Raw genomic sequence first — 51,824 nt, 5'->3', positions numbered from 1 at the left:
AGCATTCTCGCCTAAATGGGTGTCCGGTTTCATTAGACCACTACAATAAACTAGTTACTAAGAACGATGAATATGTTGAACCACTCCTGATTTTTTAGAGGATGGAATGACTACTTTTGGCCGAAACCTACCAAAATCAATCTTTACTCAACTCCACCCTATGCGTCGCATCCCCATCCTCTACCCGCACAAAGCCACAGCGCAGGTAAAACGCGCTTCCCTCGACAGTATCGGTATTAAGCCTCACGCTTCTAAAGTGCAAAGCAGCATGAACAAGCAGCGCATTCACCAGCCTCTGACCAACATTCTGCCCTCTAGAACTAGGCACCACGTACACACGTCGCAACCTCCCAACACCGGCTTCAGCATACGGATCAACCGAAAGCCCCCCGATCCCCACCAATCGCTCGTTCAAATAAGCTGCCATCAGGCACTCTCCAGGCGCATCGAAGCGATTGGCGCCTGACTGCCACTCCGAGATCAATCGGGTAAGAAACCTGAAACCCTCAGCCACCGCCGCGTTCTCAAGGTCAGCGATCTGTGGCGGTAGGTGTGTGATCGGTTGAATCTCCGTCTGGTTCATCCGTACTCCCTGGCTTGGCAAAAAACACTGGCGGCGCGGCAGGAAAACCCTTGAGCAACGCCTCTATTTGCCGGCGATTTTGGAACTGGACAGTCTGCACCTCTGGCCCCACCGCCGGGCGCGTCGTCTCGATGCCAGAGCGCGAGTCACGGTCGAAATTCCACACGTAGCGCAGGAAGGTCAGGAGCTCCCGGTCGAGTTCCCCGCTACAGCCGTCAGGCATGTGGACGACCAATGGTCAGTAACTGACTGGTGCAGAACTCCTTACCTTCTGCAGGATGCAGGTGCGGGAAGGTCGCACAGACTCAAGGCTTCAAGTCGCCCAACGGGTCGTAAGGCGGCTTTTTCTCATCCTTGTGTTTCTTCTCCTTATCCAACGGCGCAATCGCCGGCCCGATAGGGTCCACCTGCGGATCCGCCACATCCGGCGAATCCGGGTCAAACCCCAGTTCATCCTTGCCACTGGCATGCTCGCCCGAAGCCGGGCCTTTGGGTGGGTTACTCACGGCGTTCTCCTCGTTCAGAGTGGGCGGGCCTTGTCATGCAGGTTTTCCAGGTCTTCCTCGACGCGTTCCACGTCGTCGTCCTGACGCTCCGCCGGGTCGTTGGGGCGCAACGCATCGTTGTCGCGCTCTTCTTCTCCGGGTGTGCGGTCAGGGTTTGGGGTGCCGGGCGGTGGCTGGTTGTAGTCGGACATGATGGTTCACCTCAAAGGGGTCTACACAGGTTTAGAGAAACCGCCGTGCGCCATCGTTCAACTTGTTTGCCCAGGCGTGAGATGATGCGCGCCCCTTCTGGAGGCATGAACCGGATGTTCGAGCTCAAACCCTGCGACCCTGTCACCTTCCGCCAACAGACCCGGCGCAGCACGTTGATGGTGGCGGTGCTGTTCCTGGCCTTGGCGATGTTGCTGTCGAGTCTGGCGGTGATGCTGTTTGGCGAGCCTGGCGGGGATAATTTCCGCTTTAATGTCGGCGGTGTGTTCGCCGGGGTGCTGATTACGGTGGCGCTGGTGCGCGGGCCGTTCTGGAGCCAGCCGTGGCTGGCGGCGGCGGTGTATGGCTGGCAGCTCAAGCGCAACCTGATGAGCGTGACCAATGTGATGCACAAGGTCACTGAGCGGGTGCAGGCGAATGACCCGACGGCGATCAAGGTGCTGCGTTTTTATCATTTGGGCCTGACGCAGATGCATGAGCTGGACGCCAACTCCAGCGCCCAGGTGCAACTGGTCGCTGAGGTCGAGGCGCATAAGGCCAAGATGCAGGCGCTGGGGATCGATCCCGAGCAGACCCGGTTCGACCCCGCCTGGCTGCAGGCCTTTAAAAGCGCTTAGGCCAGCACGCCGATGCGTTGCGCGTCGGGCCAAAACAGCGCGGCCTGGCCGCAGGGTTGCCCGGCGTCGTCGAGCAGGGTCCACACTATCCCGGCATGGATCATGAAGGGCTGATCAAAGGCATCTACGCGCCAGCCGCTGTAACCGTCGGCGATGCCATCGGCGGTGACTTGCTCCAGCAGCACCTGGCGCGCGGCGCGGTCAAGTTCCGAGGCGCTGAAGCGTGAAGGCATGCCGATGAAGCGCTCGCGCGGGTATTTGAAGCACTGCAACGCGCAGTCATTCACGTAGGTAAAACGCGGGTCTGCGGCGCCGTCATGGGCGAGCAGGCTGTAGGGCGCGTCGCGGTGCAGCCAGGCCAGGCGCTGTTGCGGGTCGAGGTGGTCGGGGGCCGGCAGTCCCTGGCCGGTCCAGTGTCGATACGCCTTGTCCAGCACGCCTACGAAGTCTTCTTGATGGGACACGCACACCCTCACATCGTCAGTTGGAAATCTTTGCCCGCCAGCAGAACACCGCGCTGACGGCAATGGCCGCACCGGCCAGGCCAAACACCCAGGGCGCCGAGGCGATCGGCAGCAGCAAGCCGGCGAGCAAGGGCCCGAGGCCTGCGCCGATATCGCGCCACACAGCATTTGAAGCCAGCGCCGACACGCGCATGGAACCGGGGTTGCGCTCGGCTACCAATGTCGTCACCAGCGGCAGTTGCAGCGCACGCAACACCAGCACCGCCGCCGCGCCGACAATCACCCAATAGCTGCCGAACGCAGTCAGGGCCAGGGCACTCAGGAACGAAAACAGCAACAGCATCGAGGTCGCGCCAAACCGCTGGGCCGCGCGACCGCCCAGGGGGCTCAGGAGCATTTCCGAGACGTACCGCAGCGCCATCAGGCCGCCGGCGATCAGCACCGCATCGCCGCCCAACAGCTTCTGCGCCTGGATCGACAGCCCGAAGATAAACAGGCCGTCCAGCGCCACCCCTTCGATAAACGACCACATTGCCACGCTGTCCGGCCACTTGAAGCGCCGCCCCGGCGTGCTTTGCAAGTCATGCCCGACCGTAGGCAAGCCGCGCGCCATCCACAAGCCCACCAGGCAGCAGCCGGCCAGAATCAGAAAGATCGGACGCGGCCCGGTCATCAATGTCAGCCAGCCGCCCAGGGGCAACGCCAGCATCGGCCCCAGGGCGATCAGCGCGCGGGAACGCCCGGCCCGGCGTGCGGCACCGGCGGGTTCCGAGGTGGCCAATACTTGGGTCGACAGGTTCAACGCAGCAAAACACAGGCCCCACACCAGGCGCAGGCAGAGCAAGGCGGCGAAGCCGGACAGCAGCGAGTTGCCCACGGCGCACAGGGTGGCGGCGCCGGCGGCGATCATGCAGGTCAGACGGTCGCCGTTACGCGCGTAAAAATTGAGCACATGGCGGTAGCCGAAAATCCGCACCAGGCGATTGGCCGCCAGCAGCACACCGGCCTGGGCCAGGGTGATGCCGAAGGCCTGGGATTCCATCGGCAGCAGCAGGTAGAGCAACACGTCGCTGGGCAGGCATAACGCCAGGGTCAGCGCGGCGCGGCGGGAGTGGGTATCAGCGGTGCGGAGGGCCAGGCTGGACATAAATCTGGAAACATCCCGAAATATTCAGGTCGCCACGGTAGCGTTAATCAGCCCTTTTTCCCATAGGGAAACAACCGCAGACCACTGGCCACCGCACCGACCAAGGCAAACCCGCAGCCCAGCCACAGTGCATATTGCGGTCCGCTGCCCAGGGACAGGTGGAAACACAAGGCCACCAACGACGCGCCCAACGTCTGGCCCAACAACCGCGAAATCGCCACGATGCCACTCGCGCCGCCGCTGCGGGCCAACGGCGCACTGGTCATCAAGGCCTTGAGGTTGGGCGATTGGAAAAAGCCGAAACCGGCCCCACACAGCGCCATGCGCCAGCCGATATCAAACGCCGAGGCGCCACTGTTCAGTGCTGCCAGCGCGGCCATCCCCACACTGAGCATCAACAAGCCGATGCCGCACAGCACGCCCAGGTTCACGCGGTCGGCCAGGCGCCCCGCCACCAGCGCCATTACTGCCACGACCGCGGGCCACGGCGTCATGAGGAAACCGGTTTCCACCTGGCTATGCCCCAGCACCGCCTGCAACAGGAACGGCAGCGACACAAACGCCAGGCCCTGGGCACTGAACGCGCAAATAGCGGTAAGGGAAGACAAGGCAAACACCGGGCGCTTGAACAGGTCCAGCGCAAGCATCGGCGCCGGGTGCCCGGCCTGGCGCCGCAGCAGCAATGCACCGCACACCAGCGCCACGGCGATCAGGCCCAAGGTCAACGCGCCCTGGGCGCCGTGCACCGCCGTGCCCAAACCCAACACCAACAAGGCAAACAGCCCCGCGCACAACACAGCGGCAAGGCGATCGAACGCATGCCCGGTCATCGGCAGGGTTGGCAACGAGCGCAGGCCCAACGCCAGCGCCAGCAAACCCAAGGGCACGTTGATCAGGTACAGCCAGTGCCAGGTCGCCACCGACAGAATCGCCGATGCCGCGGTCGGCCCCAGGGTAAACGCCAACCCCACCACCAGCGAGTTGTAACCCAGTCCCCGACCGAGCATTTTTGACGGATAGATATGCCGCAGCAGCGCCGTGTTCACGCTCATGATCGCCGCCGCGCCCAGCCCCTGCACCACCCGCGCCGCCGTCAGGGTGACCAGCGAGCCGGCCAGCCCGCAAAACAGCGACGAGACAATAAACAGCAGCAACCCGCCGAGATACACCCGGCGATGCCCCAGCACATCACTGAGGGACGCAAATGGCAGCACCGTGGCGATGATCGCCAACTGGTAGGCGTTCACCACCCAGATCACCGAGGCGGAATCGGTGCCAATCCCCTCGGCCAGGGTCGGCAACGCCGTGTTGACGATGGCTGTGTCCAGGGTCGCCATGCCGATCCCCAGGGAGATCGCCATCACGGCCGGCAGGCGTTTATTGAGGGGCAACCCATCGGCAACAGAAGACATGGACAATCCGCGCAGGTGACAAAGGCGTTTAGATTAAGGGCTGCGGCGAATTTTTTCAGTGCTGGATTGGCTGGCTGTCAGTATTTTCATGTTCGCCAGTGCCCGGTCTTGGCCATTACCTCTACCGCTTCGGCGAAACCGGCCTGAGGTGCGCTGTTCAAGGTGACCAGGCCCACACAGCGGCTCGGTTTCAACCCAGCGGCACGCACGGCCACGCGCCCACCCGCCTCCACACCCGCCAACACCGCCTCGGGGATATGCAGCGCGTTCATCAGCTCCAGCACATCCTGGCCTTGCGCTGCCTCGTCCTGCCCGCGCAGGTTGGGGACGATCACCCGGAAACCTTGGGCCGCCAACGGTCCGCTGACCGTGGCAAAAGCGTTCACATCCGCCGCCAGCAAGATGATCGCCCGGCCCTCCTCCGGCCCGAACGCTTCATAACGGATCTCACCGTCATCGGTGCTCACCTGCTGCACGGCCAATGCCGGAGCGGCCATCACCACTGCTGCCAACAGCAAAAAACCACGACGATCAAACATGACGGACTCCCACTATTAATTCACTGCCCAGCCAACCGGCCAGGTATTCCCCTGCCTGCATCACACCCGCTTCTTCCCCCAGGCGCTGCACCAGGAACTCACACAGCCCGGCGAAACTGCCGTCGGCCTGTAGCTGTTGCACGGCCAGTAGTTCCAGCGCATCCACCTGGCGCAAACGCGACGTGAATTGGCGTCGCCACACCAGCAAGCCACCCGCCTGTTCCAGCATCACCGCTTCCGGCGCGGTCGCTTCCTGCCACAGCGCCGACCAGATGGCCTCGGCATTGGTGCTCAGGGCGTGGCAGCGCAACGACGGCGTCAACTGCAACACGGCTGTGTCCCAATCCAGTTCGGCCAGGACCTCCAGGGCCAACGGCTGTGCATCGGCGGCAACAAAGGCTTCATTCAGGGCCGACTCGATCCAGGCCAGTTCATGCACATCCGGGTTGCGCGGGAACACCGCCTTCAAGGTGGCGTAGAAGCCCTCCGGATACGCGTCCAGCGTCCAGGCGTGGGGCGGATGGTTGTCGATATGGGTGATGCTCGCCGCCAGGAAGGCCTCTTCCCCGACCCAACGGCGCAGGTTGGGAAATGCCTGTTCCAGGCACCCGACCAACTGCGCGCGGTAGTTGTTCTGGTACACCGCCAGGCCGGCGTGATGATTGCCCAGCGCCTGCGCGGATTCATCCGAGGCACTCACCAACCAGCTGCGAAAGGTCTGTTGTAGCTGTGCCAGGTTCATCGTTGCGCTCCCAACGTCCGGGCCGTGGCCAATTCCTGGAGCAGCTCGGCCAGTGGCGGGATCTCATCGTCGCGCTCGATCATGGTCGCCACCGGGCCCAGCCGGGTCATGGCCTGGGCGTACAGCTCCCAGACGCCGGTGCACACCGGGCTGTCATGGCTGTCGATCAAGATGTCACGGCCTTGACTGTGGCCAGCCAGGTGCACCTGGCGCACACGTTCGGCGGGAATACCTTTGAGAAACGCCTGTGCGTCGAAACCGTGGTTGCTGGCACTGACGAACACATTGTTGACGTCCAGCAGCAGTTCACAGCCGGTGCGCTGGGCCATGGCCGCGATAAATTCCCACTCGGTCATGGAGGCGCCTTCGAACGCCAGGTAACTCGACGGGTTCTCGAACAGCATGGTGCGGCCCAGCACGTCCTGGGCTTGCTGGATGTTGGCGCAGACCCGGTCCAGTGCCTCCTCGGTGTACGGCACTGGCAGCAAGTCATGGGAGTTGAAGCCACCGCTGCGCGACCAACTCAGGTGGTCGGACACGAACAGCGGTTCAACCTCGTCTACCAGCGACTTGAGGCGCTTCAAGTAATCCCCGTCCAGCCCTTCGGCGGTGCCGATGGACATGGACACACCGTGCAGCGCCAACGGGTAGCGCTCGCGCACCTGACGTAAAATGTGCCGGGGCTGACCGCCCGCGACCATGAAGTTTTCGGAGATCACTTCGACGAAATCCACGGGCACCGAGGTCTCCAGGAAGTCGCAGTAATGCTCCTTGCGCAGGCCCAGGCCGTAGCCTGAAAAGTGCGGGTTGGATGTCGACATGGCGGATCTCCGCAAAGAATAAGTGGCGAGCCCACACAGGGCCCGCCGGGTGGATTACTTCGGTTCGGTCAGGGTGCCGCCGGCCTTGAGACACTCGGACGGGGTCTTGACGATCACGCCTTCGCCCTTGCAGCTATTGAGGCCTTTGCAGTCGTTCTTGGCGGTGGCGCACAGGCTGGTGCCTTTGCAGGTGTTGACGCCGTAGCAGCGGCCGGGTTTTTCCTGCTGATCAGCAGCGCTGGCAGCGGTGGCGAACGAAGCCGAAGCCATGGCGATCAGGGCAGCAGCGGCAGCGAGGCTCAGACGGGATTTGAGTGCAGTGTTCATGGGTGTTTCTCCGGGGTTGGGGTGAATTACTTGATAACGGACGCAGCGTCTTCGATGACCTTCGCCACAGCCTCAGGCTGGGAGATGTACACCGAGTGGCTGGCCTTGATTTCGGTGACCTTGGAACCGGCGCGCTTGTACATCCAGCGTTGCAGGTCCGGGCTCAGGGCACGGTCTTCGGTGGAGACCACGGCGTAGGTCGGTTTTTTGTGCCAGGCCGCGGCCCACACGGTGCCGCCGAACAAGGCAGTGGTCGCCGGCACTTGGGAGGCGGCCATGAAGTCGGTGCGGTTGGTGGTCAGGTCGGCCGCAAAGTCGGCGTTGAATTTGGTGCGGTCGAAGAACAGATGACCGTCGCGGCTGGCCTTGATGTCATCGCTGGGCGCCGGCATCGAGCCGATCAACTGGGCCATGTTCTCGCCCACTTCCGGCTGCAACGCCGAGACGTAGACCAGCGACTTGACCTTGTCGCGGTCGCCGGCAATCGAGATCACCCCGCCACCGGAGCTGTGACCCACCAGCACCACCGGGCCGACTTGCTGCTCCAGTACTTCGCGGGTCTCGGCCACATCGGCGGCCAGGCTCTCGTGGCCCTGGTGCACCACGGTGACCTTGTAGCCCTTGTGAATCAGGATGTCGTGCACCACACGCCAGCCGGAACCGTCGACAAACGAACCGGGCACGATCACCACGCTTTTACCGGTGCCAGGCTGCGGAGCATCGGCCGCCTGGGCCAGCATCGGGACAGTCAGGGCCATAGCAATGGCCAGGGAAGAAAGCATACGCATTGGAAATCTCCATCAAAGTTAAGAACGTTTGCCCAAGATCAGGCGGTCCAACGACCAGGCCCCACCGCCGTACGCCAGCAGCGGCAACAACAAGCCCGCCCAGGTCAGGTGCACCGGCCAGGCGGCGGGGTACACAAACACCTCGATCACCAGGGTCATGCCCAGCAGCGCGGCGGCGGCCGGACGGGTCAGCAGGCCCAGCACCAGCAACAGCGGGAACAGGTGCTCGGCATAAGTCGCCAGGTGCGCAGCCCAGTCCGGCGGGATCAACGGCAAGGCGTACTCCGAACGGAACAGGGTGTAGGTCGACGGCTTGAGCTCAAGAAACCCCGTGACCTTGGTGCGCCCCGACAGGAAGAACACCGCCGCAATCGCCACCCGCGCCACCAGCAACAGCAGGGCTTCGGGGAGCAGGCGCTGGATCACGGCTGCTCCGTCAGGCTGCCGAAGCCTTTAGGGGTCTTGATCTGGGTGCAGGTGCCTTTGTCCACCAGCACCCAGGCGTTGCCCTGGTAGTCGGTGGTGGAGGTGGCGGCGCACGAGGTGCCAGCGCCTGCGGCGCAATCGTTGGCACCGGCCAGGGCCACGCCGAAGCATTTTTCCTGGGGCTTGGGTTCATCGGCATGAGCCACGGCCGCGAAGGCACTGAGGGACAGGGCGAGGGTTGCCGCGAGGGCTGCGTAAGGACGCTTCATGGGGTGAGTCTCCTGGCTTGACTGAGTGTGGCCAGGGCGCCTTGGGGTCGGTGACCGCCTGCGCCAGCTGGTGTGCAGAGTTAAAGCCAGGCGTGTATCCGGTCTGTGTCGCGAACGCGATAGAACGTCATGCGGGTGTATCAGGATGGGGCGGGGATACAGTTCGATACACAGTCAATAAAACATTGCCAAAACCCCGGCGGTTTATTCGGCATCCCGAACGACACAATTAGAAATATTCGCCTTTCCGAACGAAGGCTCTTAAGGGCCGCCGACGACCGCAAAAATCACCATAAATTTCATACGGTTGTTGTCATGTTTGTTACATGCCAACTGGCATACATTCTGCTTTATCCGTGTTTCTGGTAATAAAATGTTTCAGCTCTGAGACAGTCTCATCCCCTGAAGCATGGCCGGCGATCCACCTATAAAAACCACCACGCCCCAAAGGAGGGCGGCCTTCCGACCTTTTGATCGACATCAACTTTCCAAGACTGCTGCTGCACATCTGCACCCCAAAAAGGGCGAACGGCCTGATCGCCGAAAACAAGCCCGACTATAAAAAGGACGATTTGATGAGCTCGAGCAAGAACCACGCAGTGTCCTTCCTGGACGCAGACCACCCCGCGCCGGCCACCCCGGACAGCACCATTGGCTTCGGCCCTTTCCTACTCCTGGCAAGGCAGCACGTATTACTGCGCAACGGCGAGCCGGTGACCCTCGGCAGCCGTGCGCTCTACCTGCTGATTGCCCTGGTGACCCGCGCCGGCGAACTGCTGGAGAAATCCGAACTGATCTCCTTCGCCTGGCCCAAGGTGGTGGTGGAGGAATGCAACCTGCGCGCGCAGATCGTCGCATTGCGCCGGGCCCTGGGTGACGATGGCAACTTCAGCTATATCGTCACGGTGCCGGGTCGGGGTTATCGGTTTGTGGCGCCCGTCACGGTACTGGCTCCCGGTGAAGAGCACCTGCCGGTGCCTTATGTGCGGGTGGATGAGCCCAACCTGCCGACGTCGACAGCTGAAGTGATCGGCCGCGACGCCTTGATCGCCAGCCTGGCCGACCAGGTCATGAGCCAGCGCTTCGTCACCCTCACCGGCCCCGGCGGCATCGGCAAGACCACCGTGGCCATGGCCGTGGCGCAGCGCTTGGCCAGTGAACTCAACCTGGGCAGTTGTTTTGTCGACCTGGCCCCCGCCACCAGCGGGCAATGGGTGGCCGGCATGCTCACCAGCGCCCTGGGCATCCAGACCGTCAGCGAAGACCCACTGCACGGCGTGGCCGCCAGCCTGGCCAACCGGCGTCTGTTGCTGGTGCTGGACAACTGCGAACACGTGCTGCCGGCCACCGCCGACGCCGTGGAAACCCTGCTGCGCAGCGCGCCCCAATGCCATGTGCTGACCACCAGCCGCGAACCCCTGCGCGCCGACGGTGAACGGGTGCACGACCTGGCACCGCTGCAAGTGCCCGACGCACACGCCAGCCTCAGCGCCCAGGAAGCCCTGGCCTGGTCCGGCGTGCGCCTGTTTGTGGAGCGAGTGCGCGCCCTCGACCCTGACTTTGTGTTCGGTGATACCGATGTCGCGGCGGTCTGTGCGATCTGCCGCAAGCTCGACAGCAACGCCTTGGCCATCGAGATCGCCGCCGCCCGCGTGCGCACCTTTGGCATCCAGGACCTGGTGGGCCTGCTCGACGGTAGCTTCCGCCTGCAAATGACTGGCCGACGCACCGCCCTCGCCCGCCATCGCTCCTTGAGCGCCACCCTGGATTGGACCTACGCCATGCTCAGTGGCGATGAACAGGCGATGCTGCGTCAGCTCGCGGTGTTCACCGGTTCCTTCACCCTGGAAGCGGTCAAGTCGATGACCGCCAGCAGCAGCCTCGACCCGCGCAACGCCCTGCCCCTGCTCGAAAGCCTGATGGACAAGTCACTGCTGATCGCCGGTGAGTCCAAGGCGCTCAAACGCTATCGCCTACTGGAAACCACCCGCGCCTACGCCCTGGAAAAACTCAGCGAACAAGGCGAAACCCGCTCAACCTGCCAACGCCATGCACGCTATGCCCTCGGCATGCTGCAGGAAGCCGGGCAGACCCTGGACGGCCTGTCGCCGGAAACCTGGCTGGCGCTCTACGGCCCGGAAATCAACACCATCCGTGCGGCGCTCGACTGGGCCTACTCGCCCAGCGGCGACTTGGCATTGGGCATCGAACTGACCTTGGGTGGCGTGCCGCTGTGGTTGCGTTTGTCCCTGGTCAGCGAGTGCCGCACCTGGGTCGATAAAGGCCTGGCCAGCGACGGCCTCGTCCCACTGCCGTTGCGCCAGCGCATGTTGTTGCAGACCGCCCTGGCCAGTGTGCTGATGCTCACCTACGGCACCGGCAGCGAAATGCGCGAAGCCTGGCGCCAGGTGCGCGAAGACGCCCGCGACCTCGGTGATGCCGAGCACAAATTGCGCGCGTTGTGGGGTTTGTGGACCGACCGCTGCGGCTGCAACCAGTACACCGAAGCGCTGGAACTGGCCGAGCGCTACATCGCCCTGAACAGCAGCGGCAGCCACCAACTGCTCGGCAAGCGCATGCGCGCCGTGGCGCTGTTCCACATGGGTGACCTGCTGGGCGCTAGGCAGAATATCGACGAAGCGCTCGGCTCACCGTCGGCGCCGCGCTCGCACATCATCGACGTGCACTTCGACCAACGCATCGCCGCGCGCTGCCTCAAGGCCAAGGTGCAGCTGCTCGAAGGCGATGTCGACCCGGCACTGCGCCTGATCGGCCAGTGCGTCGACGAAGCCATCTCCCTCGATCACCCCGCGACCCTCTGGTACACGCTGTGCCTGGGCGCGATCCCCTTGGCGTTGCTGGCGTCCAACCTGCCGAAAGTGCGCTACTACCTGGGGTTGCTGCAAGGCAGCACCACCGGTCAGGACCTGCATATCTGGCGGCAATTTCGCCTGTGCTTCGAAAGCATCCTGCTGATCCGCGAAGGCTCGCCCGAAGCCGGCGTGCCGCAACTGGGCGAAGCCCTGCATCACCTGCAAGGCCAGGGTGACAGCCAGCTCTACAGCCTACTTCGCTGCGAATACGCCCTGGGCCTGGCGCGCCTGGGCCTGGAAAAACTCGCCCTGGAAGTGCTGGAAGACACCCTGCAACTGGCCCTCGGCCGCCACGAACGCTGGTTCGCACCGCAGATGTTGCGCATCAAGGCACAACTGACCCTGCGCCAGGCGCACTTCGGCTCGGTGGACAAGGCCAAAGTGTTGCTGCGCCAGGCGTGGGTGGATGCGCAATTGTCCGGCGCGCATTTTTGGCGGGCGCAGATTGCGACGGATTTGGCGCGGCTTCAGGAGCCCAAATTGCGCATCGCCTCCCTGCCGCGCTTCCAGCACCGCTAGAAACGTCAATCTGGAATGATTTTCTGTAGTGAGCGGGGTTGTTGTGGTGAGCGGGCTTGCCCAGTTCACCACAACAACCCCGCTCACTACAGAGATGACAGGGGTATTTCACAGCTGTGAAAGCTTGTGCGATCTTGCCAAAAGCCGTCTTTTTACCCCCCGCCAACGCCTACTATCGAGTCCTCGTGCGCCCCCACTCACATGGACTGAAGAATGATCAACCGACCCGAGAAAGCCGCTTCGCCCCGCGTCAGTGAAACCCGTGCGCCGGAGCGCGTTTTTGATGCGGCGCTGAACAAGGCCAAGATCCTGGCGGCCACCGGGGCCAGCAATCAACAGCTCAAGCCGGACGACTACAAGGAAGTCACCGCCCTGCCCGCCAAGCTGGATATCGACACACTCAAGGTGGTGTCCGAAGACAAGGACGCCGGGGTGATCTATTTCGAGCAGGACGGCAACAAATTCAAGATCACCCGCGAAGGCGCGGACAAGGTCCAGGAAGGCTTCGACCTGCTCAAGGGCCTGCATTTCGGCCATGCCGTGGCGCCGGTCAACCAAGGTGGGCCGGATGAGGGCACGCCGCTCTACGACCTGCTGCACACCCTGGCCGAAACCCAGGGCACACCGGCCGGCAAGGCAATCCGTGAAGCCCTGGGCAACCCTGACCAGCAGCTGTTGCGCGAAGACGAGCCCACCGTGCGCCTGGCCAACATCAAGTCGGTGGGCGAAGCCAAGGACGGGGTCGTCAAGGTCGAGATGGAAAACGGCCAGACCCTGGTGATCGCCGAATCGCTCACGCCCGAGGCGTTTGCCAGCTACAACAACGCCGGCGTGACCAAAGAGGCCCTCAACGACGGCAAGGCCAAGGGCTTTGAGGAGGTCACCCGCCTGCCCGGCGACCTGGATTTCAGCCAGCTCAAAGTGGTGTCCGAAGACCCCAAGTCCGGGGTGATCCTGTTCGAACACCAGGGCAAGAAATACATGATCAGCCAGTCCGAGGCCGCCCTGCCGCAGCCCGGCGCGGACCTGAGCAACCCCAACCCCAACGCCGGCAGCAGCCTCTACACCTTCCTGCAGGCGGTGCACAAAAGCGAAGGCACCCCTGCGTTCGACTACATCAAGAATGCGCAGTCGTTGCCTGGCCAGGAACTGCTGCGCAAAGACGAAGCCAGCCTCAAGCTGGGTGACATCAGCAAGGTCGACGCGCCCATGGACGGCATCCTGGTGGTCAACGGCGCCGACGGCAAATTGCTGGTGGTGTCCAAGGACATTACCCCGGAAGCCTTCGCTGCCTACACCACCAAGGGCCAGAGCCTGGCCGGTATCGAAAAAGCCAAGGGCGACGGCTACAGCCTGGCCGGGCCGGATGCTTACCTGGCATCCACCGAAGACATCATGAGCGTCGGCGGCGCGGGCGATTACGGCCCTGGGTTGATCGCCTTCACCCAACACAAACCGGGTGGCGCCGAAGAGAAAATCATCGTCAGCGAAGAAACCAACCCGCAGATGTTCGAACAGATTTCCGGCTATCGCACCGACATCGCCCAGCAAACCACCGACGTCGACAAACTGCGCGCCGACAACGGCTTGCCGCCGCTCAAGGACGTGTCCGTCGACAACCTCGCCACCACTGAAAAAGACGAAAGCGGCAACCCGTTGAGCGTGCAGGACCTGTCGATGAAAACCCTGGTGGACAGCTACCGCGCCGGGGTCAAGGACGGCAGCATCGGCAAGGATGACCCGCGCGCCAAGTTCCTGCGCGCGGTGGAAGCCAAGAGCATGGCCGACAACGGCATGTCGATCATTCCCGAGCATGGTTTCGGCAACCAGGGCATCGCCACCACGCCCATCGACGTGACCTCGCGAGATGTGCGCGACAACATCTTCGACACCCAATCCATCGACAAGACCATCAGCGAACTGCTGGGCGACTCCACTATCCAGGCCGACATCAAGGCCAACCACGATGCGGCCCTGGGCAAAGTCGACGGCGGCCAGGCCAAGGTCGACGAGGTGCATCAGAAGCTGATCGACAGCACCTCCTCGGAGAATTTCACCCAATACATCAAGGCCCTGCAGGACGACGGCAAGACCGAGCTGGCCACCCAGGAAATCCAGACCGCCTACACCGCCCTGGCCGACATCGACCCGGCCAAGGCTGACAACTTCCTGCAAAACCTGCAGATTGACGGCTACACCGACGCCGTCGAAAAACTGATGGACGACCCAAGCAAGATCAGCGACGACAACACCGCCCTGGCCACCACCGACAACACCATGGCCATCCTTTCCATGCTCAAGGGCGGTGCCGATGGCCTGCCGCGCCAGGCGCTGGGGGTGTATTCCAAGTTCGTCGACCAGTTGCTCAAGGACAAAGGCGCCGCCGCCGACTTCGGCAAGGCGATGATTTCACTGGGTGACACCTGGCAGAAAAACGGCGTGATCAGCTTCAGCGACATCGAACACGCGGTGAGCAAGGAGATTATGCCGAGCCTCAGCGAAGAGAACCGCAGTTCATTCGTGAAGAACCTGACCTTCCTCAAGGACAACGGCGTGCTCGGCTCGGTGGGCGGCGCCATCGGCATGGGCCGGATCGTCTACCAACTGGCGGGGCAAGGCGGCAAATTGGCCGACACGCCGATGAAACGCCTGGGGATCGCCAACGACTTCCTCGGTTTCCTCGGCACCGGCTCCCACTTCGCCACCCTGGGCCTGAAGGTCTACGACAAGCTGCGCGGCACCAACGCCTACAAACTGATGGGCTTCGACCGCTCGCTGCCCGACCTGTGGGCCAAGCCCGGCGAGGGTTACCACGCCCTGCCCAAGGACGCCGAAGCGGTGCAGAAGAAGTACTTCGACATCGTCGACCAGGCCATGGACGACGGCAAGGACGTGGGCAAAGTGCTCAACAGCGGCGGCTGGAGCGATGAGGGCGCGAAGAAGGTCCAGGAAGGCATCGAAAAAGGCATCGCCAGCCGTGGCGGCGTGGCCGGTGCGGGCTTTGGCGCCAAGTTCGCCAGCAGTGCGATCAAGGTGATTGGCATGGCCACCGACGTCGCCGGCGGCGTGATCAGTGTGGTGCAGGCGGCCTTCACCCTGCGGGATGGCGTGCGCGAAAAAGATCCGGTGAAAATCGCCTCGGGTTCATTGTCGATGGCCGGTGGCGTGAGCAGCCTGGTCGCGGCAGGCGGCGGTGTGCTTACCACCCTCGGCGTTACCGGGCGCATCATTCCGTTCCTCGGGCCGGTGGGCTTCCTGATTTCCGGCGCATTGTCGTTTGTCGGCGCCATCCTCAGCACCGTGCAGTCGCACAAGTTGCACAAGATTTCGATGCAGAACTGGGACCAGATCCAGGACTTCAAGCAGGATGGGCTGCTCAAGCCGAACGGCGATGAGGCTTATGTGTGGCTGCAGACTTACCTGTCCGACTGGAGCCAGCGCGATGCTCCACAGGACCAGAGCATCTTTGACTTTCGCAAGGAAGAATGGGATGCGCGCTCGAGTATCCGTGGCGGCGATCATCGGCGCGATCACCCGGATTACATTGGCGACGGCAACAACCGCAATTCGGAAGACTACAAGTACTCGCTGAAACCGTCGGAGTGGACCAACGACAACCACGACATCATCTGGCGAGTCGGCGACGGGTATGGCGGCGAATACCACGATGTAGACAAGCCCTGACCGGCACCCTCACGCTGGCTGCACACTTTAGGGCGCGCAGCCAATGGCGTAAGGTCAGTAATAAATCTGAGCGGAGACCTGCGCATTCCCGTACTGAATGCAATTGCACGGTTTGGACGACAATGCGCCAGCAGCCATCCCGGGATTCCAGGGCCCGATGATGCCGTCCCTCTTGCCATTGTCATCCACCGAGTCGAGGGAATTAAGCACCCGATCACGCTTGAGGACTTCCTGGGCCAGCTGGGTCTCTTTGTCCTTTTGTGCATCCCCGGTCAGCGGGCGTCCAGCCACCTCACGGATCTTGTCGGCGGTTGCATTCCCGGTTTTCGGGTCCTTGAAGGCTTGAAAGTTATTCCCAAACTCTTTTGCCAGTTGTGAATCCGACATCTGGGAGAAGCCATTGTCGTTGGGCCGAGTGTACGCGCCGGATGTTTGCTGCACAGATATGCTGACGATTGCCATGATTGAGGTGTCCTGGACTGTTCTGCAAAACTCTGTGGCGGGCGTGTTCCTTCCAGTTCCAGCGCCTGAACACACTAAATCAACCGAGCCGCGACCAACCAATCCGCCACCGCCTGGAACGATGCATCCGGCACCGGATCACCCGGCACGGTCTTGCGCGCAATCTCCGCCGCCAGCCCTTTGTCCGGCGCATGGGGAATGCCCAGGTCATACGCTTCCTGCAACATCAGCAGCGCCTCCTCCGGCGAGGCCCGGCACACAATCACCGGCACCGGCGTTTCCCCGCGCACATAACGCACACCAATCACCCAGCCGTCGGTGGTGCCGATCATCATCGACGCGCGGTTCAAACCCAGCTTGGTGGCCAAGGCCTGCATCTCGTTGCGCTGGCGCCGGCGTTCGCTCTTGATCAACGGGTCGCCGTCGATGTCCTTGCGTTCACGCTTGGTCTCGCTACGGGTCATCTTCATGTCGCGGCCGAACAGCCAGCGCTGCATCATCACGTCCACCCCGCCCACCAGGATGAACGCGCAGAGCACGGTGAATACCAGCGGCTTGAGCACCAGGAAAAACGTCGACTCCATGCACTCGGCACCGCAACGCGACGATTCCATCAAGGCCTGCAACGCATGCTTGCCGACCACGTAGAACGCGATCGCCAATACATGCACCTTGATCAGGCCCTTGATGAACTCCACCAGGTTGCGCAGGGCAAAGATCTTTTTCATGCCCTCCGCCGGGTTGATGCGCTTGAACTCGGGCTTGATCGGGTCCACTGAGAACACAAAGCCGCGCATGGTGATGATGTTGGTCAGGATCACCACGCCGGTGGTCACCGCCATCACCGGCAAGGTGATGCCGATCACCAGTTGCTCGGCATGGTCGAGTACCCGTGGCCACACCGTGGCGAACGGCTCGATGTAGATCTGTGCGGTGAGGTCGATCAGCGCCGTGACCTGGGCCTTGGCCCGGGGCGCGAGGATCGAGATGCACAGCGTGCAGAACAGGATGACCATGCCCGACACCAGGTCCTGGCTCTTGGCGACCTGGCCTTTCTTGCGCGCGTCCTGGAGCTTCTTGTCCGTGGCCGGCTGGGATTTCTCTTCGCTGGTATCGGCCATGGGCTACTCCATGCCAGCCAGGGTCTTGAGCAGTTCGACGGTGCCGCGAAACTCCGCCAACTGATCAAGCATCATCGGGATCAGGAAGCCGATGTAGATCACCATCAGGATCGTGAAAAACAGGTTCTTCACCGGCAACGACAGGTCGAAGATGTGCAGGTTCGGCGCCATGCGTGACAGGTAGGCGAGCATCAGGTCTGTCACCAACAGCGCGATCAATAACGGCGAGACCATCAGCACGCCGACGCGCATGATCTGATCAAGGATCGACAACACCGCCAGCAATGCCGAGCTGGCGAATACCGGAGTAAACGAGGTGACCGGCCAGAGTTGGTAGCTGTGGTAATACCCGTCGACCATCAGGATGAACCCGCCGGACATGAAGAACAGCGTGATCAGCATCACCGTCAGCAACGTCGCCATCACGCTGGATTCCCCGGACGACAACGGGTCCACCAGTTGCGCCATGGTCGAGCCGCGTTGCAGGTCGATCAACTCCCCCGCCACTTCAGCGGCCCAGAACGGAATGCCGAACAGCAGGCCAATCAAGATACCGATGAGGAACTCCTTGATCAGCAACCCGGCGATAAACACGCTGCCGTGTTCGGGCATCGAGGTCAGCGCTTCGAACACCGGGAAAAACATCGGGATGGAAATGGCCACGGCCACGCAGCCGCGAATCATGCCGGTGAGGCCGAGGCGGTTGAACGCCGGGGTGATCACCACCACGCCCATGGCGCGGCAGGCGGCGAGCGAGGCGGAACTGATCACCGGGTAGGCGACCTCCAGGAACTGCGCGGTCAGGCTGGCATCCATGGGCGGTCAGCGCGTCCACATCGGGAAGTTGTCCAGCACCTGGCCACCGAGTTCCGCTACTTGCCCGGCGAGGACCGGGCCCAGGAACACGATGGTCAGCAACACCGCCACCAGCTTCACCACCTGCGGCAGGGTCTGATCCTGGATCTGCGTCAACGCCTGGAACAGGCCCACGCTCAACCCCACGATAATTGCCACGCCCAGCGCTGGCGCGGAGAGCATCAGCACGGTCATCAGTGCCTGTTTCATCAATGACAGGAATACGTCCTGGCCCATGGGTCGTGCCTCAGCCGTAACTCAGAATCAAACCGTGCATCAAGCGCGACCAGCCGCTCAGGGACACGAATAAAAAGATCTTCAGCGGAATGGAGATCAGGTTCGGCGAGACCATCGACATGCCCATGGCCATCAGCACGTTGGACACCAGCAAGTCCACCACCAGGAACGGGATGTACAACAGGAAGCCGATCTCGAAAGCGCGGGTCAGTTCCGAGCTGACGAACGCCGGAATCAACACCACCAGGTCATCATCGCGCAGGTCGGCACGGGCCTCCGGCGACCAGATAGTCTCGGTGGCCTGCACGAAAAAGCCGCGCTCGGATTCATTCGCGAAACGCTTGAGGTGCGCCTGCAGCGGCGGGCGCAACGCGTCGCCTAAATCCTTGAGTTGCTCGACATGCTCGATGTTGAGGTCGCGCCCCTCCACTTGCCGGTACATGTCGCCAATCAACGGCGTGGTCACGTACACCGACAGGATCAATGCGATGCCGTACAGCACCAGGTTCGGCGGCGTCTGCTGCACGCCCAGGGCGTTGCGGATCAGGAACAGCACCACCGAGATCTTCATGAACCCGGTGAGCGTCACCACCGCCAACGGGATCAGCCCGATCGTCGCAACGACCAGGATGATCTCGATCAGGTTCGGCTGATAACCGGTCATGGGGTGGCGAAACTCAGCAGGCGCACGCCCAGGCCGTCACCGATTTTCACCAGTTGGCCCTGGCCGACGCGACGGCCGTTGACCATCAGGTCGACGCTGTCCACGCCCGGCGTGTTGAGCTGCAACAGGCTGCCCGCGCCCAGTTCGCGCAATTGCGCCAGGGTCAGCTCCAGCGTGCCGACTTGGCACACCAGTTTCAACGGCAACTCATCCAGCGCCGCGGCGGCATCAACATCAGTCATGGGGTTCTCCGGTTCCACAAAAGGGTCTTTCAAGGCTTCCTGCAGGCGCAGGACTTCACCTTGGTATTGGCAGCGCGCCTGCAGGCGGCCGGCGAGGTCGAGCAGCAGGCCGGGGCCTTGGTCCAGCATCAGCACATCGCCGGGGCGCAGGCTGCGCAGTTCGCCGAGGCTCAGCCACTGCCGCCCCGCCACCACCGTGAGAGTCTGGTGCAGGGCCAGCAATGGCTCGGGTTCGGGCTGGGCGTAGTGCGCGAGCAACTGCGCCACCAGCATGGCGGCGCTTTCGCTCAGGTCCAATTGGGCGCTCATAGGCGGCTGGTTGGCGAACGTCAGTTCCAGCGCCACGTGCACGGCAAACGGGTCTTGGCCTTCGCTCACATCAAGCAACTGCACGGGGTGGCCGAGCAGCGGCTCCAGGGTCTCGATCAGGTCGAGCAGTGCCAGTTCCAGCAACAGCGAACGCGCCAGCGCGGGCAACGGTTGCACGTCGAATGACAGCGCCAGCGGCAGCAACAACTGCTCCATCGCTGCGGCGGACAAACGCAGGCGCGCGGGTGCGCGGCCGAGTAACAGCAGCACGTCACGCGGCGCGGCGAGGGCTTGCGGTTCGGTGGCCCACCGCACACGCAGGTCCTGCCCGGCGAGGCGGCCTTGCCAAGGGCGACAGCGGCGATGCAATAGGTTATGCAGGGCCAGCAACGCTGGATCGTAGTGGGTCAGCCACGGCGACAACGGGTCGGCAAGGGCTGCGATCATGTGCCGACGCCTTCGTCACGCAGCTCGCCCACGCGGCGCTCATCGCTCTCACGGCCTTCCAGCAGGCTTTGCCAGGCGTCGGATTGACGCTGGCGGCTCAGGCGCTCTTGGCGGAACAGGTCGCGCTCGCGCTCCTGGCTTTCGAGCGTGGTGGACACGTGAGTCACGTCGTTTTCCAGTTGCTGCTGGTCATCCGACAGCCCGCGCAACCGATCCTGGGCCGCCTGCCAGCTGGCCACCGACAGGCCTTCGGTGAGCGAGGCATACACCTGCCGCGCTTCCTCGGCGATGGCTTCACGGTGCAGGCGCAGTTGCTCCTTGGCGTCGGTGAGCACGCCGTGAGTCTGTTCGCAGCGTTGTTGCTGGGCGGCCAGTTGGCTGGCGGCACGTTGTTCACGCAAGACCCGCAGGGTTTGCAGGGTGCGCAGTTGCTCGGTTTTCATTGGGTTTGCTCCTTGTTCATGCCAACACCCGGCGCATATGGGCCAGGGTCTGTTCCAGGTTGCTCGGCTCGCCTGCGTTCTGGCGCAGGAAGGCTTCGATGGCGGCGTGGCGGTTGATTGCTTCGTCGGCCAGGGGGTCGCTGCCAGCGGAGTATTCGCCGACGCGGATCAGCATTTCGATCTCGCCATACCGCGCCATCAACTCGCGGATGCGCATCGCCAGGCGCTTGTGTTCTTCACCGGCGACCTGCTCCATCAAACGGCTGCGGCTGCGCAACACATCCACCGCCGGAAAGTAGTTGCGCTGGGCCAGTTCGGCGCTGAGGGCGATGTGCCCGTCGAGGATCGAACGGGCTTCCTCGGCCACCGGATCGCTGGCGGCATCACCCTCGGTAAGCACGGTGTACAACGCGGTGATGCTGCCGGTGGGACCGGGGCCGGCGCGTTCCAGCAGGCGCGGCAAGGCCGAGAAAAACGATGGCGGATAACCACGCCGTGTCGGCGGTTCGCCCACGGCCAGGCCGATTTCGCGCTGGGCACGGGCGAAGCGGGTCAGGCTGTCCATCAACAGCAACACGTTGCGGCCCTGGTCGCGGTGGTATTCGGCCAGGGTGGTGGCAACAAACGCCGCGCGCACCCGCTCGGCCGCCGGGCGGTCCGAGGTGGCGACCACCGCCACGGTGCGCGCACGGGCCTGGGCGTCGAGCTGCACGTCGAGCAGTTCGCGCACTTCCCTGCCCCGCTCGCCGATCAGGCCGATCACGATCACATCGGCTTCGCTGTTGCGAATGATGCTGGCCAACAGCGAAGACTTACCCACGCCGGGCTCACCAAAGATACCCATGCGTTGGCCCTGGGCAAGGGTCAGCAGGCCGTCGATGGAACGAATGCCCAGGGCCATGGAACGCACGATCAACTGCCGCGAAAACGGTGCCGGGGGTTCGGCGTGCAGCGGGTAATGCTGCAGGGCCACGGTCGGCGGGAGGCCGTCGCCGTCGAGAAAATCGCCCATGGGGCTGATCACCCTCCCCAGTTGCGCATCACCCACGGCGACACCCAGGGTCTCGCCAGTGGCGGTGATTTGGGTGCGGGTGGACAGCCCTTCCATGGAGCCAATGGGTGACAGGATCGCCTCGTCACCGTCAAAGCCAATCACCTCGGCGCTAAGGCTGCGGGCGCTGCCGGGATCACGCAGTTGGCACAGTTCACCGATGCTCGCGCCGGCCACACTGGCCCGCAGCAATACACCACGAATGCTCAACACCGTACCGTGCATGGGGCGCAAGCGTGCTTGCGCCAAGCGCCCGGACAGGCGTGGCAGCAGCTGTTCCAGGTTCATACCACGCCCTCTTCGGCGAACGGCAACAGGCTGCGCCGCAGGTTTTGCAATTGGGCTTCGAGGCCCAGTTCAACTGATCCGGCCGGGCTGTTCAGGCGCGCCTGGCCGGCGTGCAACTGTTCGTCTGCATCCACGGCAATCTCCAGCCCTTCCAGCTTGAGGCGTTGCCGCAACGCATCGACCTCCGCAGGCGGCACCCACAAGGTCAACGCCTGGTCCTGGCGAAACGCGCTCAAGGCCTGGCGGGTACTGCGCACTACACGGTCGGCGTTGTCCAACTCGCCCAGCACTTCACGCACGATGCCCAGGGCCAGGTCGGCCAAAGACGCTTCCAGGCTGCTCAAGTAGTGCTGCACCTGGGACTGGGTGTGCAGCAGCAATTGCGCGACCTGTTCAGCCCCCGCTTGCCGGGCGCTTTCGAAGCCTTCGGCGCGGGCGCTGCTCAGCCATTGTTCGCTGTCGGCCTTGATCTGTTCAGCCTGTTGTTTGGCCGCTTGCAGGAAGGCAAAGCCGTCGCTCCATAACGCGGCGTCTTCGGCGCGCAGGATGCGGGCGGTGGGACGGCTCGGCAATTCGCTCATGGCGTCATCTCCTCGGCCAGCAGGCACGCGGCGGCGGCCTGGACAATTTCCAGGTCACGGGGCACTCGGGCGCTGAGGCCCTGGGGGAAGGCGAAGCGCAAACGCAACCAGCCCTGCCAATCGGCATGCTGGGCGTGCAGCCAGGCGGCGACACAGCCTTGGCCGTCGCGGTCGATGGCCTCGATCAATTCGCCGGGATCGCGCAGTAAATCCGCTGCGCCGCCGAGTTGGCGCAAGGCCAGGGCTGAAACGAAGACTTCAGCACCCAGGCCTTCGCGCAGCTCATTGACCACCTCGCGGCGGATCTCCCGGCTCAGGGTCGCGGCATGCCAGATCGCCCCGCACAGCCTCGGCAAGCGGGCGAACTGCGCGGGTGACAGCAGCAATACCGACAAGTCTGCCGCCAACGGCGTGACCAACTGGTCCATGGGCGCCAGTTGATAATGGCTGACCAGCAACTGCTCCAGGCGCTGGCGAAAACGCGGCTGGCCGTGCATCGCCTGCAGCACGGCGTCGGGCAATTCATCGGCAAAACACGCGCCCAGGCTAGGCCCGCGTACAAACTGCAGCGGCTCGGCGATCAGCCCCTGCCAGCGTTCGAACAGACTCATTCACCCTCCTTGAGCACATACAGCGCCTGGGACTGGCGACGCGTCCATTGCTGACGGGCCAGCACTCCCACGGCGCCGAGGGCGATCAACAGAAGCGCACCAAACATCAGCCGCGCCTGGGGCAGATTGTCTTCCAGCAGCCAAAGGCCCATGAAGCGGGCCAGGCGCGGCTGTGCCGGGTTATTGCTGATGGCCACAGCGGCCTTGATTGCCGTCACCGAAACGCCGTCGTAACTCAGGCCGGAAATACCGTTGGCCACCAGGGTCTTGATCTACGGGATCAGCGTATTGATGTCGGTGCCTGGGTCGTAACGCACCAATACCGAGGCTGAAGACGGAGAAATCACGCGCTTGAGCAAGTCGTTGTCCGGCAGCACCACGTGCACGCGGGCGGCGACGATGCCGTCGATCTGCGACACCGAGTGCGACAGTTCTTCGCTCAGCGCATAGATCATCTGCGCCCGCTCCTGCACCGGCGACGACACCAGGCCGTTGCCCTTGAACACCTCGCCCATGTTGGAAAAGCTCTGTTGCGGCAGGCCGGCGTTGTCGAGCAGGGTCATGGCTTCGGCAAAGCGTGACTCATCGACCACTACCTTGAGCTGGCCGTTGTCCTGGGCCTTGCGTTCCGCCGGGATGCCACCGCGCAGCAGTACCGCGACCATGGCGTTGGCATCGCGCTCGCTGAGGTTGGTGTAGAGGTCGGTGTTGCAGGCTTGCAACAGGCTGGCGAGCAGGCCGATCAGCAGCAGGCGCAAGGCGCGGTTGGGGCTTGGCATGGCGTTATTGGCCCTTGAGCAGTGTGTTGGCGGAACCGGAAATCTGCGTCGCACCGCGCACCACCATCTGGGTTTCGATGGAGTAGTCGAACATCTTGCCCAGGGAGTGGACGATCTGGTCGACCTGTTGCTCACCGACCTTTTTCCCCGGCTCGCCTTGAGGTGAAGCGCTGGCGGTGCGGATCTCTGCCGAAGCCGGTGGCGGCGCCGACGGGTTGTTGGTGAGCAGGTCGGCGCGCTCGGAAAACGCCCGCGTGCGGTCGATGAAACTGTTCATGCGCTCCATCAGGCCCGAGCCGATCTGGTGCGGGCTGGCGCCTTCGGGCATGCCCTTGGCGGTGTTGGCCATGTGCTCGAACAGGTTCTGCGAGGCCCCGGCGGGCCCCGCGCCGGCGGACGGCGGCAGCGCCGAAGCGCCGGCGGCGAGACTGATAGTCATAGGGGCTTCCTACTCTTCGTCGTCATCGGACATGGCGTCGTTCAGCAGTTCCTGCATCTTCGGCATGATGATGAACTGACCGCCGATGGTGACCGCCTGGGTGATCAACGCATCGGTGAACTCGGGGTCATCGGCTTCGTTGGGTTTGTCGGCGGCCTTGGCGTTATCCACCGCGGCATTGAACTTGGCTTCAGGGCTGGCGCCACCAGGGGCGAGATTGCTGTCTACGGCCGTTACGGACATGGTACTGCTCCTTTACTGGGTTGGGGTTTCGGTACTGACTTGCGCGCCACGGAACACCCGCACCCCGCGCTCGCGCGCCACCGGGGCGGCCACGACCTTGGGTTGCAGGTGATCCACATGCTGCTGCACCAGCGCCAGGTACGGCGGTGGTCCGGACACGAACACTTCATCGCCCTCGGGGCCGTTGCGCATGGACAGTTGCTGGCCGAACACATCGAGGTTGCTGAGGTAGGCCTGCAACTGGTCGAGGTCCAGGGCGTTGGCCTTGAAAAGCTTGGTGCTGATTTCATCGCTGGCATTGAGGTACAGCAGGTTGCCGTCGAAGTACCAGGTGAGGCCGTTGGTGCTGCACAGGGTCTGCAGGAACTCACCGGCGGTGGCGCCGCGAATCGTGCTGCGGGCCTTGCCGCGCACCTTGTCGGAGAGCACCAGGGGCACGTCGAGGTTGTGGCCGAATTCTTCCAGGGCGCTGCGCACATCCTGGTCCACCAGCACGTAGGCATAGGGCTGGGAGAACCACGCCGGTTCTTCGGCGGCATTGGCAAAACGGCTGCCGAACAGGCATAGGACGGCCAGCAAAAATATGCTTACATGGCGTCCGCCTTCGCCAGACGAGTTGTGACGATGTCCAAGAATTTTCTGCTCGCCAGTACCCTGTTGCTGGCGGCCTGCTCCAGCAAGCCCGCGACCGATTCCGACAAGTCGTTGCAACTGGCCAATGACCTGAGCAAGCGCGGCGACTACGCCAGTGCGGCCGCGCTGTACGAGCGTGCGGCGCAGCAACCCGGTGCCGGCATCGAGTTGTGGCTCAAGCTCGGCCAGGCCAAGCTCGACGCCAAGGATGCGCTGGGCGCCGAGCGGGCTTTCCAGCAAGCCCTGGGGTTCGATGCGCACAATGCCGACGCCCTGCTCGGCCTGGGCACCGCGCAATTGCAGTTGGGCAAAACCCAGCGTGCCGTCACTGCCCTGGGCCAGGCGGCGGAGATTGGCGGGTTGCCAGTGGCCTACACCCGCCTGGGTGTGGCGCAGATCCTCAATGGCCAGGCCGCTGCGGCGCAAACCGCGTTCGCCAAGAGCCTGAGCCTCAAGCCCGACGACCTCGACAACCGCTGCAACCTGGCCCTGGCGTATGCGTTGGGTGGGCAGTCGCAGCTGGCGGTGGAGACCATCGCACCGGTCGCGCAGTCGCCCCGCGCCTTGCCCCGGCATCAGCGTAATGAGTTGTTGGTGATGGTGTTGGCGGGGTATGAGCAGCGGGTGACGGGGTTGCCGCTGGATGACATTCCAGCTGCCGAACGTGCACGGTTGGTGACGGAAGCCAAGCGCATCAAAGCCATCAGTGACCCGGTGGCGCAGGCTCGGGAGTTGGGGTTGGTAGACCCGCGATAAGCGGTTCATTGCTGGCCTCCCGCGGCGCCGGCCTTGGCTTCCTGCTGGTCCTTGCGCCGCTGCAATTGCTCGCGGTCGAAACCTTCGATGTACACCTGGGCCGCGCGGCCCACGGGCGCGGCCATCACCGGGCCGGTTGGGCGGCCTTGGGTCAGGTCTTGCTTGCGCTCGACCATTTGCATCAGGTTCAGGTTGTTCGCGCAGCCCAACGCCAGGGTCGGCTTGAAGTCTTCGCCCAGGCCGATGGTGTCCGTGGCCGGAGGCTGCTGACACTGGGTCGGCAGGCCATCCGCGCGGTATTCGGACGAGTAGTACGTCGGCGCCAGATGGGTCTGGCAACCCATTAGCGCCAGGGGCAACAGCATCAATACGCGTAAAGCAGTCATGGCAGTCCCCCTGATCAATTCATGTAGAAACCGAACGCCCCGCCGCTGCGCGGTCCGGTGGCCGCTGCGGTAGCCGGTTGTGCGTCGAGGGGCGTGGCGAGGGTGCGACCGCGCACCGGCTCCACCAGGTACGGGGTGATGAGGATCACCAGTTCGGTTTCATTGCGCTGGAAGCGCTTGGAGCGGAACAGGTTGCCGAGGATCGGCAGGTCGCCCAGCAGTGGCAGTTTCTCGATGTCCTGGCTGCTTTCACGCTGGAACAGCCCGGCGATGGCGAAGGTCTGCCCACTGCCGACCTCCACCCGCGTATCGGCGCGACGCACGCTGAAGGACGGCACGTGGAAGTTGCCGAAATCCACAGTGCCGCCGCTGACCACGCTGCTGACTTCGGGGCGCACTTGCAGGGCGATGCGGCCGTTGGGCAGCAGGGTCGGGTTGAACAACAACGACACGCCGAACGACTTGTATTCGATGCCCACCAGGTCACGATTGACTGGCACCGGGATCGCCACTTCGCCACCCGCAAGGAAACTCGCGGTCTGGCCGGTCATGGCGGTGATATTCGGTTCGGCTAGGATCTGCAACACGCCGTTGGCCTGCAACGCATCGAGCATGCCGTCGATATTCACGTTGCCTGAACCGGCACCTGCTGCTGCCAAGCCGCCTGCCGTGGCGGCGGCCAGTGGTCCGCCGGTGATCAGGCCGAAGGAGAAGGTGCCGTTGTTGAACATGGCGTTCCAGTTCACACCGTAGTGCAGCAGCTCGGAGCGCGACACCTCGGCAAAACGCACACGCAGGTTCACTTGGGCGGAGCCTGCGTATTCGGTGGTGTTGATCGCGCTCTGGAAACCTTGCCCCTGAGGGTTGAGCAAGGCATTCAGGTCGGTCGCTTCCGCCACCGAACCCAGGGTGCCCTTGGCGACCAGGCGGTTACCGGCGCCGCTGATCTGTGCGCCGTTGCCGGGGTGCAGTGCCTGCATCGGCGTGCTCACCGCCTGGCTGCCACTGCTCACGGCCAGGGTCAGGCTCGCCAGTTGTTTGCCGTCGCTGCCCAGGGCAATCAGGCTGGTGTTGCCCGGCGCCTTGCCGAAAATATAGATCGTGCCCGGCGACACCACTTGCAGGTCGGCCACATTCGGCTCGGCCACCAGTACTGAATCCACCGGCGCGACAAAATGCAGGATGCGCCCTTCACCGGAGGCCAGGGCAATCGAGCCCCCGGCGCCGGCCGCGATTTCCTGAGCCTGGCTCACACATGCAAAAACACTCAGCAACAGCACACAAAAACGCATCATGAGGCGGACGCCAGGGGGGTGACGGAAGCCGCGGCAGGCGCGCGGCGGTTGGAGATTTCGGTGAGGCTGATGGTCACCAACGCTTGCAGGTTGTACTCGGTGGCCAGCTCGCGGAACGACAGCACCGCCAGCTCCAGCTCACCGCGCAGCACCAGGCGGCGCAGGCTGCGACGCAGTTCCGGGTGCACCAGCAACACCGCACTGTTGACCTCGCGGGTGTTGTCACAGGCCTGGCGCAGTTGGGCGAGCAAGGCGCGGCTGACTTCTTCGGGAATCAGTTCGCGCTGCGGCTCCTGGCGGCGCAAGGAGGCACGCAGTTGATCTTCCAGGCCCGGCGCCAGTACCAGCGCACCGATCACGCGGTTGCGGTCGGCGTATTGATGGCTGATCTGCCGCGCCAGCGCGGCGCGCAAGTGTTCGGCCAGGCGCCCGGCGTCGGTTTCGCGGGCGCCCCACTCCACCATGGCTTCCAGCAAAGCGCGCTGGTTGCGGATCGACACGCCCTCGCCAACCAACAGGCGCAAGGTTTCGGCCACCCGTTGCAGCGGCACCAGGCGCAAGGCCTCCTTGACCAGTTCACCGTAGGTCGCCTCGGTGCGCTCCAGCAGCAGGCGGGTTTCCTGGATGCCGAGGAAGTCGGCGGCATAGCGACGCAGGCTACGTTCCAGCACGCCGCGCAATACTTCGTCGGGCAGCAGGAAGCCGATGCCGGCGTTGCGCAGGGTGTCTTCGTGCTGGCGTTCGACCCAGTGGGCACTGCGGCCATTGAGGGGGGAATCGGCCTGCACAGTGGCGATGTCCAGCAACTGCACATGCACCGGATCGTCCTGCACCAGCAGGCAGTTGATCGGCAATTCGCCTTCGCTCACCGGCACGCCTTCCAGGGACACGCGGAAACTGCCCGGCGTGGCCTTGGCCTCCATGTAGATGCCCGGCACCGGCATGTCCACGCCGAGTTCGGTACGCAGGTCATGGCACAGCGCTTCGACGCGCTGGCGCAGCAGTTGGCGCGGCGCGCTCTGGGACACACCGCTGCCGAGGGTCAGCAGCACACGGGTATCGGGCAGCAGGTTGTCATCCAGTTCGGCCTGCACTTCGACCACCGGTTCCGGCGTCTCGACCAGCACTTCCAGCTCAGGCTGCCGGTGATGGCGGCGATACATCATGAACGCCGCACCGCCAAACACCAGGGACAGCCCGAGGAACACCCAGGTCGGAAACCCCGGCAGCAGGCTCACGCCAATCATGATCAACGCGGTCAAGCCCAGCGCACGGTAACTGGCGCCCAGTTGCTTGATGATCTCGCTGCCCAGGTCCCCCGCTTCGCCGTCGCTGTTGACGCGAGTGACCACAGTGCCCGCCGCCACGGAAATCAGCAGCGCCGGAATCTGCGCGATCAGGCCGTCACCCACAGTCAGCAACGAGTAGGTGTGCACCGCGACGCCGAAGGGCATGTCGCGCTCGATCATGCCGATCAACATGCCGCCGAGCAGGTTGACCGCAAGGATCACCAGACCGGCGATGGCATCGCCTTTGACGAACTTCATGGCGCCATCCATCGCGCCGAACATCTGGCTTTCACGTTCCAGGCGCGAGCGACGGCGACGGGCTTCGGCCTGATCGATGTCGCCGTTGCGCAGGTCGTTGTCGATGCTCATCTGTTTGCCGGGCATCGCGTCCAGGGTGAAGCGCGCAGCCACTTCCGCCACACGCTCGGCCCCCTTGGTGATCACCACGAACTGCGCCACGGTAATGATCAGGAACACCACCATGCCCACCACCACTTGCCCGGCAATCACAAAGTCGCCGAAGGCCTTGACGATATGGCCGGCGTCGCCGTGCAGCAGAATCAAACGCGTGGTGGTGATCGACAGCGACAACCGAAACAATGTGCTCAACAGGATCAGCGGCGGCAGCGCGGAAAACTCCACCGAATGGCCGATGTAGAACGCCACGATCAGGATCAGGATGCTCAGGGCGATGTTAAGGCCGATCAGCGCATCCACCAGGTAGGTGGGCAGCGGGATGATCATCATCACGATCGCCATCAGCATAAACGCGACGATGATCACGTCGGTACGCTGCGCAGCGAGGCGCGCCAGGTTGTTCAGGCGGTTGAGTGCACTCATGCGCCAGCCCTGCGTGCGGCCAGGTAGCGTTTGAAGCATTGGCGCGCTTCGTCCTTGCGCTCGCCGTACCACAAGGCACGGGCGCGCAGCAGCAACAGGCTGGCAGATTCGCCTTCCATTGCCACCAGGCGGTCCAGGGCACTCAGGGCGCGGGCGGCGTCGCCGCTGTCGGTGAACGCCAGCACCAGCGAGCGCAGCAACACACCGTCGTGGGGTGCGACGCTGACGGCAATCAGCAACATCACCAGGGCGCGCTGGGACTGGCCATTGCGCCGATACAGTTCTCCAATGCCCTTGAGCAGTTGCACGGCGTCGTCGTTTTCGCGGGCCATCAGGTATGCACCTCCGAGCGTTGCTGTTCGAGGTTGCGGCGCATCTCGATCTCTTCGCCGATCAGCTCGACAGCCAGTGCCTTGATGTGTGGCTCGGCGTCCAGGCCGGGCAGGATGTGTTCCATCACATGCTCCAGCAGCTCCAGCGAACGCGCGCCGCCGAACAGCAACGAGTCGACGCCGGCAGCGGCGGTGAGTGCTTCGAGGTCACTGCGCAGGGAGCGGCGGGTCTGGGTCTTGCGGGTCTTGAGCACCGCTTCGAAGGCGGTGGCCTGGCGCGAGTTGACCGGGCGAACCGCTTCGACCGGCGCACTGCGCACATCACTGGGAATCAACGGGCGGGGTTCGACTTTCATCCCAGGGCCTTAGCTTAAAAGCATGGTCACAGCGTGAAGGTGAAGCGCTCCTCGCCACGGGCGAGGATCACTTGGTTGTTTTCGATGCGTTCCAGCACCCAGTTGTCCGCCAGGGCTGCGCCGGGGTACAGGCGCTTGCCGCTGTCGTTGATCACGTAGGGCTGGGCGCCAAACCATACGGCCTGGAAGCGCACGCGCGGCGCGGCGGCATCGGCGCGGGCCGTCACACGCGGGTTGAGCACGACCTGCTGGCCGTAGCGCTGGTCAAACGCCTGTTGCAAGGCCAGCCACTGTGGCTTTTGCGACTGTTCAAAGGTGCCGGTGGCGCTGAGCTGGCCGTTGCTGTCACTGATTTTCACGGTGTCCAAGCGGGCGGTTTGTAGCTGCTGCTCCAACCAGGCTTTGGCTTGCTCGCGGGACGGTTTTTTCAGTGGTGCAACCTCATCGACAGCGACCGGTGCGGGCAACAGTGGCGCTTCGCTACGAACCGCCAGCGCCCCTGCACAGATAAACAGCAGGACGGTCGCGACAATCCAGGGGGTGATTTTGCGTGGGGCGTCCGACGGTTTTTCAACGCCACCAGGCACAGCCAGGCTCACACCCGCCGTGCCGATCCGCAGTTGCAACGGCAATCGCGCGCGATGGCCGTTGCCGTGGGGAATACGCACATTGCCGGCGAGCAACACGTCACCGCCCAGCGCTTCGACCGCCACGTGGTCGCCTTCAAACCGCAGGCGCAGGTGCAGGCCGGCAATGCCGGGATCGGTGAGTACCAAGTCGGCCGCCAGGTCGGCGCCGAGGGTATAGACCGGCTGGTCGAGCACCAGGGAACTGCCCTGGTGCAAACCACCGGTCACGGTCAAGGTCGGTGCGCCAGTAGCGGCGACCGGCCCCAAGGAAATCAAGGCTGTCATGGTTGGGTTTGCCCCCTTGAGCATGTGCAACGGGGTCAAGCATCAGAGGGTAAACGGGCAGCGCCGGCGCCGCCCGTTTGGCGAATCAGTTCTGCGGACGCTGTTTGGTGGCGTCGAGCTCCGCTTTTTTCGCGGTGCTGATTTCGGTGATCTTGGCCGACTTCTCGATAGCCATGTTGAAGGTCGCTTCCATCTTCGCGATAGCGTCGTCGGCGCCGCCTGCTTTTACTGGTGGGACATCAGCCATGTTCATCTCCTTGCATCGATAGGGAAGTTATTCAGTTGCGCAACAGCAAGCTGAAAGTATGCAAACCGGTGAATGCCCAAAACGTCAGACAGTGAGCCTTCGAACTGCCGTCGGTTTGCATGGGTTCCATACTACTCACGATCAAAACGCCTTCGCTGTGAAAGCTTGTGAAACGTTCCACACAGGCACTGTGAAAGATTTGGCTCAACCTGGCGTTGAGAAAAATTCATCCATTTTCAGGTACGGAACTTTCAGAAAAAACCCAATACACGCTGAAGCCCCTGATTTACGGGGCCCTTACAACTGTGAGCACAACGGACGTGAGCAATAAGGCGCGATGCAAACGAGCTATGAAGCAAGGCTTGGCAATTATTTTCGCGACGACTTCACATTTCTCGCTAATAGCCTTTTGCCCAACTTTCCAGATATTTCCATTTGTAACAACAGCGACTTAATCATCGCGTTTGATAGCCCCTCCCGAGCAGCCTTATTGCTGGGAGAACAACTTTCCTCCGCGCCCGTTAGTGCAACTGCACTAATAACCAAAGGACTCGTTCACGGGCCGGCTATATATAAAACTTCCAGGTGATCTATGACCGACATGAATGATTCACCCACAACGCTCCTCGACAACGACGGTTGCGCTGAGATTCACTTCGGCCCTTATCGACTGCTCCCCAAGCGCCATCAACTGCTCAAGCACGGGCAACCCGTGAACCTGGGCAGCCGCGCGCTGACACTGCTGATCGCCCTCGCCTCGCGCCCCGGCGAACTGCTGAAGAAAACCGAACTGCTCGACATTGCCTGGCCGAAACTGGTGGTGGAGGAATGCAACCTGCGCACGCAGATCAAGACCCTGCGCCGCACCCTCGGTGACGATGAAGCGTTGTACATCGCCACGGCACCCGGCCTGGGCTACCGCTTCGTGGCGCCCACCTGGTTCGAGCGGGCGCCAAAACCGCGGGTGAAGGAGCCGGTGGTGCTGGGTGTGTATGGCTGCCGCCATTGTCGCGGCGCGGGGATGGTGCCGCTGTTTGCACAGATGGGTATGCAAAACAGTTGATGGCCCGAGGTTATTCCGTTGGAAAAATATGTTTTTTCCAACGGAATGTTTGGCGCAGCCCAATCGTTGTTATTCCTGAAACTGCCCAACACCCATAACCTTCAGGAACGCTTTTATGAATCGCTCTCTTCTGCTCGGCCTGCTCAGTGTCTTCGCGGTCGGCTCCGCCCAGGCGGCGTCGTTGCAAGTCCCGGTCAACCTGGTCAGTGCCGATGGCGCGCCACAGCCCGTCGGTAGCATCACCATCAGTGAATCGGCCTACGGCTTGATTTTCACCCCTGATCTCAAATCCTTGCCAATGGGCGTGCACGGCTTTCATATCCATGAAAACGGCAGCTGTGAAGCGGGTGTGAAAGACGGCGTGAAAGTCGCGGCACTGGCCGCCGGCGGACACTTCGACCCGGAAAAAACCGGCAAGCACCTGGGCCCTTACGCCGACGGCCACTTGGGTGACCTGCCGGCGCTGTACGTGAACATGGACGGCACCTCGAACAACCCGGTGCTCGCGCCCCGCTTGAAAAGCCTGGCGCAGATCAAGGGCCACGCGCTGATGATCCATGCCGGCGGCGACAACCATTCCGACATGCCCAAGCCATTGGGCGGTGGCGGTGAGCGACTGGTGTGCGGCGTGATTTAAGCCAGCGCGCTCAGGTCCAGGTGCCCATCCTTGATCGGCGGGCACCAGTAGTAACCGCCGGTCAACGGTGTGCTGATGCGGTACAGGCCATCGACAATCCCATCTTCCAGCCCGCTCATGCGGCGCAGTTGCGCTTCGAACGCGTCGAAGGAATGGCCGAACGCGAGAAACATCAACCCGGCCTGGCCGTTCTCGGCCCATGGCATCGAACGGCGCACTACGAAGGCTTCCGGGGTGAAGCTTTCTTGGGCGGTGCGTTTGGTGTGGGCGGACTCGGGGGCGTCGTCGAGTTCTTCGTTGTCACCATGGCGGCGACCGATGATGTGGTCGCGCTCTTGCGCAGGCAAGGCGGCGAAGCCGTCGAGGTCGTGCTGCCACTGCTGGATCGCGGCAAAGCTGGCGCCGCTGTCGGTCAGGGCCGCTTCAACCGCCGCGTCATCGTGGGGGTTTTCGGTGCCGTCTTCGTAGTCGGTGAGGTCAAAGCCGGTCTTGTAGCGGAAGCCTTCGGTCATCTGCACCAGGCGGAACGCCGGGGCCAGGGCCTTTTCGAAGGCGCGGCTGCGCAACAGCAATTCACCGCGATCCACGCCGTGCAGCCATACCCACAACGCCTGTTGGGTTGACGGGTTATGCGCGCCCGGCCCGCTGACCGTGGGGAATGTGCGCAAGCCTTCAATCCGGGCGCCCAAGGCATTCACCAGTGGTTCGCCAAAACCCACCACCGCCGCCGAATCGGTCAACTGCACCAGCGCGTCCAACGCAGCGGGCACCGCGGCCAGTGAGTCCACGGCAAAAAACAGATGGCGTGCCTGCAACGGCACCGGTGCGGCAAGAATGCCCGGCTGGTACTGACTCATGTGAACTCCTTCTGAAAAGCCGCGCAGTTTAACCGTCAGGCGCATGGCTGCGTACAAGAAAGCGCGCAAGCCTTGCCATAGAGCCTGTTGTTGGGTGACTCTCTAGTCATGTTTTGCAACTATTCCAGGGGTAGCGACATGACCACCAGCAACCTGCTCGCCCAGCTGTTTCCCGCTTCCGCCGCCGAGATTCCCGAGACATTCCAGCTAGGGGCGCCCATTGAACAGCGTGATTACCTGGTCGATGGCCAGTTGCAGGTGTGGAACGGCCCCTTGGCCAAAGTGCAGAGCCCGGTGCAGTTTGGCGACGAACGTGTGCATATCGGCAGCACGTCGCTGCTGGACGCCGAGACCGCCCTCACCGCCCTGGATGCCGCCGTTCGAGCCTATGACCGAGGCCAGGGTGAATGGCCGACGATGCGCGTGGCCGAACGTATCCAGCACGTCGAAGCCTTCCTGCGACGCATGCGTGAACAGCGCGATGCCGTGGTCAAGCTGTTGATGTGGGAGATCGGCAAGAACCTCAAGGACTCGCAGAAAGAGTTCGACCGCACCTGCGACTACATCACCGACACCATCAATGCCCTCAAGGAACTCGACCGTCGCTCCAGCCGCTTCGAGTTGGAACAGGACACCCTCGGCCAGATCCGCCGCGTGCCGCTGGGCGTGGCGCTGTGCATGGGGCCCTATAACTATCCGCTGAACGAGACCTTCACCACGCTGATTCCGGCGTTGATCATGGGTAACACCGTGGTGTTCAAGCCGGCCAAGCTGGGCGTGCTGCTGATCCGCCCTTTGCTGGAAGCGTTCCGTGACAGCTTCCCGGCCGGGGTGATCAACGTGATCTACGGCAGTGGCCGCGAAACCGTCAGCGCGCTGATGGCCAGCGGCAAGATCGATATCTTTGCGTTTATCGGCACCAACAAGGCCGCCAGTGACTTGAAGAAACTGCACCCCAAGCCGCATCGCCTGCGCGCAGCACTGGGCCTGGACGCGAAAAACCCAGGCATCGTGCTGCCCGAAGTGGACCTGGACAATGCCGTCAGCGAAGCCGTCACCGGTTCCCTGTCGTTCAATGGCCAGCGCTGCACCGCGTTGAAAATCCTCTTCGTGCATGAAGACGTGGTCGACCGTTTCATCGAGAAATTCAACCAGAAGCTGGCCACGCTCAAACCCGGCATGCCGTGGGAAGACGGCGTGGCGCTGACGCCATTGCCCGAAGTGGGCAAGGTGGATTACCTCAACGGCCTGGTGGCTGACGCCGCGCAACACGGTGCCAAGGTGGTGAATGCGCACGGTGCCGAGAGCCGCGGATCGTTCTTCTACCCGGCGGTGCTGTACCCGGTGAACCCGCAGATGCGCGTGTACCACGAAGAGCAGTTCGGCCCGGTGGTGCCCATCGTGCCCTACCGCGACCTGGAGACCGTGATCGACTACGTGCTGGACTCGGATTTCGGCCAGCAGTTGAGCATTTTCGGCACCAACGCCGTGCAAGTCGGGCGCCTGGTGGACACTTTTGCCAACCAGGTCGGCCGCATCAACATCAACGCCCAGTGCCAACGTGGCCCAGACACGTTCCCGTTCAATGGGCGCAAGAACTCGGCCGAGGGCACGCTGTCGGTGCATGACGCCTTGCGCGTGTTCTCGATCCGCACCTTGGTGGCGACCAAGTTCCAGGAGAGCAACAAGGCACTGGTCAGCGACATCCTGCGTAACCGCGATTCGAGTTTCCTGACCACCGATTACATTTTCTAGAGGACGATTCGTCGTTGATTAACCTGCATCTGCCTGTGTTTGCCCGGCGCCTGTTGCGCCCCCTGCTCGACCCGTACCGCCGCTATCGCCATGCCAAGCTGATCCACGCCATGCGCGTGTCCATCGGCTTGCTGGCGACGATCCTGCTGACCACCGGCATCAACCTGCCCTACGGTGAGTGGGCGTCGGTGACCATGCTGGTGGTGATCGGCGGGTTGCAGCACCACGGCAATATCGGCAAGAAAGCCGTGGAGCGCGCCTACGGCACATTGATCGGCGCCAGTGTCGGCTTGCTGCTGGTGGTTCAGGAAGCCTACGTCGGCCAGCCATTGCTGACTTACCTGTTGATGTCGGTGGTGTGCGGGTTCTTTTCCTATCACGCCATCGGCAAGGGTGGGTACACCGCGCTGTTGTCGGCGATTACCGTGTTTATCGTCGCCGGCCACGGTGACAACCCGCTGTCGGATGGGTTGTGGCGCACGGTCGACATCCTGATCGGTATCGCCCTGGCCCTGGCCTTTTCATTTGCCCTGCCGCTGTACGCCGTGTACTCCTGGCGCTACAACCTGGCCAGCGCGTTGCGCGATTGTGCCGAGATCTATAGCCGGATCATCAACGGCGAGTCCGTCACCAGTGACGAACACCTCAAGCTGCTCAACCGCCTGAATGCGGCGATGCTGCAGTTGCGCTCGCTGATGCCGTCGGTGTCCAAGGAAGTGCGCATCTCCATGACCGAACTGGACGCGATCCAGCGGCATTTGCGGATGTGCATCAGCACCTTGGAAATTCTCGGCAACACCCGGCCCGACCCTCGCGATGAACAGGCGATGGCGCGCATGCAGGTAATGTTGAAGGCCGAGCATAGGCAGATCCGCGTGCAACTGGTGGGGATGGCGCGGGCGTTGAAGTCGGGGGTGACGGAGCGCTTGGAGCGGCAGAGCCATCCGGGTGTCGAGCCGGCACTGGATGCGCCGGTGTACAGCGCGCTGGATGGTTATCGGCTGCTGACGCTGCAACTGGCGCAGAACGTGGATGCGATGCGCCAGCGGTTGGCCAAGAGTGCGGGGCGCTGGAAAATCTGAATCCGCTGGGCAAAAAGGGAGATTCCCACGCGTTTACAGTTTTCAAACATTTCACACTTTGCCTTACAAAGTTTTCACGTTTTATTCACATCCCGGAACGTAGTGTGAAGCCTCATCCGTTACAAATGTTGCATATCAAGCCCGCCGCCCCAGCGGGCTTTTTTTTGCCTGGGATTTGAGTCAACGCGCTGCTTTACTGGCGGGCGTCGTGGCCTGTTCACGAATGGCACGCTGGGTATCCAGCACCTTGGCCAAGGCATGTTCCGCCTCCGGGCTTTGCTGTGGCACACGAATCGCTGCCGACACCAACGTGATCAACTTGGCCATCACCTCGGCATCCGTGGCCGGACGGCCCAGGCTCATGGAGTTCATCAGCAGGCGCAGTTCGGTACCGGCCATCACCCCGGAAATCGCCTTGAGGGCAAATTGCAGACGCACGCCCAGCTCATTGCGCGGCAGGTCCGGCAGGGCCAGGGCAAAGGCTTCGAAGAACCGCTGGAACACTGGCTGGTAATGCACCTTGAGGTATTCCTGGATAAACGGCGACGTGTCGCTGTACACCCGCCCCAGGAAACGGATAAACGAACGCCCTTCCCCACTGGCGCTGGCCGGATCGCTGCGCTCCAGGCCCATGGCCGGGGCGAACAGCACGCCGAGCAGGGTGTCGCAGTCCAGCGGGCCGTCGGCCTGCGCCTCGCAGCGCGCGAGCAATTCCAGGCGCTGTTCGTTGAGCGGCTCCAGGCGCTGCTTGAGCAGGGTTTGCATCAGGGAATCCTTGTCCCCGAAGTGGTAGTTCACCGCCGCCAGGTTCACCTGGGCACGCTCGGTAATCTGCCGAAGCAGAACGGCGTCGTAGCCATACTTGATGAAGAGAGCCTCTGTCGCATCCAGCAATCGAGTCTTGGTGATGTTTGGAGCGCTGACTTTCTTCGCGACCATAGAAGTTCCACGTAGGAAATATTGTTTAAAAAAATAATTTGATTTTTTATACCGGGGCCCTCGTTCGAAAGCAAGTAGTGACACACCGCCATATGATCGAAAGCCTTGGCCGACGGGCCCGTCGGCGACAGGCAAGCTGGTTTTCCCCAACCTCCCGACCCCTTTGAGTAGGCCTTTTCCCAAGCTGAAACCGCTCTACATCGACGGCTGGCGAAGCGGCTGGAAGGCGGTTAGTATTCAAACAATATTTTAAAAACAAGAAACAAAAACCGGTCCATGGCGCACCCTGAGGCGACCCCTAACTTGTTACAAGGCTTTACCGGGGACGATGACGACGGCGTCGAGACTGAAGGCGTATTCATGACAGATACTCCCGCGCACCCAGGCTTGATCTCCCTGCAAGGCATCGGCAAACGCTATCAGCTGGCCGGGCAGCACCTGTCCATTCTCAATGATGTCTGCCTGTCCATCGCCCGTGGTGACAGCTGCGGCATCCTCGGGGCCTCCGGCTCCGGCAAAAGTACCCTGCTCAATATCCTCGGCCTGCTGGACCTGCCCAACTGCGGCCAGTACCACTTTGCCGGCCACGATATCTTCAACGCCACGCCCGACGAACTGGCGGCGATCCGCAACCAGCAGATCGGTTTTGTGTTCCAGAGCTTCAACCTGTTGCCACGCCTCAGCGCCCTGGACAATGTCGCCCTGCCCCTGAGTTATCGCGGCGTGTCACGCCATGAATCGGTGGAACAAGCCCTGCGCATGCTCGAACAGGTCGGCCTGGCCGACCGCGCTCACCATCGCCCCGCCGATCTGTCCGGTGGCCAGCGCCAACGCGTGGCCATTGCCCGGGCGCTGGTGGGCAAGCCCTCGGTGATCCTGGCCGACGAGCCCACCGGCAACCTCGATAGCACCACCGCCCAGGACATCATGGACCTGCTGCTGGCGCTGAACCGCGAGCAACAGGTCACCCTGATCATCGTCACCCACGACCCCCACATCGCCGAGCGCCTGGACCGCAAGATCCTGGTGCGCAATGGCGTGGTGCAAGAGGCCGGGCGCCCATGAAGGAGCGGGTAAGGAGCAGCCTGCGGGTCGAACAAAGCCTCAGCCAACTGCTGCATGAAGCCTTCGTCAGCCTGCGCACCTTGGGCAAGCGCTCGATCCTGGCCCTGCTGGGTATCGTGATCGGCAGCTCGTCGGTGGTGGCATTGATCAATATCGGCAATAACGCGGCGGTAGATGCCGCGATGATTTTCAAGGACATGGGCACCGACACCCTGATCGCGCAGTTCCCCCCCAAGGGCGCCAGCACGGTGCCGATGCCCGCGCGCCTTGACCTCGACGCCGCACGCCAGACAGTGCCAGGCATCGACCATATCGGCGCCCTCACGTTGTTCAGCGGGCCCGTGGTGTTTCATGGTCGTACCGTCAACGCCAACTTCGTCGGCAGCACGCCGGACATCAAGGGCGCGATGCGCCTGGCGGTGCAGCAGGGGCGCTTCCTCTCGGGCTTCGATGCCAATGAAACCTACGGCGTGATCGGTGACCAAGTGGCCCAGTCACTGAGTGCGCCGGGCGATCCCCTGCAATTGGGCGATCGCGTGCGCATCAACGATTACCTGTTCCTGATCGTCGGCATCCTGCGCAACCAGCCACGGGCGATGCTGATGCCGGTGCAAGCCAACGATTCGCTGTTCATTCCCGCCGAAGGCATGCGCCGCATCTATGCAACCCCGCAGATTGGCAACGTGATCATCCGCGCCGCGCCCGGCCAGGACATGGAACGTATCGCCAAGGACGCGGCCGCCGCGTTGAGACCGCAACTTCCCGACCACGATGTGGACATCCAGGTGCCCCAGCAAATGATCGACGGCATGACCCGGCAAAGCCGTACCTTCGCTTACCTGCTGCTGGCCCTGGGTGCGATCTCCCTCGTGGGCGGTGGCGTGGGAGTGATGAACGTGATGCTGATGAACGTCTCGGAGCGCCGCCGCGAGATCGGCATCCGTATGGCGCTCGGTGCGCGGCAGCGGGATATCCGCAACCTGTTCCTGCTCGAAGCCGTGACCCTCACCGCCGTCGGCGCGCTTTGCGGCGCGGTACTGGGCATGACCGCCGCGTGGCTGTATGCCTGGCTGTCTGGCTGGGAGTTTGCCTTGGCGGTCGCCGCCTTGCCGCTGGGGGTGGGCAGTACTTTGCTGGTGGGGTTGTTCTTCGGCATTTACCCGGCGGTCTCGGCCTCACGCTTGCAGCCGGTGGAGGCCCTGCGCGATGAATAAATGGCTCTGGCTGCTCGCATTCGCCAGCCTGCCCGGCATGGCCGCCGACGTGGTGATCAAGCCATCGGCACCCAGTACCACCCGCAGCGGCTATGACCGCAGCGTCTCGTTGAATGCCCAGGTCACCACCCTGACCCTGGGCGATGCGGTGTACCTGGGCCTGCGCAACAACCCGGCGATCCGCAGCGCCTACCTGCAACGGGTGGCGCAGAAGTTCGACCTGCGCGTGGCCGAAGATGTGTTCAACCCCAAGCTCACCCTCAACAGTTATTACCGCACCAACCGTGGCTCCGCCGACAACACACGCAATGCCAACCTCGCGCCGGCCACCAGCCTGCTCAGCGAATACGGCACGCGCCTGAGCATGGCCTGGACTCAACAACTGAACACCGCCGACCGCGCCGGCCGTTACCGCAGCGACGGCCTGGACCTGGCAATTATCCAGCCGCTGATGCGCGGCGCCGGCTGGGACGCCACCACTGCGCCGCTGCGCCTGTCGCGCCTGTCGGAACAGGCCAACCGCCTGAACCTCAAGGCCACCGTGGCGCAGACCATCAGCCAGATCATCGCCACCTACCGCGAACTGCTGCGCGCCCAGGAGCAATTGAGCATCGTGCAGGACGCCCTCAAGCGCTCCGGCACCTTGCTGGAAGTGAACAAGGCGCTGATCAATGCCGGGCGTATGGCGGAGTTCGAAATCGTGCAGACCGAAGCCGATATCGCCACCCAACAACTGGGCGTGGAAGAAGCGCAGAACCAGCTCGATTCCAGCCGCCTGGCCCTGCTGCGCCTGCTGGCGCTGGACCTGTCCACGCCGATTCGCGCCACCGAAGCCCTGGAGGCCAAGCCCATGCAGATCGACAAGCGCCAGGCCTTCAACCTGGCGCAGACCCAGCAGCCGGAATACCTCGCCGCCCTGCTCGGCAGCCAGCAAGCCGACCTCAACCTGTTGATCGCCAAGGATTCCGGGCGCTGGCAGGTCGACCTGGTCGCCGGCGCCAACCAGGTACGCGATGCCTACGACAACGACGCCGGACACACCAACAATCGCACCTGGGACAGCTACGCCGGGGTGCAGGTGAAAATCCCTATTGGCGATATCAGCACGCGCCAGGCCGAAGTGCGCGCGCGGGTGAACGTGGAGGATCAGGAGATCCGCATCACCGACGCGCGCCAGGAACTGGAACGCAGCGTCAACGATGTAGTGCGCGACCTTGGCACGCGCTGGCGCCAATATGAAATCTCCCTGCGCGCCGTAGAGTTGTCACGGCGCAAGATCGAGATCGAACGGGAAAAACTCAGCGCCGGACGCTCCACCAACTTCCAGGTGCTGAGTTTCGAGACCGACCTGCGCAACGCCGAAAACGCGCAGCTCAATGCGCTGATCGCTTATTTGAACGCCCAGACCCAGCTCGACTTGACCCTGGGCATGACGCTGGAAAGTTGGGAAATCGCCCTCAATGACTACTAATCAGAAACGCCTGCTGGGCGCTGTACTTATCCTGTTGCTGGGCGGCGCAGGCCTGGCCTTGCGCAGCCCGGCCTCCGATCCGGCCAGCACTCCCGAGCAGTGGCAGGCCGTCCAGCCCGACGCGCTGGTGCACCAGATCGGTCTGGTGGGCAAGATCGAGCCCGACGCCACCATCACCCTCACCGCACCGTTCGACGGCAACGTGCAAGCCAACCTGGTGGAGCAAGGCCAGCGGGTCGAGGCTGGCCAGGTGCTGCTGCGCATGGACCCGGCCACCCTGGAAGTGCAACTGCGCGACGCCCTCTCCGCCCAACTCAAGGCCCGGCGTACCGTGCAGGAAATGCAGGACTGGGACAACGGCCCCACCGTCAGCCGCGCACGCCGCAGCTTGCGCACCGTCGAAATGACCGCCGGCAATACCCAGCGCAAACTCACCGAAAGTGAAAACCTGTTCCAGCGCGGCATCATCCCGCGTAACGAACTGGACGACCTCAAGCAACAGACCCAGCAGCAACAGCTGGACCTCGCCTCCGCGCGCAGCGAACTGCAGCAGGCCCTCGACCAGGGCAAGGGCGAATACCGCCAGATCGCCGACATGGAACTGACCAACGCCACGGTGAGATACAACGCCTTGCACAAACTGCTTGAAGGCAAAGAAGTCAAGGCACCGTTCTCCGGCATCGTGGTGCCGCCGCCCGGTAATAATTCAACTCAGGGCGGCGGCAACAATACGGCCCCGGTGCAGGCCGGCAGCAAGGTCAGCCAGGGTCAGGTGCTGTTTGGCCTGGCGAACATCGAGCGGCTTAAAATCGTCGCCAAGGTCTCTGAGCTGGACATCAACCAGTTGCACCAAGGCCAGGCGGTGGAAGTGCTGGGGGACGGGTTTGACGGCGAGCGACTGAGCGGCTCGGTGAGCGTGGTGAGCGGCTTGGCGATTGCCAGTGACGGCCAGGGCAGTGCGCAGTTTCCGGTGACCTTGTCGATTCCCAAGCTCACGCCGCAGCAGTTGCAACGGGTGCGCCTGGGGATGAGTGCGCGGTTGACCATCGTGACCTACAACAACGCGCAGGCGATGGTGATTCCGAGCCAGGCGATAGGGCCGGATATGACGGTTGAATACCGCGAGGCGATGGATAAGCCGGTGGAGCGGGTGAAGGTGACGACCGGGCAATCGACGCCCCAAGGCGTTGAGGTGTTCGGTTTAAAGCCCGGCTTTGTGAAGACCTCGAAATAGATGGCGATCCCACAGTTAGATTTGTGTCAGCTTGGCTGCCAAGGCCTTCGCTTGAATCGCGACATCCGTCACCGCTGTGCTTTCCCACCACATCCCCCGCAACGGCGGTCCCATGGCGAACAACCGAGGGCTGACCTGCCCCAGGGCATCCACCACTGCCCCCGAAACATCCGCCGCAATCCCCAACGCCAACGGCCCAGGCTGGATCAGCCCACGCTTGAGCAATTGCCGGGGCAAAGGCCGGGCCACACGGCGCCAGTCGTATTCGATACCGCTGGAGTTGATCAGCGCCGCGCCGCAAACCTGCTGCAACGCCTGCTCACCCCGGTAGCGCACACCAATGGTCACGCCCTCGACCGAAGGCTCCAGGCCTTTGAACGACGCCGCTCGAATCCGCAACCGCCCCTCATCATGTAAGCGTGCCACCAACTGCGCACTCAACGGCGGCGAACGGTGGTGATGGCTTTCCCACCACGGCCGCACATGGCGCACGAACTGGCGTTTTTCGCGCTCACTGGCCTGGCTCCACAGCCGGCCGATATGCGCACGCACCGTGTCCAGCGGCGCCTGCCAATCGATGCCCTGTGCTTGCGCCAGAGCGCATTGCCGACGCACCTCGCGCAGCAATTGCCGAGGGCTGCGCAGGCGCTGATCTTCGCCAAGGAAATCCACCCAGCTCGGCGGCTGCCGACGCACATGGGGCAACAGGCCGTGGCGCGAGAAAACCTCGATGGGCCCACGATGCCCGGCCTGTTCCAGGGACACCACCGCATCAACCATGGTCAGCCCGGAACCGATGATCAGCACCGGCGCCTGCGGGTCAATCGCGGTCATGGCTTGCACATCCCAGGGATCCACCGCCGCTGCGTTCAACCCGCTGGACTCGGTCTGCGGTGTGCGCGCCGCCGGGAACATGCCGGTGGCCAGCACCGCAACACCGCCGCGCAATTGCTGGCCGTCATCCAGGGTGAGCAGCGCTGAACCTTGGTCCACCTGCAGGTCGACCCCTTCGGCACGCACATGCTCGACGCTGGAGGCAGACTGCGCCTTCGCCTCGGCCAAGCGTTGCTGGGCATACAAACCGAAAATCCCGCGCGGCGGGAACAGTTCGCTGATCGGCACAGGCTGCTGACGCGACTCCGGCCAGCCGCCGGCGCCAATGTACTCGGTGAGCCATTGAGTCAGATCGTCGGCATTGTCCGGGTCGACACTCATGCGCGCCGCATTGCCGTTCAGGGTGTGGCCCAGTTCGACAGCGCTGTAGGCCTCGCCCCGGCCGAGCTCGGCACGCGGCTCGATGACCAGGATCCGGCGCCGAGCCGGCAGGCGCAGCAGTTGCACGGCCAGCATCGTGCCGCTCAGGCCGCCGCCGATGATCAGTACATCAGCGTTGCGGATGGATTCAGTCATGCAGAGTCGCCCTTACTGTTTGCCCAGGTAAATGTCATGCAAGTCGCCCCGCGCCAACAGCTCAGCGGCGCTGCCACTCAAGGCCACGCGGCCAGTATCCAATACGTAGCCGTGGGACGCATAGTTCAGTGCGACATTGATGTTCTGCTCGGCGATCAGGAAGCTCACCTGCTGCTCACGGTTGAGTAGCGCGATGATCTCGAAAATCTCCTGCACGATCATAGGCGCCAAACCCATGGACGGCTCGTCGAGCAGTACCAAAGTAGGACGGGTCATCAACGCCCGGCCGATGGCGACCATCTGCTGCTCGCCGCCCGAGGTGAGCCCGGCGCGGGTGTGGCGCTTGGTCTTGAGCCTTGGGAACCAGGCGTAGAGGCGCTCCAGGTCCTGCTCCATGTCCTTGCGGCTCAAACGCCGCACGAAGCCGCCGCTGCGCAGGTTGTCTTCGACCGTGAGTTGGCCGAACACATGACGACCTTCCAGCACGTGGACCATACCCTGGCGCACGCGCTGGCTGGGATCGACACCGGCTAGGTCCAGGCCCGCGTATTCGATCACGCCCCGGCTGACCTCGGCCCGCTCGGCACGTACCAACCCCGAAATCGCCTTGAGGGTGGTGCTCTTGCCGGCGCCATTGGCACCGAGCAAGGCGACGATGGCGCCCTTGGGCACGCTCAGCGACACCCCGGCCACCGCGAGGATCGCGCCGTCGTAGATCACTTCGATATCGTTGACCGTGAGCAGAGACGGTCTGGCGGATTCAGCGGCGGGCTGGCTCATGGTTTATTCATCTCCGGTGCAGGTGCGCGGTGTCAGGCCTTTTTCCTTGGCGAAGGCGGCGGATTTGTCATCGATCAAGGGACGCAGCAGCGCGCGGTCGGCGGCGATCCACTCGCTGATCAGCGTCCAGTTGGCGCCGTCCCACTGCTGCACCCGCGCCGAGCCGCCACCTTCGTGGTCGCGGCACGACAGCTTGAGGTTCTGCATCAGGCCCAGGTAGCCCATGTCCTTCAAGCGGGCGTCGTCAATGTTCAGGTGTTCCAGGCCCCAGCGGCCCTCTTCGCCATTCAGCGGGCGCTTGCCGAACTTGGCCTGGCCGGTGCGGATCGCTTCCACCGCCACGGCGGCGTTCACCAGGCCGGAGTTGTAGTAGACGCTGCCGAAGTTCTTCAGGTCCTTGAGGTCGCTGTGGCCCTTGTCGAGGATGGATTGCTTGAGGCGCTTGTGGATCTCGAAGTCGGCACCTGCCGGGTACGGCGTGAGCGCCAGGTAGCCCTTGGCGGCGGCACCTGCGGGTAACACGTCTTCGCTGGAACTGGCCCAGATGTCGCCGATGATGTGATCAACCGGGAAGCCGAAGCGCGCGGCGGTCTTCACCGCGACCGGGGTCGATACGCCCCAGGTGCGCAGGAACACCCAGTCCGGGTTGGCCTGGCGCACCTGGCGCCATTGCGCAGATTGCTCGTTGCCCGGATCGGCGACCGGAATCTGGATATTTTCAAAGCCGTATTTTTCCGCCAGCAACTTCAGCGGGCCCAGGGTTTCGCGACCATAGGCCGAGTCGTGGTAGACCGTGGCGATCTTCTTGCCCTTGAGCTTATCGAAACCACCTTCGCGCTGGGCGATGTAGTTCACCAGGGTCGAGGCCTCGCTGTAGAACGTCAGCATCACCGGGAAATTGTAGGGGAACACGGTGCCGTCGGTGGCTTCGGTGCGGCCGTATCCGAGGGTAATCAGCGGGATCTTGTCCACCTCGGCGCGTTCGCTCAGGGCATAGGCCGCCGGTGCGCCGTTGGGCTGGTACACCGCGACCGGCGCGCCATCCAGGCCATTCTTGAAGCGCTCGTAGCACTCGATGCCCTTCTCCGCCGTCCATTCGGTTTCGCATTCCTGCCACACCAGCTTGACGCCGTTAATGCCGCCTTCGACCTCGTTGATGTAGCGCAGGTAGTCGATCATCCCGGCCCACACCTGCACGCCGCTGGAGGCATAGGCGCCGACACGGTAGGTGGCCAGGGGAATGAATTGCTGGTCCGGCGAGGCCATCGCCTGGGGAACAGCACCGGCCAGGGCGGCCAGCGCAAACGCAGCGCCGGCCAGGGAACGTTTCAAGGATGCACGCATGGGAATTCTCTTGAGGGAATGTTAGAAACGCAGCGGCCACTGCCGCACACGGTCACGCAGGTTGTGCAACAGGCGAATCAAGCCCTCGGGCTCCTTGATCAGGAACACGATGATCAACACGCCAAAGATGATTTTCTGCAGGTTCTGCAACTGCCCCGCATCCACCGAACCGCCAAACAGCGCCTGCCCGGCGTGGCTGAGGAAAATCGGCAACAAACTGATGAAAGCCGCGCCGACAAAGTTGCCGGCGATGCTGCCCATGCCACCGATAATGATGATGAACAGGATCTGGAATGAGCGATTGATGTCGAAGCTGCTGGCGCTGGCCGTGCCCAGGTAGGCGAAGGCCCACAGCGCGCCGGCAATGCCCAGGTAGAACGAACTGACCGCAAACGCCAGGCGCTTGTAGCGCACCACCGGAATACCGACCACGGCGGCGGCGGTGTCCATGTCGCGGATCGCCATCCAGTTGCGCCCGACCTGGCTGCGCACCAGGTTGATCGCGGTCCAGGTCAGCAGCAGCACCGTGACCAACGTCAGCAGGTAACGGCCCAGCGGCGTGTTGAGGTCATGCCCGAACAACGCAAGCTTCGGCGCGGAGATGGTCCCGGACGAGCCGTAGTTGTAGAACCAGGGGAATTTGACGAACAGCCACTCCAGGAAAAACTGCGCGGCCAAGGTGGTGACCATCAGGTAGAAGCCCTTGATCCGCGAGCTGGGCAGGCCGAACAACAGGCCAACCAACGCGCTGATAATCCCGCCGCCCAGCAGCGCCACCGGCAAGCCCAGCTCCGGCAGGCGCAGCAAGAACCCGTAGGTCGCAAACGCGCCGACGGCCATGAAACCGGCGGCCCCCACCGAGGTTTGCCCGGTGTAGCCGGTGAGCAGGTTCAAGCCCAACCCGGCCAACGACAGCACTAAGAAAGGAATCAGGATCGCATTGAGCCAATAGTCATTGCCCCACAGCGGCACCACGACAAAGGCCAACGCCAACAGGCCAATCAGCCCCCAGGGAATGCGCCGCTGGATCAGCAGCAATGGCGCGGTGTCTTGAGCAACGGGAATCGACATGGTTTCAGACTCGCTCGATGGCGCGCTCGCCGAACAGGCCGGCGGGACGGATATACAGGAAGGCCAGGGCCAGTACGTAGGCGAACCACGGCGTGATGCCGCCGCCGATCAAGGGGCCGATATACACCTCGGCCAAATTCTCCGCCGCGCCGACAATCAGCCCGCCGACAATCGCCCCGCCAATCGAGGTGAAGCCGCCAATAATCGACACCGGCAAGGCCTTGAGCACCACCAGCGACAACGAAAACTGCACCCCTTGGCGCGCGCCCCACAGCAGCCCCGCCACCAGCCCGACAATCCCGGCCACCGCCCAGACGATCTGCCAGATACGGTTGAGGTTGATGCCGATGGACAGCGCCGCCGTGGTGTCATCCGCCACCGCACGCAGCGACACGCCGATGCGGGTCTTGTTGAACAGCAACGCCAGCACGGTCACCAGCACCACCGCAGCGGCCGCAGCGATCAGGTCGAATTGGCTGAGCATCAGCGGGCCGATGAACAGCGGCACGTCGTCGATGCCCAGATCGAGGGCGCGCACTTGCGAGCCCATCAAGCCCTGGGCCAGACCTTCGATGATGAACGACAGGCCCAGCGTGGCCATGAACAGGGTGATCTGCGAACGGTTCACCAGCGGCCTCAACACCAGGCGCTCGATGAGTAAGGCGCCAATGATCATCACGATGACAGTCAAGAGCAGCGCCAAGGCAAACGGCACGCCCTGATCATGCAGGCTGACGAAGGTCAGCGCGGCAAACAGCAGCATCGAGCCTTGGGCAAAATTGAACACACCGCTGGCTTTGTAGATCAGCACGAAACCGATGGCGACCAGCGAATACATGGTGCCGGCGAGCAGACCGCCGAGCAGGGTTTCAAAGAAAAACGTCATCAGTGCACCACTCCCAGGTAGGCCGCGATCACCTCGGGATTGGCCTGCACTTCAGCGGGCGTGCCGTCGCCGACCTTGCGCCCGTAATCGAGCACCACCACGTGATCGGACAGCCCCATGACCACGCCCATGTCGTGTTCGATCAACACCACGGTGGTACCAAGGTCGCGGTTCACATCGGCGACGAAGCGCGCCATTTCCTGTTTTTCCTCGGCATTCATGCCCGCCATGGGTTCGTCGAGCAGTAACAGGCTGGGGCCAGCGATCAATGCCCTACCCAGCTCGACGCGCTTTTGCAGGCCGTAAGAGAGGTTGCCCACCAGCACATCACGTTGAGCTTGCAACTCAAGAAATTCGAGAATGCCCTGGGCACGCAGGCGGAACGCTTCGGCTTCCCGGCGTGCGCGGGGTAAGCCCAGGGCCTGTTCGATAAAGCTGCTGCGCAGATGCCGCGACAGGCCGGTGAGGATGTTGTCGAGCACGCTCATCTTCTTGAACAGCGCGTTGTTCTGGAAGGTGCGACCAATGCCCCGGCGCGCGGCGCCCAATGGGTCAATGCGGTGGAAGTGCTGGTCTTCGAACACGATCTCGCCGGCATCGAAGCGATACACGCCATTGAGTACGTTGAGCAACGAGCTTTTGCCGGCACCGTTGGGACCGATCAGCGCGCAGATCTCGCCGCGCGCCACCTCGAAGGACAAGGCATTGATCGCCTTGACGCCCTTGAACGACAGCGAAATATCCCGCACCTGGAGAATGGCTTGGCTCATGCGATGTCCCGTTTGAATTCCGCCAACCACGACGGCGAAGGGGTGGATTTGAGGGGTTGCCAGATATAAGCCAGGCGCTGGAAGCCGAGCAGCTTGCGCACACGGTTTTTCAACAGGCGGCGCAGGCCACTTTGTGGGTGGGCGACGGCCCAGTCGCACAGGCGCCGGCGCCAGGTGCCATGGGGTGCCAGGCGGCTTTCAATCTCGTCGGCCAGGTGCTGCAAACGTGCAGGTGATAACAGCAGGCCGGTGGGCGCTACTTCACTGCGATCACGCCGCGCCGAGGCTGGGCTTTCCGGGAAGGCCAGGCCATGGCCGCTGTTCAGCCATTGCTCCAGCACTACCGCCAGGCCGCCTTGCCAGTGAGTGCCCTCTTCGCTCCACAATGCGGTTTCGCCGCTGGGTTGCCACCAGCGGGCGAGGTGCTGTGCCGGGTCAACCGGACCCAGCAATTGGGCGAAATCCAGCAGGTTGGCCGATTGCCAATGCCGCACTTGCTGGCGGTCCTGGGTGTAAGAGTGGGTGGCACGAATGCGCCACAGCTGTTGTTGCAGCGCGTCGACCTCAAGGTCGTCAGCCAGGGTCAGGACCTGCCCACCGATGGAATGAGCCGCCAGCGCCAACAGCAACAGGTTCGGCTCAAACGCCCCGCTGAGGGCCAAGCGCGATTGCGCGTCAAAGCCCTGCTGGCGCAAGCCATCGGCCAGGCGTTCCACATCCCGCAAGGTGTCGATCCAGCGCCACGCATGCCACTGACCCTGGCGTTTGTGGCGCAAGGCGGTGTGCAGCGGCGTGATCTGTGCCCAGTGGTGCAGTTGTTCCAATGCCTTGGGCAGGTTGCCGAGCAGTTCGGCGGGCCATTCCGGGGCCAGCGGACGTTTGAGTTCGTGCACGCTCATAGGGAGATTCTCCTATTCAGGTTGTGTGCGTGCGGTGGTCCGCTGGCGGGGTGATCAGTTAGATTGCGTTGGCCTTGAGGTCGCGGTAACCGGCGCCGGGGTGATTGGCGCCCAACCGCGCACCGTCACCAAACAACTTCTCGCGCAGCGTTCCCTGGGCATATTCGGTCTTGTACACCCCGCGCTTCTGCAACTCCGGCACCAGCAGGTCCACGGCGTCGATGAAGGTTTCGTGGGTCAGCGCATAGGCCAGGTTGAAGCCGTCTACATCGGTTTCCTCGACCCACTCCTGCAACAGGTCCGCCACGGTTTCCGGGCCGCCGACAAACAGCGGGCCAAAGCCGCCGATGCCGACCCAATCGGCCAGCTCGTTGGGCGTCCAGACCTTGTTCGGGTCGGCCGTGGAGAAGGCTTCCACCGCCGATTGGATAGCGTTGGTGTGCACATGCTTGAGGGGTTCGTCGGGTTTGAACTGGCTGAAGTCGATGCCGGTCCAGCCAGAGATCAACGCCATCGCGCCTTCATAGCTGACGTAGGATTTGTACTCGTCGAACTTGGCCTTGGCCTTGGCATCGGTCTCACCGACGATCACGGTCTGCAGGTTGAAGATCAGGATTTTCTTCGGATCACGCCCCGCCTCGGCGGCACGCCGGCGGATGTCGGCGACGGTCTTTTTCAGCAGCACCTTGGACGGTGCGGCGACGAACACACACTCGGCCTGCTCGGCGGCGAACTGTTTACCTCGGCTGGACGCGCCGGCCTGGTACAGCACCGGCGTACGTTGCGGCGAGGGTTCACACAGGTGAATACCGGGCACCTGGAAGTGTTTGCCGACATGGCGGATCTCGTGGATCTTGCTCGGGTCACTGAAAATCCGGCGCTCGCGGTCACGCAACACGGCGCCCTCCTCCCAGCTGCCTTCCCAGAGTTTGTAGCAAACCTCCAGGTATTCCTCGGCGTAGTCGTAGCGCGCATCGTGTTCGGTCTGGGCTTTTTGGCCGAGGTTCTTGGCGCCGCTTTCCAGGTAGGAGGTGACGATATTCCAGCCAATGCGGCCCTTGGTCAGGTGATCCAGGGTCGAGAGGCGACGGGCGAACGGATACGGATGTTCGAATGACAACGAAGCCGTCAGGCCGAAACCAAGGTGTTCGGTAACCAACGCCATCGGCGCGATCAACGACAGCGGATCGTTAACTGGCACCTGCGCCGCCTGGCGAATCGCCGCATCGCCGTTGCCGTTGTACACGTCATAAATGCCCAGCACGTCGGCGATAAACAGGCCGTCGAACTTGCCGCGTTCAAGGATCTTGGCGAGGTCGGTCCAATACTCCAGGTCCTTGTACTGCCACGAACGGTCACGCGGGTGCGCCCACAGGCCGGGCGATTGGTGGCCGACACAGTTCATGTCGAAGGCATTCAAGCGTATTTCACGGGACATCAAAGCACTCCGTTGAGGTGGTAGTTGCCGACAACCTGGTATTTCCAGCGCAGCGGGTCGTCAAGGGTCGACGGCAGTGCGGTGCGTTGGCCGGTCAGTTCGAATTCGGCGTTGCTCGCGGCAATCAAGGCTTCGGCGGCGGCGATCTGCGCTTCGGTGGCG

At 63.0% G+C, this 51,824-nt stretch carries 55 protein-coding genes and 2 pseudogenes; 12 read left to right on the top strand and 45 right to left on the bottom strand.

Annotation, left to right across the window (positions count from 1 at the left end; genetic code table 11):
* Window positions 1–136: 136 nt before the first annotated feature.
* The 3 genes from H096_RS21520 to H096_RS34275 all read right to left on the bottom strand — a co-directional run bounded on the left by H096_RS21520 (window position 137) and on the right by H096_RS34275 (window position 1,280).
* On the bottom strand, window positions 137–583 hold the full coding sequence (locus tag H096_RS21520; protein ID WP_033901365.1) for a GNAT family N-acetyltransferase: 447 nt from the start codon (window positions 581–583) through the stop codon (window positions 137–139).
* Between the two features lie 305 nt (window positions 584–888).
* Window positions 889–1,089 carry a DUF6021 family protein gene (locus H096_RS21515; protein ID WP_033901364.1) on the bottom strand — a complete coding sequence of 67 codons (201 nt, stop codon included), beginning with the start codon at window positions 1,087–1,089 and terminating at the stop codon, window positions 889–891.
* Between the two features lie 14 nt (window positions 1,090–1,103).
* A complete protein-coding gene (locus H096_RS34275; RefSeq protein ID WP_016979666.1) occupies window positions 1,104–1,280 on the bottom strand; it encodes a hypothetical protein in 177 nt (58 codons plus the stop codon).
* A gap of 114 nt (window positions 1,281–1,394) precedes the next feature.
* Between H096_RS34275 and H096_RS21510 the strand changes: the two genes are divergently transcribed.
* Window positions 1,395–1,916: a DUF3087 family protein gene (locus H096_RS21510; protein ID WP_033901363.1), complete on the top strand. Its 522-nt coding sequence runs from the start codon at window positions 1,395–1,397 to the stop codon at window positions 1,914–1,916.
* On the opposite strand, the gene H096_RS21505 is transcribed toward H096_RS21510, so the two are convergent.
* The 10 genes from H096_RS21505 to H096_RS21460 all read right to left on the bottom strand — a co-directional run bounded on the left by H096_RS21505 (window position 1,913) and on the right by H096_RS21460 (window position 8,851).
* Entirely contained in the window at window positions 1,913–2,380 is a 468-nt protein-coding gene (locus H096_RS21505) for an MEKHLA domain-containing protein (protein ID WP_241495522.1), read from the bottom strand. The genes H096_RS21510 and H096_RS21505 overlap by 4 nt on opposite strands.
* A gap of 16 nt (window positions 2,381–2,396) precedes the next feature.
* Entirely contained in the window at window positions 2,397–3,527 is a 1,131-nt protein-coding gene (locus H096_RS21500; RefSeq protein ID WP_033901361.1) for an MFS transporter, read from the bottom strand.
* 47 nt (window positions 3,528–3,574) lie between these two features.
* Window positions 3,575–4,939, bottom strand: coding sequence for an MFS transporter (locus tag H096_RS21495; RefSeq protein ID WP_033901360.1), 1,365 nt, complete (start codon window positions 4,937–4,939; stop codon window positions 3,575–3,577).
* An 86-nt stretch (window positions 4,940–5,025) separates the two neighbouring features.
* On the bottom strand, window positions 5,026–5,478 hold the full coding sequence (locus tag H096_RS21490) for an alpha/beta fold hydrolase (protein ID WP_051422128.1): 453 nt from the start codon (window positions 5,476–5,478) through the stop codon (window positions 5,026–5,028).
* Window positions 5,471–6,220: a DNA-binding domain-containing protein gene (locus H096_RS21485; protein ID WP_033901359.1), complete on the bottom strand. Its 750-nt coding sequence runs from the start codon at window positions 6,218–6,220 to the stop codon at window positions 5,471–5,473. Before H096_RS21485 ends, H096_RS21490 begins: the two co-directional genes overlap by 8 nt.
* Window positions 6,217–7,041: a DUF692 domain-containing protein gene (locus H096_RS21480; protein WP_033901358.1), complete on the bottom strand. Its 825-nt coding sequence runs from the start codon at window positions 7,039–7,041 to the stop codon at window positions 6,217–6,219. The genes H096_RS21485 and H096_RS21480 overlap by 4 nt, the downstream gene beginning before the upstream one ends.
* Window positions 7,042–7,095: 54 nt before the next feature.
* Window positions 7,096–7,368 (bottom strand): hypothetical protein, encoded by a 273-nt coding sequence (locus H096_RS21475; protein ID WP_016979675.1) that lies wholly within the window; start codon window positions 7,366–7,368, stop codon window positions 7,096–7,098.
* 26 nt (window positions 7,369–7,394) lie between these two features.
* A complete protein-coding gene (locus H096_RS21470; protein WP_033901357.1) occupies window positions 7,395–8,156 on the bottom strand; it encodes an alpha/beta hydrolase in 762 nt (253 codons plus the stop codon).
* 18 nt (window positions 8,157–8,174) lie between these two features.
* Window positions 8,175–8,582, bottom strand: a complete 408-nt coding sequence (locus H096_RS21465) for a DoxX family protein (RefSeq protein ID WP_033901356.1) — start codon at window positions 8,580–8,582, stop codon at window positions 8,175–8,177.
* Window positions 8,579–8,851 carry a DUF2282 domain-containing protein gene (locus H096_RS21460; protein WP_010209548.1) on the bottom strand — a complete coding sequence of 91 codons (273 nt, stop codon included), beginning with the start codon at window positions 8,849–8,851 and terminating at the stop codon, window positions 8,579–8,581. Before H096_RS21460 ends, H096_RS21465 begins: the two co-directional genes overlap by 4 nt.
* Window positions 8,852–9,426: 575 nt before the next feature.
* On the opposite strand from H096_RS21460, the gene H096_RS21455 reads away from it, so the two are divergent.
* Window positions 9,427–12,243 (top strand): winged helix-turn-helix domain-containing protein, encoded by a 2,817-nt coding sequence (locus tag H096_RS21455; protein WP_033901369.1) that lies wholly within the window; start codon window positions 9,427–9,429, stop codon window positions 12,241–12,243.
* A 213-nt stretch (window positions 12,244–12,456) separates the two neighbouring features.
* Entirely contained in the window at window positions 12,457–15,927 is a 3,471-nt protein-coding gene (locus H096_RS21450; protein WP_033901355.1) for a hypothetical protein, read from the top strand.
* A 54-nt stretch (window positions 15,928–15,981) separates the two neighbouring features.
* On the opposite strand, the gene H096_RS21445 is transcribed toward H096_RS21450, so the two are convergent.
* The 14 genes and pseudogenes from H096_RS21445 to H096_RS21380 form a co-directional block, all read right to left on the bottom strand.
* Entirely contained in the window at window positions 15,982–16,389 is a 408-nt protein-coding gene (locus H096_RS21445; protein WP_033901354.1) for a hypothetical protein, read from the bottom strand.
* Window positions 16,390–16,463: 74 nt separating this feature from the next.
* Window positions 16,464–17,510, bottom strand: coding sequence for an EscU/YscU/HrcU family type III secretion system export apparatus switch protein (locus H096_RS21440; protein ID WP_033901353.1), 1,047 nt, complete (start codon window positions 17,508–17,510; stop codon window positions 16,464–16,466).
* A gap of 3 nt (window positions 17,511–17,513) precedes the next feature.
* On the bottom strand, window positions 17,514–18,326 hold the full coding sequence (sctT, locus tag H096_RS21435) for a type III secretion system export apparatus subunit SctT (RefSeq protein ID WP_016978389.1): 813 nt from the start codon (window positions 18,324–18,326) through the stop codon (window positions 17,514–17,516).
* A gap of 6 nt (window positions 18,327–18,332) precedes the next feature.
* Window positions 18,333–18,602: a flagellar biosynthetic protein FliQ gene (locus H096_RS21430; RefSeq protein ID WP_016969171.1), complete on the bottom strand. Its 270-nt coding sequence runs from the start codon at window positions 18,600–18,602 to the stop codon at window positions 18,333–18,335.
* 10 nt (window positions 18,603–18,612) lie between these two features.
* The gene (gene sctR, locus H096_RS21425; RefSeq protein ID WP_017137580.1) at window positions 18,613–19,266 is read right to left on the bottom strand and encodes a type III secretion system export apparatus subunit SctR; all 654 of its coding nucleotides are present in this window, start codon (window positions 19,264–19,266) and stop codon (window positions 18,613–18,615) included.
* On the bottom strand, window positions 19,263–20,264 hold the full coding sequence (gene sctQ, locus H096_RS21420; protein ID WP_033901352.1) for a type III secretion system cytoplasmic ring protein SctQ: 1,002 nt from the start codon (window positions 20,262–20,264) through the stop codon (window positions 19,263–19,265). The genes sctR and sctQ overlap by 4 nt, the downstream gene beginning before the upstream one ends.
* On the bottom strand, window positions 20,261–20,707 hold the full coding sequence (locus H096_RS21415; protein WP_016978393.1) for a hypothetical protein: 447 nt from the start codon (window positions 20,705–20,707) through the stop codon (window positions 20,261–20,263). The genes sctQ and H096_RS21415 overlap by 4 nt, the downstream gene beginning before the upstream one ends.
* A 16-nt stretch (window positions 20,708–20,723) precedes the next feature.
* Window positions 20,724–22,046: a FliI/YscN family ATPase gene (locus H096_RS21410; protein WP_033901351.1), complete on the bottom strand. Its 1,323-nt coding sequence runs from the start codon at window positions 22,044–22,046 to the stop codon at window positions 20,724–20,726.
* Complete coding sequence (locus H096_RS21405; protein WP_033901350.1) at window positions 22,043–22,627, bottom strand: FliH/SctL family protein; 585 nt, start codon at window positions 22,625–22,627, stop codon at window positions 22,043–22,045. The genes H096_RS21410 and H096_RS21405 overlap by 4 nt, the downstream gene beginning before the upstream one ends.
* The gene (locus tag H096_RS21400; protein WP_033901349.1) at window positions 22,624–23,238 is read right to left on the bottom strand and encodes a hypothetical protein; all 615 of its coding nucleotides are present in this window, start codon (window positions 23,236–23,238) and stop codon (window positions 22,624–22,626) included. Before H096_RS21400 ends, H096_RS21405 begins: the two co-directional genes overlap by 4 nt.
* A pseudogene (sctJ, locus tag H096_RS21395) lies at window positions 23,235–24,017 on the bottom strand (type III secretion inner membrane ring lipoprotein SctJ). Before sctJ ends, H096_RS21400 begins: the two are co-directional and overlap by 4 nt.
* A 4-nt stretch (window positions 24,018–24,021) precedes the next feature.
* A complete protein-coding gene (locus tag H096_RS21390; protein WP_016978397.1) occupies window positions 24,022–24,456 on the bottom strand; it encodes a hypothetical protein in 435 nt (144 codons plus the stop codon).
* A gap of 9 nt (window positions 24,457–24,465) precedes the next feature.
* Window positions 24,466–24,699 (bottom strand): hypothetical protein, encoded by a 234-nt coding sequence (locus H096_RS21385; protein WP_028616832.1) that lies wholly within the window; start codon window positions 24,697–24,699, stop codon window positions 24,466–24,468.
* 12 nt (window positions 24,700–24,711) lie between these two features.
* Complete coding sequence (locus H096_RS21380; RefSeq protein WP_025999889.1) at window positions 24,712–25,275, bottom strand: hypothetical protein; 564 nt, start codon at window positions 25,273–25,275, stop codon at window positions 24,712–24,714.
* A gap of 48 nt (window positions 25,276–25,323) precedes the next feature.
* Here H096_RS21380 and H096_RS21375 point away from each other — a divergent pair, with 48 nt between their 5' ends.
* Entirely contained in the window at window positions 25,324–26,088 is a 765-nt protein-coding gene (locus H096_RS21375; protein WP_033901348.1) for a tetratricopeptide repeat protein, read from the top strand.
* 5 nt (window positions 26,089–26,093) lie between these two features.
* Here the strand turns inward: H096_RS21375 and H096_RS21370 are convergent, their stop codons facing one another.
* The 7 genes from H096_RS21370 to H096_RS34270 form a co-directional block, all read right to left on the bottom strand.
* The gene (locus H096_RS21370) at window positions 26,094–26,474 is read right to left on the bottom strand and encodes a hypothetical protein (RefSeq protein ID WP_033901347.1); all 381 of its coding nucleotides are present in this window, start codon (window positions 26,472–26,474) and stop codon (window positions 26,094–26,096) included.
* A gap of 14 nt (window positions 26,475–26,488) precedes the next feature.
* Window positions 26,489–27,769 (bottom strand): type II and III secretion system protein family protein, encoded by a 1,281-nt coding sequence (locus H096_RS21365; RefSeq protein WP_033901346.1) that lies wholly within the window; start codon window positions 27,767–27,769, stop codon window positions 26,489–26,491.
* Window positions 27,766–29,898, bottom strand: a complete 2,133-nt coding sequence (sctV, locus tag H096_RS21360) for a type III secretion system export apparatus subunit SctV (protein ID WP_033901345.1) — start codon at window positions 29,896–29,898, stop codon at window positions 27,766–27,768. Before sctV ends, H096_RS21365 begins: the two co-directional genes overlap by 4 nt.
* Window positions 29,895–30,233 (bottom strand): type III secretion protein, encoded by a 339-nt coding sequence (locus H096_RS21355; protein ID WP_191983019.1) that lies wholly within the window; start codon window positions 30,231–30,233, stop codon window positions 29,895–29,897. The genes sctV and H096_RS21355 overlap by 4 nt, the downstream gene beginning before the upstream one ends.
* Window positions 30,230–30,586, bottom strand: a complete 357-nt coding sequence (locus tag H096_RS21350) for a hypothetical protein (protein ID WP_033901343.1) — start codon at window positions 30,584–30,586, stop codon at window positions 30,230–30,232. Before H096_RS21350 ends, H096_RS21355 begins: the two co-directional genes overlap by 4 nt.
* A 26-nt stretch (window positions 30,587–30,612) precedes the next feature.
* Window positions 30,613–31,500, bottom strand: a complete 888-nt coding sequence (locus H096_RS21345) for an EscD/YscD/HrpQ family type III secretion system periplasmic domain-containing protein (protein ID WP_033901342.1) — start codon at window positions 31,498–31,500, stop codon at window positions 30,613–30,615.
* A gap of 85 nt (window positions 31,501–31,585) precedes the next feature.
* Window positions 31,586–31,747, bottom strand: a complete 162-nt coding sequence (locus H096_RS34270) for a hypothetical protein (protein WP_016969018.1) — start codon at window positions 31,745–31,747, stop codon at window positions 31,586–31,588.
* A 592-nt stretch (window positions 31,748–32,339) separates the two neighbouring features.
* On the opposite strand from H096_RS34270, the gene H096_RS21340 reads away from it, so the two are divergent.
* Together H096_RS21340 and sodC are read left to right on the top strand one after the other, a co-directional pair.
* Window positions 32,340–32,810 (top strand): winged helix-turn-helix domain-containing protein, encoded by a 471-nt coding sequence (locus H096_RS21340; RefSeq protein WP_156717508.1) that lies wholly within the window; start codon window positions 32,340–32,342, stop codon window positions 32,808–32,810.
* 115 nt (window positions 32,811–32,925) lie between these two features.
* The gene (gene sodC, locus H096_RS21335) at window positions 32,926–33,447 is read left to right on the top strand and encodes a superoxide dismutase family protein (RefSeq protein WP_016977469.1); all 522 of its coding nucleotides are present in this window, start codon (window positions 32,926–32,928) and stop codon (window positions 33,445–33,447) included.
* On the opposite strand, the gene H096_RS21330 is transcribed toward sodC, so the two are convergent.
* Window positions 33,444–34,304: a Dyp-type peroxidase gene (locus H096_RS21330; protein ID WP_033901341.1), complete on the bottom strand. Its 861-nt coding sequence runs from the start codon at window positions 34,302–34,304 to the stop codon at window positions 33,444–33,446. The genes sodC and H096_RS21330 overlap by 4 nt on opposite strands.
* Before the next feature lie 138 nt (window positions 34,305–34,442).
* Here H096_RS21330 and H096_RS21325 point away from each other — a divergent pair, with 138 nt between their 5' ends.
* A complete protein-coding gene (locus H096_RS21325; protein WP_033901340.1) occupies window positions 34,443–36,059 on the top strand; it encodes an NADP-dependent glyceraldehyde-3-phosphate dehydrogenase in 1,617 nt (538 codons plus the stop codon).
* Between the two features lie 23 nt (window positions 36,060–36,082).
* Window positions 36,083–37,141: an FUSC family protein gene (locus H096_RS21320; protein ID WP_033901367.1), complete on the top strand. Its 1,059-nt coding sequence runs from the start codon at window positions 36,083–36,085 to the stop codon at window positions 37,139–37,141.
* A 180-nt stretch (window positions 37,142–37,321) separates the two neighbouring features.
* Here H096_RS21320 and H096_RS21315 read toward each other — a convergent pair whose 3' ends face one another.
* Window positions 37,322–38,080 (bottom strand): TetR/AcrR family transcriptional regulator, encoded by a 759-nt coding sequence (locus H096_RS21315; RefSeq protein WP_033901339.1) that lies wholly within the window; start codon window positions 38,078–38,080, stop codon window positions 37,322–37,324.
* Window positions 38,081–38,440: 360 nt separating this feature from the next.
* On the opposite strand from H096_RS21315, the gene H096_RS21310 reads away from it, so the two are divergent.
* The 4 genes from H096_RS21310 to H096_RS21295 are packed head-to-tail and all read left to right on the top strand — an operon-like array spanning window position 38,441 to window position 43,064.
* Window positions 38,441–39,145 carry an ABC transporter ATP-binding protein gene (locus tag H096_RS21310; protein WP_033901366.1) on the top strand — a complete coding sequence of 235 codons (705 nt, stop codon included), beginning with the start codon at window positions 38,441–38,443 and terminating at the stop codon, window positions 39,143–39,145.
* The gene (locus tag H096_RS21305; protein ID WP_033901338.1) at window positions 39,142–40,359 is read left to right on the top strand and encodes an ABC transporter permease; all 1,218 of its coding nucleotides are present in this window, start codon (window positions 39,142–39,144) and stop codon (window positions 40,357–40,359) included. The genes H096_RS21310 and H096_RS21305 overlap by 4 nt, the downstream gene beginning before the upstream one ends.
* Complete coding sequence (locus H096_RS21300) at window positions 40,352–41,830, top strand: TolC family protein (protein ID WP_033901337.1); 1,479 nt, start codon at window positions 40,352–40,354, stop codon at window positions 41,828–41,830. Before H096_RS21305 ends, H096_RS21300 begins: the two co-directional genes overlap by 8 nt.
* Window positions 41,820–43,064 carry an HlyD family efflux transporter periplasmic adaptor subunit gene (locus H096_RS21295; protein WP_033901336.1) on the top strand — a complete coding sequence of 415 codons (1,245 nt, stop codon included), beginning with the start codon at window positions 41,820–41,822 and terminating at the stop codon, window positions 43,062–43,064. Before H096_RS21300 ends, H096_RS21295 begins: the two co-directional genes overlap by 11 nt.
* Before the next feature lie 15 nt (window positions 43,065–43,079).
* On the opposite strand, the gene H096_RS21290 is transcribed toward H096_RS21295, so the two are convergent.
* The 9 genes and pseudogenes from H096_RS21290 to H096_RS21250 form a co-directional block, all read right to left on the bottom strand.
* On the bottom strand, window positions 43,080–44,474 hold the full coding sequence (locus H096_RS21290) for an FAD/NAD(P)-binding protein (RefSeq protein WP_033901335.1): 1,395 nt from the start codon (window positions 44,472–44,474) through the stop codon (window positions 43,080–43,082).
* 12 nt (window positions 44,475–44,486) lie between these two features.
* Window positions 44,487–45,254 carry an ABC transporter ATP-binding protein gene (locus H096_RS21285; protein WP_033901334.1) on the bottom strand — a complete coding sequence of 256 codons (768 nt, stop codon included), beginning with the start codon at window positions 45,252–45,254 and terminating at the stop codon, window positions 44,487–44,489.
* A gap of 3 nt (window positions 45,255–45,257) precedes the next feature.
* Entirely contained in the window at window positions 45,258–46,598 is a 1,341-nt protein-coding gene (locus H096_RS21280; RefSeq protein ID WP_033901333.1) for an ABC transporter substrate-binding protein, read from the bottom strand.
* Between the two features lie 21 nt (window positions 46,599–46,619).
* Window positions 46,620–47,669 carry a branched-chain amino acid ABC transporter permease gene (locus H096_RS21275; protein ID WP_033901332.1) on the bottom strand — a complete coding sequence of 350 codons (1,050 nt, stop codon included), beginning with the start codon at window positions 47,667–47,669 and terminating at the stop codon, window positions 46,620–46,622.
* A gap of 4 nt (window positions 47,670–47,673) precedes the next feature.
* Window positions 47,674–48,555, bottom strand: a complete 882-nt coding sequence (locus H096_RS21270) for a branched-chain amino acid ABC transporter permease (protein WP_033901331.1) — start codon at window positions 48,553–48,555, stop codon at window positions 47,674–47,676.
* Window positions 48,555–49,325, bottom strand: a complete 771-nt coding sequence (locus H096_RS21265; RefSeq protein ID WP_033901330.1) for an ABC transporter ATP-binding protein — start codon at window positions 49,323–49,325, stop codon at window positions 48,555–48,557. Before H096_RS21265 ends, H096_RS21270 begins: the two co-directional genes overlap by 1 nt.
* On the bottom strand, window positions 49,322–50,224 hold the full coding sequence (locus H096_RS21260; RefSeq protein ID WP_033901329.1) for an AMP-binding protein: 903 nt from the start codon (window positions 50,222–50,224) through the stop codon (window positions 49,322–49,324). The genes H096_RS21265 and H096_RS21260 overlap by 4 nt, the downstream gene beginning before the upstream one ends.
* A 58-nt stretch (window positions 50,225–50,282) precedes the next feature.
* Window positions 50,283–51,662 (bottom strand): LLM class flavin-dependent oxidoreductase, encoded by a 1,380-nt coding sequence (locus H096_RS21255; RefSeq protein ID WP_033901328.1) that lies wholly within the window; start codon window positions 51,660–51,662, stop codon window positions 50,283–50,285.
* Window positions 51,662–51,824 (bottom strand): annotated as a pseudogene (locus H096_RS21250) (acyl-CoA dehydrogenase); the annotation flags it as partial. The pseudogene H096_RS21250 and the gene H096_RS21255, both read right to left, overlap by 1 nt.

The sequence above is a fragment of the Pseudomonas sp. FH1 genome (assembly GCF_000510895.2).
Classification (GTDB): domain Bacteria; phylum Pseudomonadota; class Gammaproteobacteria; order Pseudomonadales; family Pseudomonadaceae; genus Aquipseudomonas; species Aquipseudomonas azotoformans_A.
This window is presented reverse-complemented; position numbering and strand designations above follow the sequence as displayed.

Bases quoted from the DNA above. Each gene is read 5' to 3' on its own strand.
- H096_RS21520 (WP_033901365.1), bottom strand. From the start codon at position 583: ATGAACCAGACGGAGATTCAACCGATCACACACCTACCGCCACAGATC.
- H096_RS34275 (WP_016979666.1), bottom strand. From the start codon at position 1,280: ATGTCCGACTACAACCAGCCACCGCCCGGCACCCCAAACCCTGACCGC.
- H096_RS21510 (WP_033901363.1), top strand. From the start codon at position 1,395: ATGTTCGAGCTCAAACCCTGCGACCCTGTCACCTTCCGCCAACAGACC.
- H096_RS21500 (WP_033901361.1), bottom strand. From the start codon at position 3,527: ATGTCCAGCCTGGCCCTCCGCACCGCTGATACCCACTCCCGCCGCGCC.
- H096_RS21495 (WP_033901360.1), bottom strand. From the start codon at position 4,939: ATGTCTTCTGTTGCCGATGGGTTGCCCCTCAATAAACGCCTGCCGGCC.
- H096_RS21490 (WP_051422128.1), bottom strand. From the start codon at position 5,478: ATGTTTGATCGTCGTGGTTTTTTGCTGTTGGCAGCAGTGGTGATGGCC.
- H096_RS21485 (WP_033901359.1), bottom strand. From the start codon at position 6,220: ATGAACCTGGCACAGCTACAACAGACCTTTCGCAGCTGGTTGGTGAGT.
- H096_RS21480 (WP_033901358.1), bottom strand. From the start codon at position 7,041: ATGTCGACATCCAACCCGCACTTTTCAGGCTACGGCCTGGGCCTGCGC.
- H096_RS21475 (WP_016979675.1), bottom strand. From the start codon at position 7,368: ATGAACACTGCACTCAAATCCCGTCTGAGCCTCGCTGCCGCTGCTGCC.
- H096_RS21470 (WP_033901357.1), bottom strand. From the start codon at position 8,156: ATGCGTATGCTTTCTTCCCTGGCCATTGCTATGGCCCTGACTGTCCCG.
- H096_RS21460 (WP_010209548.1), bottom strand. From the start codon at position 8,851: ATGAAGCGTCCTTACGCAGCCCTCGCGGCAACCCTCGCCCTGTCCCTC.
- H096_RS21455 (WP_033901369.1), top strand. From the start codon at position 9,427: ATGAGCTCGAGCAAGAACCACGCAGTGTCCTTCCTGGACGCAGACCAC.
- H096_RS21450 (WP_033901355.1), top strand. From the start codon at position 12,457: ATGATCAACCGACCCGAGAAAGCCGCTTCGCCCCGCGTCAGTGAAACC.
- H096_RS21445 (WP_033901354.1), bottom strand. From the start codon at position 16,389: ATGGCAATCGTCAGCATATCTGTGCAGCAAACATCCGGCGCGTACACT.
- H096_RS21440 (WP_033901353.1), bottom strand. From the start codon at position 17,510: ATGGCCGATACCAGCGAAGAGAAATCCCAGCCGGCCACGGACAAGAAG.
- sctT (WP_016978389.1), bottom strand. From the start codon at position 18,326: ATGGATGCCAGCCTGACCGCGCAGTTCCTGGAGGTCGCCTACCCGGTG.
- H096_RS21430 (WP_016969171.1), bottom strand. From the start codon at position 18,602: ATGGGCCAGGACGTATTCCTGTCATTGATGAAACAGGCACTGATGACC.
- sctR (WP_017137580.1), bottom strand. From the start codon at position 19,266: ATGACCGGTTATCAGCCGAACCTGATCGAGATCATCCTGGTCGTTGCG.
- sctQ (WP_033901352.1), bottom strand. From the start codon at position 20,264: ATGATCGCAGCCCTTGCCGACCCGTTGTCGCCGTGGCTGACCCACTAC.
- H096_RS21415 (WP_016978393.1), bottom strand. From the start codon at position 20,707: ATGAAAACCGAGCAACTGCGCACCCTGCAAACCCTGCGGGTCTTGCGT.
- H096_RS21410 (WP_033901351.1), bottom strand. From the start codon at position 22,046: ATGAACCTGGAACAGCTGCTGCCACGCCTGTCCGGGCGCTTGGCGCAA.
- H096_RS21405 (WP_033901350.1), bottom strand. From the start codon at position 22,627: ATGAGCGAATTGCCGAGCCGTCCCACCGCCCGCATCCTGCGCGCCGAA.
- H096_RS21400 (WP_033901349.1), bottom strand. From the start codon at position 23,238: ATGAGTCTGTTCGAACGCTGGCAGGGGCTGATCGCCGAGCCGCTGCAG.
- H096_RS21390 (WP_016978397.1), bottom strand. From the start codon at position 24,456: ATGACTATCAGTCTCGCCGCCGGCGCTTCGGCGCTGCCGCCGTCCGCC.
- H096_RS21385 (WP_028616832.1), bottom strand. From the start codon at position 24,699: ATGTCCGTAACGGCCGTAGACAGCAATCTCGCCCCTGGTGGCGCCAGC.
- H096_RS21375 (WP_033901348.1), top strand. From the start codon at position 25,324: ATGTCCAAGAATTTTCTGCTCGCCAGTACCCTGTTGCTGGCGGCCTGC.
- H096_RS21370 (WP_033901347.1), bottom strand. From the start codon at position 26,474: ATGACTGCTTTACGCGTATTGATGCTGTTGCCCCTGGCGCTAATGGGT.
- H096_RS21365 (WP_033901346.1), bottom strand. From the start codon at position 27,769: ATGATGCGTTTTTGTGTGCTGTTGCTGAGTGTTTTTGCATGTGTGAGC.
- sctV (WP_033901345.1), bottom strand. From the start codon at position 29,898: ATGAGTGCACTCAACCGCCTGAACAACCTGGCGCGCCTCGCTGCGCAG.
- H096_RS21350 (WP_033901343.1), bottom strand. From the start codon at position 30,586: ATGAAAGTCGAACCCCGCCCGTTGATTCCCAGTGATGTGCGCAGTGCG.
- H096_RS21345 (WP_033901342.1), bottom strand. From the start codon at position 31,500: ATGACAGCCTTGATTTCCTTGGGGCCGGTCGCCGCTACTGGCGCACCG.
- H096_RS34270 (WP_016969018.1), bottom strand. From the start codon at position 31,747: ATGGCTGATGTCCCACCAGTAAAAGCAGGCGGCGCCGACGACGCTATC.
- H096_RS21340 (WP_156717508.1), top strand. From the start codon at position 32,340: ATGACCGACATGAATGATTCACCCACAACGCTCCTCGACAACGACGGT.
- sodC (WP_016977469.1), top strand. From the start codon at position 32,926: ATGAATCGCTCTCTTCTGCTCGGCCTGCTCAGTGTCTTCGCGGTCGGC.
- H096_RS21330 (WP_033901341.1), bottom strand. From the start codon at position 34,304: ATGAGTCAGTACCAGCCGGGCATTCTTGCCGCACCGGTGCCGTTGCAG.
- H096_RS21325 (WP_033901340.1), top strand. From the start codon at position 34,443: ATGACCACCAGCAACCTGCTCGCCCAGCTGTTTCCCGCTTCCGCCGCC.
- H096_RS21315 (WP_033901339.1), bottom strand. From the start codon at position 38,080: ATGGTCGCGAAGAAAGTCAGCGCTCCAAACATCACCAAGACTCGATTG.
- H096_RS21310 (WP_033901366.1), top strand. From the start codon at position 38,441: ATGACAGATACTCCCGCGCACCCAGGCTTGATCTCCCTGCAAGGCATC.
- H096_RS21305 (WP_033901338.1), top strand. From the start codon at position 39,142: ATGAAGGAGCGGGTAAGGAGCAGCCTGCGGGTCGAACAAAGCCTCAGC.
- H096_RS21300 (WP_033901337.1), top strand. From the start codon at position 40,352: ATGAATAAATGGCTCTGGCTGCTCGCATTCGCCAGCCTGCCCGGCATG.
- H096_RS21295 (WP_033901336.1), top strand. From the start codon at position 41,820: ATGACTACTAATCAGAAACGCCTGCTGGGCGCTGTACTTATCCTGTTG.
- H096_RS21290 (WP_033901335.1), bottom strand. From the start codon at position 44,474: ATGACTGAATCCATCCGCAACGCTGATGTACTGATCATCGGCGGCGGC.
- H096_RS21285 (WP_033901334.1), bottom strand. From the start codon at position 45,254: ATGAGCCAGCCCGCCGCTGAATCCGCCAGACCGTCTCTGCTCACGGTC.
- H096_RS21280 (WP_033901333.1), bottom strand. From the start codon at position 46,598: ATGCGTGCATCCTTGAAACGTTCCCTGGCCGGCGCTGCGTTTGCGCTG.
- H096_RS21275 (WP_033901332.1), bottom strand. From the start codon at position 47,669: ATGTCGATTCCCGTTGCTCAAGACACCGCGCCATTGCTGCTGATCCAG.
- H096_RS21270 (WP_033901331.1), bottom strand. From the start codon at position 48,555: ATGACGTTTTTCTTTGAAACCCTGCTCGGCGGTCTGCTCGCCGGCACC.
- H096_RS21265 (WP_033901330.1), bottom strand. From the start codon at position 49,325: ATGAGCCAAGCCATTCTCCAGGTGCGGGATATTTCGCTGTCGTTCAAG.
- H096_RS21260 (WP_033901329.1), bottom strand. From the start codon at position 50,224: ATGAGCGTGCACGAACTCAAACGTCCGCTGGCCCCGGAATGGCCCGCC.
- H096_RS21255 (WP_033901328.1), bottom strand. From the start codon at position 51,662: ATGTCCCGTGAAATACGCTTGAATGCCTTCGACATGAACTGTGTCGGC.